We start from the raw sequence: 56,710 nt of genomic DNA, 5'->3' as shown, positions 1-56,710 counted from the left end.
GCGATCAAGGGGCCGGTGGCGACGGCCGGCCACAGCCGTCGCACCCCCGCCCGGCTACAGCCGACGCGCCCCCGCGCTGGGCACCGCCGGGAAGATCCGCGGAGCGCCATAGCCTGCCGCGCCGAACGCCTCGGTCACCGCCTTGCCCACCGCTTCCGCATCCGCCTCCGCCACCAGCACGATGGCCGAGCCGCCGAAGCCGCCGCCGGTCATCCGCGCACCCAGCGCACCCGCCGCGTTCGCCGACTCCACCACGAGGTCGAGCTCGGCGCAGGAGATCTCGAAGTCGTCACGGCAGGAGGCGTGCCCGGCGGTCAGCACCGGTCCGATGGACCGCGTGTCCCCCGCGTCGAGCAGCTCGATGACCTCCTCCACCCTGCGGTCCTCGGTCACCACATGGCGCACCCGCCGCCGGGTGGTCGCGTCGCAGTCCAGCCGCTCCAGCTGGGCGAGCGTCGCGTCCAGTCCCTCGAAGGGCACATCGCGCAGCGCCGGCACCCCGATCGCCTCCGCGGCCGCCTCGCAGGCGGCCCGCCGGTTCGCGTAGGCGCCGTCACCCAGCTCGTGCTTGACGCCGGTGTCCACCACCAGCAGCCGCAGCCCCTCGGCCGCCAGGTCGAACGGCACCTGGCGCTGGGTGAGATCACGGGCGTCGAGGAACAGGGCGTGCCCCTCGGTGCAGCACGCGGACGCCATCTGGTCCATGATCCCGCAGGGCACGCCCACGAAGACGTTCTCCGCGCGCTGGCACAGCTGGGCGATGCGCCCCGGGGTGATCTCCAGTCCGTACAGGTCGCTGAGGGCGGTCGCCGTGACCACCTCCAGCGCGGCGGACGACGACAGCCCGGCGCCGGTCGGCACGGTGGACTCGAAGTGCAGGTCCGCACCGCCGGCCGCGCCGGTCAACAGCCCCGCGTCGCGCAGCGCCCAGACCACTCCGGCCGGATAGGCCGCCCAGCCGCCGCGGTCGCCGCCGCCGGCCCCGCCCGCGACCGGCGCCAGCTCCTCGACCCGCAGCTCGACGATCCCGCCCGGGGCGTCGCCCGAGTGGAGCCGCAGCACCCCGTCGGTGCGCGGGGTGGCGGCGGCCAGGCAGGTGTGGGGCAGGGCGAGCGGCATGACGAAGCCGTCGTTGTAGTCGGTGTGCTCGCCGATCAGATTGACCCGGCCCGGCGCCGCCCAGACGCCGCCGGGCTCGGTGCCGTAGACCTCGTGGAACCCCGCCGTGGCCCGCCCGGGGCCGTTCTCGTCCGTCACTGACTCTCCCTCCGCTGCGCGAACTCCCATGCGTCCGCGACGATTCCGGCCAGGTCGGCGCGGGTCGGGCGCCAGCCCAGGCGCTCCTTGGCACGCTCGGCGGAGGCCACCAGGACCGCCGGGTCGCCGCCGCGGCGCGGGGCGGCGATCTCCGGGATGGGGTGGCCGGTGACCTGGCGCACCGTCTCGATGACCTCGCGGACGGAGAAGCCGTTGCCGTTGCCGAGGTTGCAGATCAGGTGCTCGCCGGAGGTCGCGGCGCCGAGGGCGAGCAGATGGGCGTCGGCGAGGTCGGCGACGTGGATGTAGTCGCGGACGCAGCTGCCGTCGGGGGTGGGGTAGTCCTCGCCGAAGACGGAGATCGCCGCGCGCCGGCCCTGGGCGACCTGGAGCACCAGGGGGATGAGGTGGGACTCGGGGTCATGGCGCTCGCCATAGGCCCCGTAGGCGCCCGCGACGTTGAAGTAGCGCAGGGAGACCGCGGCCAGGCCGTGGGCGGCGCATTCGCCGCTGATCATGTGGTCGACGGCGAGCTTGCTGGCGCCGTAGGGGTTGGTGGGCGCGGTCGGCAGGTCCTCGGTGATCGGGACCTGGTCGGGCTCGCCGTAGGTGGCGGCGGTGGAGGAGAAGACGAGGGTGCGCACCCCGGCGTCGCGCATCGCGGCGAGCAGCTCGGTGGTACCGCCCACATTGTTGACCCAGTACTTCTCGGGGTTGACGACGGACTCGCCGACCTGGGAGAACGCAGCGAAGTGCAGCACGCCGTCGAAGGTGGGGTCGAGCCACTTGCCGGCGTCCTGGATGCGGCCCTCGATGAACTCCGCGCCCTCGGGGACCCCCTCCCGGTGCCCGGTGGACAGGTCGTCCAGCACCGTCACCCGGTGGCCGGCTTCGAGCAGATGCGCCGCGACCACGCTGCCGACATAGCCGGCGCCGCCGGTGACCAGGTACTTCTTCTGCTGCGCATTGCTCACTTGCTCGCTACCTCTCGCAGTCGCTCGGCCGCGGCCTCCGGCGGCACATCGTTGATGAACACATTCATGCCGGATTCGGAACCCGCGAGAAACTTCAGCTTGCCGGAAGTGCGGCGGATGGTGAAAAGCTCGAGGTGAAGAGCGAATTCACCGCGGTCGGTCATGCGGTACGGCGCCTGGTGCCAGGCGGAGATGTAGGGCGTGGGCGGCTCACCCGTCCCGAAAATCCGGTCGAAGCGCTTCAAGAGTTCCAGATACATCTGTGGAAACTCTGTGCGCGCGGCCTCGTCCAGCGACGGCAGGTCCGGGACCCGCCGCTTCGGGTAGAGGTGCACCTCATACGGCCAGTGGGCGGCGTAGGGGACGAACGCGACCCAGTGCTGGCCGTCGAGCACCACCCGGCGCCCGTCGGCCAGCTCATCGGCGACCACATCATCGAACAGATTCCGACCGGTGGCCACACGGTGCTCGGCGAGCGAACGGAGCATCAGCCGTGTACGAGGGGTCACAAAGGGATACCCGTAGATCTGGCCGTGCGGATGGCCGAGGGTGACGCCGATCTCCTTACCGCGGTTCTCGAAGCAGAAGACCTGCTCGACGGCGGGGTGTTGGGCCAGCTCGGCGGTGCGGTCGGTCCAGGCGTCGAGCACCAGAGCGGCCTGGGCGGCGTCGAGGTCGGCGAAGGAGGCGTCGTGGTCGGAGGTGAAGCACACGACCTCGCACCGGCCCGAGTCCCCGGCCAGCGACGGGAAACGGTTCTCGAAGACCACGACGTCGTAGCCGGCGGCGGGGATCTCGCTGTGCCGCCCCCCACGGGAGGGGCACAGCGGGCACTGGTCGGCTGGCGGATGGTAGGTGCGGGCCTGGCGGTGGGAGGCGATCGCCACCCGGTCGCCGAGGAGGCGGTCGTGCCGGATCTCCGAGCTGGTCGCGATGGGGTCGAGAGGCCGCTGGTCGACGGCGTCGCGCACCGCATCGTCGCGCGCGTCGTAATAGATCAGCTCGCGTCCGTCCGCAAGCCGCGTCGCCGTCTTCTTCACTCCGCCAGCTCCTGTCAGGTGCACCCAACACAACTCAACATAATGAACCACAAGCCAACAGTGGCGTCAATGCACGGTGAAGGTGCTCGGACAAACCACAAGAATTCGGATACGTTCACCGAACGTTTCTGGTGCATTCCGTTCAGGCGATGAGGCGAGACCATGCGCTATCTGGCCGAAGGGCTCCGGCTTCCCACCAACGCACTCGACTACACGATTCTGATCCTCTACTTCGTCGTCGTTCTTGGCGTGGGATTCGCCGCCAGAGCGAGCGTCAAGACCAGCCTCGACTTCTTTCTCTCCGGCCGGTCGCTGCCCGCGTGGGTCACCGGTCTGGCCTTCGTCGCCGCGAATCTGGGCGCCCTGGAGATCCTGGGGATGGCCGCCAACGGCGCGCAGTACGGGGTGTACACCGTGCACTGGTACTGGGTCGGGGCCATTCCGGCCATGGTCTTCCTCGGCCTGGTGATGATGCCGTTCTACTACGGTTCCAAGGTACGGTCCGTCCCCGAGTTCCTGCTGCACCGCTACGGACCGTCCTCGCATCTGCTCAGCTCGATCATCTTCTCGATCGCGTCCGTACTGATCGCGGGCGTGAACCTCTACGCGATGGCGATCGTGGTGGAGGCGCTGCTGGGCTGGCCGCAGTGGGTGGCCATCGTGGTCGCGGGGCTCTTCGTGCTCGCGTACATCACCCTCGGCGGGCTCTCCTCGGCGATCTACAACGAGGTACTGCAGTTCTTCGTGATCCTGGCCGCGCTCATCCCGCTCACCGTGATCGGCCTGAGGCGGGTCGGCGGCTTCGGCGGGCTCAAGGACTCGCTCGTGCACTCCCACGGCCCGAATTTCGTCTCCGCCTGGGGCGGCACCGGCATCGGCTCCCCAACCCACTGGGGGCCAACTGGCTGACCATCGTGCTGGGCCTCGGCTTCTGCCTGAGCTTCGGCTACTGGACGACCAACTTCGCCGAGGTGCAGCGCGCCCTGTCGGCCAGGAACCTCTCGGCCGCCCAGCGCACCCCGCTGATCGCCGCGTTCCCGAAGATGTTCATCCCGCTGATCGTGGTGGTCCCGGGGCTGATCGCGCTGGTCATGGATCCGGCCATCGGCTCGAAGACGAGCAGTCTGCAGTACAACGACGCGATTCCGCTGCTGATGAGCGAACTGCTGCCCAACGGGGTGCTGGGGATCGCGGTGACCGGGCTGCTGGCCGCCTTCATGGCGGGCATGGCGGCCAATGTGTCGTCCTTCAACACGGTCTTCACCCACGACATCTGGCGGGCGTACGTCAGGAAGGACCGGCCGGACGGGTACTACCTGCTGACGGGGCGGGTGGTGACGGCGATCGGCGTGCTGGTCGGTATGGGGACGGCCTTCATCGCCTCCTCGTTCAGCAACATCATGAACTACCTCCAGACGCTGTTCTCGTTCTTCAACGTGCCGCTGTTCTGCGTCTTCATCATCGGGATGTTCTGGAAGCGGGCCACCTCCCAGGCCGGGTTCTGGGGGCTGCTCTGCGGCACCGTGGCCGCGATGATCAACTACTTCTGGCTCTACCGGGACGGCGTCATCTCCATCCCCAGCGACCAGGGCGCCAACTTCGTCTCCGCCATCGTGGCGTTCGTGGTCGGCGGGGTGGTGATGGTCGCGGTGACCCCGTTCACCAAGCCCAAGCCGGTGGAGTTGCTGGCCGGTCTGGTCTACGGCACCACCGCGCCCGGTGTGGCCGAGCCGCCGGCGCCGGGCGACGAGGCGTGGTACCGCCGCCCGGCCGTACTGGGCTGGAGCGCGTTGATCCTCGCGGCCCTGTGCTACATCCCGTTCTCCCTGTGACCCTCCGGCGGATAAGGAGCCCACGCCATGAGTGAGGAGTACGAATACCGTTCCGAGGTCGAGGAGTTGGAGCAGAGGTCGGCGACCGCGGCGCGGCTGTTCGATGTGCGGCGCATCATCGGCGGGCTGTTCGTGATCTACGCGATCATCGTCCTCATCGCCGGGTTCACCGCCTCGGACGCGGATGTGAAGAAGGCATCGGGCATCAACATCAACCTCTGGACCGGATGGTGCATGCTCGCGGTCGGCCTGCTCTTCCTGCTCTGGATGAAGCTCAGGCCGCTGTCCGCCCCCGGGGCCGCGCCCAAGCCGGAGTCCGGGCCGGGGGCAGGGGCGGGGGCCGGAGGGCCCGGAACAGGAGGGCCTGGGGCCGGAGGGCCCGCAACCGGAGGGCCCGGGGCCGGAGAGGGCTGAGCGGCGCGGGCCGCCGCGAGCCGGGGCGCGGGGGCCCGGACCACTGCGAGCCGGGCTGCGGGGCTGCCACCGCGCCGACGCGCCGACGCGGGCTACGGCGCCGAAGCGGGCGGCTTGGGCGAGGGCGGCTGTAGCGCAGGCGGCTGGGCCGAGGGTGCTGCGGTCCGGCGGGAGGCGGCGCGGTCCAGCAGCCCGGTGCGTGCCGCCAGGGCCGCCGCCTCCAGCCGTGAGCCCACCCCGAGCTTCATCAGCACCCGCTGCACATGCGTGCGGGCCGTGCTGGGGGCGATCCCCATGCCCGCCGCGATCAGCCGGGTGTCCTCGCCCTCGGCGACCCGCACCAGCACCTCCACCTCGCGCGGGGTCAGCATGCGCAGCAGCCGGGCACCCTCGTCGTCGGGCTGGGCCGCGGGGTTGAGCAGCTCCGCGAACGCTCCCTGGAGCAGCTGGGGCGCCACGGCGGCTTCGCCCGCGCGCGCCTTCATCATGGCGCGTTCGACGCCCTCGATCCGCTCGTCGTGGCGTACATAGCCGGATGCGCCGGCGGCGAAGGCGGCGGCTATGCCGCGTGGGCTCGGCACCGGACCGAGTACGACGACCGCGACCTGCGGCCGCTCCTTCTTGATCTGCGCCACCGGGTCGAACACCCCTGGTTCGGCGGGTGCCGCCGTGCCCAGCAGGCACACCTCCGGTGCCCGGCTCACCACCAGGTCCGCCGCGCCCGCGCTCGGTGCCGCCGCGGCGAGCACCCGGTGCCCGCGCAGCTTCAGCGCCGAGGCGAGCGCCTCCGCGAGCAGACGGTGGTCATCGACCACCATGAGTCGCACGCTCATGAGCTCCCCCCATTCGCTCAGGGGGGAAAGCTACACGCTTGTTCGACGTTGCGCGCCCCTTACCGGGCAGAAGCCCCCCGGAATGCCGAAATCCCGTCCATTAGTGCCTACTTGAGGTCTGGTTGACGTCTGAATCGGACCGCTGCGGCCGGGTTCCGCGCGGGCGCGTGCCCCGGCGCTCCGCCGGAGCGAAAAGCGGCGGCCCTGCCCGTACGGTGAGTACGGGCAGGGCCGCCAGGAGCTGGGCGGACGCCGAAGGGGTCAGCTGGCGCCGAAGATGATCGCCAACGGGTCGTCCTTGTCGTAGGTACCCGAGGGCTTGGTGGCGTAGACGTCGCTCATGAAGAGGTGCTTCGCGGAGTAGATGATCTCCGAGTAGCTGGGGCTGAACTTCGACTCCACCTCATGGGAGGAGACGGGGTTCTGCAGCAGCTTGGTCTTGGCGTACGACTTGGGGTCGATCCGCCAGACCGCGCCGCCGGCCTCCCAGGTGCTCTCCTGGTAGGCGAGGACGGAGCCGTCCTCGTCGAGCCCGAGCGGGGTGAGCGCGGCGCCCTTGACCCCGTCCGTCTTCCCGATCGGCTTGCCGTTGGCCAGGCTGAACGCCACAACCTCGTTGGCCGTCGCCGCCGTGGAGTCGGTGCGGTCCTCGGAGCCGAGGAAGAGGGTGTTGGCCGACTTGGAGATGGCGAACTTCCGGCAGCCCTCGACGTTGGTCGACTCGCACTTGGCGTCGTACTTGCCGTTCTCGGTGCCGATCTTGCCGAGCACCTTGCCGGTCTTGGCGCTGTCGTCGATGGACAGGAAGTCCGAGACCGCCGAGCCGGTCGAGTCACCGGCGTCGAGGCCGATCACCAGCGGGTCGGTGGAGGCGACGTGGACGTAGTCGATGCCCTGCGAGACCTTGTAGGCCGACTTCACCGCGCCCGTCTTCGGGTTGAGCGTCTGGATCTGGATCTGCGGGTTGTCGTAGTCGCCGCAGCGGCGCACCGCGACCAGCTTGTCCTCGCCGCCCGCGTAGCCGTCGTCCGAGCACTGCTCGCCGGACTTCGGCTTCCACAGCGCCTGGCCCGAGGTGGACCAGGCGGCGCCGCCGCTGGTGCCGCCCGCGGCCACGGTGCCGCCGCCGAGGGTGACCTCGTCGAAGCGGACCTTCTCGTCACCGTCCTTGACGCTCCGGTGCCAGAGCATCTTGCCGTTCTTGAGGTCCAGCAGCCCGACCTCGGTGCAGCCGGGGTACTTGTCCTTGGCCGACGGCTTGGCCTCCTGGTAGAGGACCGTGGTCAGCCCGTCCTTGGTGAGGTGGTCCGAGGACCAGCAGACCGCGCCGTCCAGCGGGATCGTCCACTTCGCGGTGCCGCCGCTCAGCGGATAACCGACGATCTTGTAGACGTCGGCCTTCACGAAGGCGTCTTCGGTGACCCACATGCCCTCGACGGTGACCTGGTCGGAGACCTTGGGCATGGGAACCTTGTTGAGCAGTTTGGCATCTACGGTCTTGGCGGGCTTGTCCCCACCGCCCGTGGAACCGCTTGAAGAAGAGCCCTGGCTGGACTGTTTGTCCTTGCCCTTGGCCTCGCTGCCGCCGCCGTCGTCCTTGGTGGCGAACCAGATGCCGCCGCCGATGATCAGCGCGACCGCGACCACGGCGCTGACGATGATCGCCATACGCTGCTTGGACTGGCCGGAGCCGCCGGGGGCACCCGGACCGGGGCCGCCGGGGAACTGGGCCTGCGGCGGCTGGCCGTACTGCTGCTGACCGTAAGGCTGCTGGCCGAATTGCGACTGGCCGTAAGGCTGCTGGCCATACTGCTGCTGCCCGTACTGCGGCTGGCCGAAAGGCTGCTGGCCGGGCGCCGGCTGCTCCGGGTAGCCGTAGCCGCCGGCGCCCGGCGGGGGCGTCTGCGGCGGGGCGGGCGGTGCCGCCGGGGGCGGAGGCGGGGTCTGCGGTGGCTGACCGGGCGCCTGCGGATAGCCGTAACCCTGCTGGCCCGGAGGCGGCGTGGGCGGCTGCTGCGGATAGCCGTAACCAGGATCCTGCGGTGCCCCGAAGCCGCCCTGCGGCGGCTGGTTGGGCGGCGGAGGCGGCTGTGACATGCGAAATCCTTCAGGTGCGGGACCCACCGACCGACCGGCCTCCCCCGCGATCCCGGTGGTCAAAGCCCTCCGGGAAGGAGCGAATCGGACGTGGAACCCCGCCATCGAGCGGAAGGCAGGCGGGAGTTCTTTGTATCACCCGTAAGGGGCGCAATAGGGACCAGTTTCCAGGTCATCGACCAGCTGAGACCGGCCTGTGACGCGACCGTTGCCAGGGCGCGCGCCAGGGGCGCACAGCCTCTTCACACGATGCTTTCAGGCCACTCACATCGAAGGTGGCCCGCCCCTTGCCCCTCTCCGCCGCTCAGGCGTCGTCGGCCAGCTCCAGCCACCGGGTCTCCAGGTCGTCCCGCTCCCCCGTCAGCTCGCGCAGTTGGGTGTCGAGCTCGGCGACCTTGGCGAAGTCCGTGGCGTGCTCGGCGATCCGCGTATGCAGGTCGGACTCCTGCTCGCTGATCCGGTCCAGCCGCCGCTCGATCTTCTGGAGTTCCTTCTTCGCGGCGCGCTGCTCGGCGGCCGACCGCTGCCGGGCGACCTGTTCGTCCGGCTTCTGCTTGGCGGTCGCGGCGGCCGGGGCTGCCGCGGCCAGGGCGCGCTGCCGCCGCTCCAGGTACTCGTCCACGCCGCGCGGCAGCATCCGCAAGGTGGCGTCACCCAGCAGGGCGAGCACCCGGTCGGTGGTGCGCTCGATGAAGTAGCGGTCGTGGCTGATGACCACGAGCGAGCCGGGCCAGCTGTCGAGCACGTCCTCGAGCTGGGTCAGGGTCTCGATGTCCAGGTCGTTGGTGGGCTCGTCCAGGAAGAGCACATTGGGCTCGTCCATCAGCAGCCGCAGGATCTGCAGCCGGCGCCGCTCACCGCCGGAGAGATCTCCGACCGGGGTCCACTGCTTCTCCTTGGTGAAGCCGAACTTCTCGCATAGCTGGGAGGCGGTCATCTCCCGGCCCTTGCCCAGGTCGACGCGCTGCCGCACCTGCTCGACAGCCTCCAGGACCCGCAGGTTCCGGTCGAGTTCGGCGACCTCCTGGGACAGATACGCGAGCTTTACGGTCTTGCCGACCGTGACCCGGCCCGCGGCGGGCTGCTGTTCGCCCTCGCTGCGGGCGGCCTCGGACAGGGCGCGCAGCAGCGAGGTCTTGCCCGCGCCGTTCACCCCCACCAGGCCGATCCGGTCGCCGGGCCCAAGCTGCCAGGTCAGATGCTTGAGCAGCACCTTGGGCCCGGCGGTGACGGTCACGTCCTCCAGATCGAAGACGGTCTTGCCGAGCCGGGAGTTCGCGAACCGCATCAGCTCGGCGCTGTCGCGCGGCGCCGGCACATCGGCGATCAGCGCGTTGGCGGCCTCGATACGGAAGCGGGGCTTGCTGGTGCGGGCGGGGGCGCCGCGGCGCAGCCAGGCGAGCTCCTTGCGCATCAGGTTCTGCCGCTTGGTCTCCTCGCTGGCGGCGATGCGCTCGCGCTCGGCGCGGGCGAAGACGTAGTCGCTGTAGCCGCCCTCGTACTCATGGACGGCGCCGCGCTGGACGTCCCACATCCGGGTGCAGACCTGGTCGAGGAACCAGCGGTCGTGGGTGACCACCACCAGGGCCGAGCGGCGGGCGCGCAGATGCCCGGCCAGCCAGGAGATGCCCTCGACATCGAGGTGGTTGGTGGGCTCGTCGAGGACGATCAGGTCCTGCTCGGCGATCAGGAGCTGGGCGAGCGCGATACGGCGGCGCTCACCGCCGGAGAGCGGGCCGATGACGGTGTCGAGCCCCTGGGGGAAGCCGGGCAGGTCGAGCCCGCCGAACAGCCCGGTGAGCACATCCCGGATCTTGGCGTTGCCCGCCCACTCGTGGTCGGCGAGATCGCCGATCACCTCATGGCGGACGGTGGCCTCGGGGTCGAGGGAGTCGTGCTGGGTGAGCACGCCGAGCCGCAGATCCCCGGCGTGGGTGACGCGGCCGTCGTCGGCGGGCTCCAGCTTGGCGAGGATCCGGATGAGCGTGGTCTTGCCGTCGCCGTTGCGGCCGACGACGCCGATGCGTTCGCCCTCGTTCACTCCGAGGGAGACGCCGTCCAGCAGCGCACGTGTGCCGTACACCTTGCCGACGGATTCAACGTTGACCAGGTTGGTCGCCATCACACTCCATTACGCGGATCGATCGGCTCCCCAGGGTAGTCGCCGTGCGGGGCGCCTCGCTCAGGCGTCCACGAGCCGTGCCCCGGGGACCGGGCCGGAGGTGATCCGGACCGTGCGGCAGGTGCCCGAGGCGGCCAGCGCGCCCGCCACCGCCTGCGCGGCCTCGGTGTCCTTGGCCAGGAAGGCGCAGGTCGGGCCGGAGCCGGAGACGAGGGAGGCGAGCGCGCCCGCGTCCGCACCGGCGCGCAGGGTGGCGGCGAGCGCGGGGCGCAGGGAGAGCGCGGCGGGCTGCAGATCGTTGGAGACGGCGGCGGCCAGCGCGGTGGCGTCGCCGGTGCGCAGCGCGTCCAGCAGCGCCTTAGAGGGCTCGGGGTCCGGGACGTCGGCGGCGCCCGCACCCGCGCCGGACGCCTCGCGCAGCCGGTCGCATTCGCGGTAGACGGCGGGGGTGGACAGTCCGCCGTCGGCCACCGCGAACACCCAGTGGAAGGTGCCGCCGGTCTCCAGCGGGGTCAGCAGCTCGCCCCGGCCCCGGCCGAGGGCGGCGCCGCCGACCAGACTGAAGGGGATGTCGCTGCCCAAGTCGGCGCAGATGTGGAGGAGTTCCTCGCGGGTCGCCTTCGTCCCCCACAGCGCGTCACAGGCCAGCAGCGCCCCGGCGGCGTCGGCACTGCCGCCCGCCATGCCGCCCGCGACGGGGATGTCCTTGGCGATGTGGAGGTGGACGCCGGGCGCGATGCCATGCCGTTCGGCGAGGGCGATGGCGGCGCGGGCGGCGAGGTTGGTGTGGTCCAGCGGCACCTGACCGGCGTCCGCGCCCTCGACGGTGATGCGGAGGGTGTCGGCGGGGGTGGCGGTGACCTCGTCGTGGAGCCCGACGGCGAGGAAGACGTTGGCCAGGTCGTGGAACCCGTCGGGGCGCAGCCCGCCGACCGCGAGCTGGACGTTGACCTTGGCGGGCACACGGGCGGTCACGGGACGGGTCACGGGGCTCCTCGGTGCGGGTTCGGTGTTCCGGTGCGGCCATTGTCCCGCCTACGGGGGTGGGCCTGCGGGGGGTGGGCCTACGACGGGCTCGTTCCCCACCCCGCCCCTTCCCGTAACCGGGACTCCGCCCCGGACCCCGTTCTCGGGGGCTGCGCCCCCACACCCCCCGCCGGGGCTCCGCCCCGGACCCCGCTCCTCAAACGCCGGAGAGGCTGGGTGATGGGGCACCTCGGCCCAGAGCCCCCTTCGAACCCCGCCACACGGCGGAGCCGCATATCGATGCCGCGGGAAGGGTCGGGGTGGGGAACGAGCCCGCCGCAGGCGGGGCGTGGGGAGTCAGGCCGCGGGGCCGTGTTCGGCGATCGCCGCGAAGTCCTCCACCGTCAGCGATTCGCCGCGCGCCTGCGGCGAGACCCCGGCGGCCCTCAGTGCCTCCTCCGCGGCCCCCGCCGAACCGGCCCAGCCCGCGAGCGCAGCCCTGAGCGTCTTACGGCGCTGGGCGAACGCCGCGTCGACCACCGCGAAGACCTCTTCCCGGGTGGCGGTGGTGCGCAGGGGCTCGTCCCGGCGTATCAGCGAGACCAGGCCGGAGTCGACGTTGGGGGCGGGCCAGAAGACGTTGCGGCCGATCGCGCCCGCGCGCTTGACGTGGGCGTACCAGGCGGCCTTCACGGAGGGGACGCCGTAGACCTTGGAGCCGGGTGGGGCGGCGAGCCGGTCGGCGACCTCGGCCTGCACCATGACCAGGGTCCGCTCGATGCTCGGGAAGTGCCCGAGCATATGGAGCAGCACGGGCACGGCGACGTTGTAGGGCAGGTTGGCGACCAGGGCGGTCGGGGCGGGGCCCGGCAGTTCGGTCACCCGCAGGGCGTCGCGGTGCACCAGCGCGAAGTGGTCGGCGCGGTGCGGCAGCCGGGCCTCGACGGTCGAGGGGAGCGCGGCGGCGAGGACGTCGTCGATCTCGACGGCGGTGACCCGGTCGGCGGCCTCCAGCAGCGCGAGGGTCAGCGAGCCGAGCCCGGGGCCGACCTCGACGACCACGTCCTCGGGGCGCACCCCGGCGGTCCGGACGATCCGGCGGACCGTGTTGGCGTCGATGACGAAGTTCTGGCCGCGCTGCTTGGTCGGGCGTACGCCGAGCCGCGCCGCGAGTGCGCGGATGTCGGCGGGGCCGAGCAGGACATCGGGGTCGGTGGTGCTCACCCGGGAAGTTTACGGCCGCTCCTCAGGGGCCCGGTTCACGGACGGGACAGGACGTCCCCACGCTCGAGATGCCTGGTCTTGCCCTTGCCGACCGGGGCACCTCCCAGCGGTAGCCGGGGGCGAGCCGAAGGGGCGCGTCGCTGCCGTAAGGGAGAGCGCACGCAGGGCGCGAGAGCTCCGATCGATATGAGGCTGCCGCCGCGTGGGCGACCGAGCGCGTCGACAGGGGGCGCCTCCCAGCGGTAGCCGGGGGCTGAAGCACCCCGAAGGCGAATCCCGGAGGCGAACCGAGCCCCCGTACCGAGCCTCCAACCTAGTGCTGGAGCTTGCGGCCGCACGTCGGCCACGGCCCGGTGCCGCGCTGCTGGTAGAGCTTCTTGGCGCGGTAGGTCTGTTCGGCCGGGGGCGCGTCCTGGGGGCGGCCGTGGCCGCCGAGGTCGTGCCAGGTGCCCTGGTCGAGCTGGTAGAGGCCGCCGTGGCGCCCGGAGCCGTCGACCGCGTCCGCCCGGCCGCCCGATTCGCAGCGCGCCATCGCCCGCCAGTTGAGCCCGTCCGCCGGGCCCCCGACCCGCGCGGGCACGGTCATGGTGCCGACCCGCACGATCCGGGCCACCGGCGGCTTGACGATCTCGCTGCGGATCTTCCGCGGTCGCTGCCGTACGCCGTTGACGCTGCGCACCCGGTAGCTGGTGCGCAGGGTGCCCGGTTCGCCGGGCCGCTCCACGAGCTCGGTGCCCTTGGGGAGGGTGGGGTCGGCGCGGCGGACGGTGGTGAAGGGCACCGGCTCGTCCCGGTTCTTCTTGCCGCCGGTGATCCGCATCACCTTCACCATCTGGCCGTCGCGCGGGAAGCTGTCCAGGGGGACGGAGGTGGTGTCCTCACCGCGCAGGGTGAGCCCGGCCTCGGTGAGGGCCTCGCCGACGGTGGCAGCGTTGGTGCGGACGGGGTGTTCGCTCCCGTCGGCGCGGAAGGTGACGGTGCGCTCGGTGCGGACGTGCAGGAGCAGGCCGCGGCTGGTGATGGCGGCGGAGCGGGAGGCGGAGAGATACGCGCCCTCGGCACGTACGCCCAGTTGGCGCAGTGCGCCGTCAACCGTGTGGGCGGTGGTCCACACCCGGCGGCGCTCCCCGTCGAGGGTGAGGGTGACCGGGCGGCCGTAGCGGACGGCGATCTCGTCGCCGTTGGCGAGCCGCTCCCCGGGCGCGGGGGCGACGATGTCGTGCTCGCCGACGCGGACGTCCTGGTCCGCCAGCAGCTCGCCCACGTCGTCGGCGTAGGTGTGCAGGGTGCGCGCGTCGCCATCGACGCTGAGCCGTACGGCCTTGTCCTGGGCGACGAAGGCGGAGGTCCCGCCCGCCAGCGCGGCGACCACCAACGCCTGCGGCAACAGCCGGCGCATCGGGTCGGTCCGGCCGGTGGCGCCGCGGCGGGCGGCTCGGCGGGCGGCGGCTCGGCCGCCCGAGACGCGGTGGCTGCCCCTACGGCTCACAAGAACACTCCCGTAACACTCCACAAGTCCACTGGTCAGGGCGTTGAGTCCGGGACTGTAGCGGAGTGGGGGTGACTCTCCAAAGCGAAATCATCACGCAGTGTGATCACTCGCGTCGGATCGCCACCGCCCCTCACGAGGCGTCAGCGCCGCCTCAATAGCCGAAGACGCGCGCCGTATTGGCCGCTACGGCGGTCGCCAGGGTGTCCTCGGGGACGCCCTTGACCTCGGCCATGGCCCGCAGGGTGAGCGGAATCAGATACGGAGCGTTAGGCCGTCCGCGGTAGGGGACGGGGGTCAGGAACGGCGCGTCGGTCTCGACGAGAACGAGGTCGAGCGGGGCGACGGCGAGGGCGTCGCGCAGCGGCTGGGCGTTCTTGAAGGTGACGTTGCCCGCGAACGACATGTAGTACCCGCGCTCGGCACAGATCTTCGCCATGGCCTCGTCACCGGAGTAGCAGTGGAAGACGACGGTGTCGGGCGCGCCCTCCTCGGCGAGCACCCGCAGCACATCGTCGTGGGCCTCGCGGTCGTGGATGACCAGCGCCTTGCCGTGCTCCTTGGCGATGGCGATATGGCGGCGGAACGAGCGCTCCTGGGCCGCCATGCCCTCCGGGCCGGTGCGGAAGTGGTCCAGGCCGGTCTCGCCCACGCCCCGCACCTGGGGCAGGGCGGCCAGGGCCGCTATCTGGTCGAGGGCCGCGTCCAGGGCGGCGTCGCCGCCGGGCTGCCGCGCCCCCTGCCGGGACCAGCCGTCGGGGTCGCCGAGGACGATCCGCGGCGCCTCGTTGGGGTGCAGGGCCACGGTGGCCCAGACGTTCTCGTGCGCCGCCGCGGTCTCGGCCGCCCACCGGGACCCGGCCAGATCACATCCCACCTGGACGACGGTCGTCACGCCGACCGAGGCGGCCTTGGCCAGTGCCTCCTCGACCGTGCCCGGCTGCATGTCCAGGTGGGTGTGGGAATCGGCGACCGGGACCCGCAGGGGCTCCGGCGGCGGCGGGGGCGCGTCCTTTTCCTTTTGCGCGCCACTCGCCTTGCCACTGCCGCCGGGGGTCGATGCTGTTTTCGCCATGGTCGCGATTCTATGAATCCCGGTGAATGTCCGGTGAATCGCGTCCGGCCGCTCAGTTGACCCGTGCCCGGCTCATGTGAACCCGCTCACGTGAATCAGCTCATGTGAACCGGAACCTACTCAGTCGCGGTGGTGCTGAAAGGGGTGCAGCAGATTCGCCAGATGCCAATGGTGCGCACGGCGTCGCGCGGGGCCCTCATTTTCCGGCGCGTCATCCGCCCCGGCGCCCGTCCCGGCGTCCGCCCCGTCCGTCCCCTCCGTCACGCCGGTACCCGCCTCCGGGCCCCGGGCGGTGTGCGGCCTCCCGCGCCGCGCACTCTCCAGGACCGAGGAGACCTGCCCCGAGCGCATGATCCGCACCAGATGCGCACCGCAGTTGACGCAGTCGGGGCTCGTCAGCGGGGACGGAACGCGCAGGCCGCCGGTGAAGTAGACGACGAAGGCCCGGCCCTCGCCGTCCACGTGGTGTTCGATGTCGTACGACCGCTCCCAGCCGTGCCCGCACTTCATGCAGGCGAAGGCGTACGCCTCGTGGGCCACCTCGCCGGACCCGGCGGAGGGGGTGTGGGCGGCTATCGGATGAGCACCGCTCGAGGTTCCCGCTATATCGCTCATGGCAGCTCCTCTTGTCACACAGGACAAGTCTTCCAGGATTGGGATCGCCCCAGGTCTTCCACACCCAGTGGACGCCTTTCCCGCCGCCACCGCATCGGCTCTTCCCGCTCTTTGAGCGAGATTTGGCACCGGCCTTCCCAAAACCGGCATACAGCTACCCGGCTAGTAACCTGAGCTTTGCCTTTCGCTACGGTGCTTTACCTTCTCGTGGCGTGCTTCCCGCCGCGTTCTTCGCCGCCACCACGGCGTCGAACACCTGCCGTTTGGGCAGCCCGGCCTCCTGCGCGACCGCCGCGATGGCCTCCTTACGGCGCTCACCGGCCTCCTCGCGCACCGCGACCCGGCGGGCCAGCTCGGCGGGGCCCGCCTCCTCAGGGCCGGGCGCGGGGGCGCCCTCGACCACGATGGTGATCTCGCCGCGCACGCCCTCCGCCGCCCAGGCGGCCAGCTCCGCCAGCGGGCCGCGCCGCACCTCCTCGTACGTCTTGGTCAGCTCCCGGCACACCGCGGCGCGGCGGTCCGGGCCGAACACCTCGGCCATGGCCGCCAGGGTGTCGTCCAGCCGGTGCGGGGCCTCGAACCAGACCAGGGTGCGGCGCTCGTCGGCGACCTCGCGCAGCCGCGTCAGCCGCTCCCCCGCCTTGCGCGGCGGGAACCCCTCGAAGCAGAAGCGGTCCACCGGCAGCCCCGACACGGCCAGGGCGGTGAGCACCGCGGACGGGCCGGGCACGGCGGTGACGGTGATCCCGCGCTCCACGGCGGCGGCGACCAGGCGGTAGCCGGGGTCGGAGACCGACGGCATGCCGGCGTCGGTGACCAGCAGCACCCGGGCGCCCTCGGCCAGCGACTCGACCAGTTCGGGCGTGCGGGCCGACTCGTTGCCCTCGAAATAGGACACCACCCGGGCGGCCGGGCGCACGTCCAGGGCCTGGGTGAGGCGGCGCAACCGCCGGGTGTCCTCGGCGGCGATCACGTCGGCGGCCGCGAGTTCGGCGGCCAGCCTCGGGGGCGCGTCCGCCGTGTCGCCGATGGGGGTCCCTGCCAGTACGAGCGTTCCAGTCACGCCCACCATCCTCGCAGCCGCCCGCGGCGGGCCCCGCGCACCCGCCGCCCCGGGCACGAATCCCCGGTTCGCCGCCTTTCCCCACCACACTCACAGACCCCTTCCCTACGATGGCCCGGTGAGCAGTGACACCGCGACCCACGCCCAGCCGGGCAAAGCCACCGGCCAGCAGCAGCCGGCCTGGCAGCGCCGGCTGCGCCGCTTCGGATACGCGGGCCAGTCCCGGCCCGGCGTACGGGAGCGGCTGGTCCCGCCGTACGCGGAGCCGGGCACCCGGCTCTGGGAGGTCTTCGGCGCGACCCCCTCGGTGGCGGCCAGAATCGCCCGCTGGAGCGGCTGGGGCGGGCCGCTGCTGGTCGCGCTGTGCGCCGGGCTGACCCGTTTCTGGCGGCTGGGCAGCCCGGACAACGTCATATTCGACGAGACGTACTACGCCAAGGACGCCTGGTCGATCTGGGAGTACGGCTACGAGGGCACCTGGCCGAAGGCCGCCAACGACCGGATCCTGGAGACCCCGCAGCACATCCCGCTCAGCGACGCGGCGTCGTATGTGGTGCACCCGCCGGTGGGCAAGTGGGTGATCGGCCTCGGCGAGCAGCTCTTCGGGCTGCACCCGTTCGGCTGGCGCTTCATGGTCGCGCTGCTCGGCACGGTCTCGGTGCTGATGCTGTGCCGGATCGGGCGGCGGCTGTTCCGGTCGACGTTCCTCGGCTGTCTGGCGGGCGCGCTGATGGCCGTGGACGGGCTGCACTACGTGATGAGCCGCACGGCGCTGCTCGACCTGGTCGTGATGTTCTTCGTGCTGGCCGCCTTCGGCTGCCTGCTCGTCGACCGGGACCAGGCGCGCGCCAGGCTGGCGGCGGCGCTGCCGGCCGGTGAGGACGGCACGCCGCGGCCGGATCCGGCGGTCGCCCGGGGCCTGAAGCTGGGCGCGCGGCCGTGGCGGATCGCGGCCGGGGTGCTGCTGGGCCTGGCCATCGGCACCAAGTGGAACGGGCTGTATGTGCTGGCGGCCTTCGGCCTGATGGCCGTCCTGTGGGACGTGGGCAGCCGCCGTACGGCGGGCGCCCTCCGCCCTTACCGGGCGGTGCTGCGGCGCGATCTGGGCTGGGCGTTCGTCTCGCTGGTGCCTGTGGCGATCGTCACGTACATCGCCTCCTGGTCGGGCTGGTTCGCCTCGAGCGGCACCTTCGCCCGAGGGCGCGGCTGGCATCACAGCGGCTACTTCCGCCACTGGGCCGAATCGCCGAAGCCGGACGGCGGCGGCTACGGCACCGGCGGCGCCTTCGACTGGCTGCTCAACCCGCTGCGCAGCCTGTGGCACTACGAGTCCGAGGTCTACCAGTTCCACGTCAACCTGGACTCGCCGCATGTCTACCAGTCCAATCCGTGGAGCTGGATGGTGCAGTCCCGGCCGGTCTCGTACTTCTACGAGTCCCCGCGGGCCGGCCAGGAGGGCTGCCCCACCGACGCCGCCGAGAAGTGCGCCCGTGAGGTGCTGGCGCTCGGCACCCCGCTGCTGTGGTGGACGGCCTGTTTCGCGCTGCTGTACCTGCTGTTCCGGTGGGCGCTGCGGCGCGACTGGCGGGCGGGCGCGATCCTGTGCGGGATCGCGGCGGGCTATCTGCCGTGGTTCCTCTACCAGGACCGGACGATCTTCTCCTTCTACGCCGTCGTCTTCGTGCCCTTCCTGTGCCTGGCGGTGGCGATGATGATCGGCGCGCTGCTGGGGCCGCCGGGGGCGAGCGAGACCCGCCGGGTGATCGGCGCGGTCGGCTCGGGCGCGCTCGTCCTGCTGATCATCTGGAACTTCATCTACTTCTTCCCGCTCTACACGGGCCAGACGATCCCCATGGACGCCTGGCGCGCCCGGATGTGGCTGGACACCTGGATCTGATCCCCGGCCCGCCGTCCGGATCCGGCCCCCCGCCCCCGCGTCCCCCTACGGTGAGGGCGCGGGGGCTTCTCTTGGTGCCGGTAGAGTGCCGGGCACCGCGCCCTCCATCGACTGATGGAGGGAATCGAGAACACTGTGGGGGTTCTGTAATGCGGAGTGGCGCGAGAGCCGCGATCGTCGGTGCGGTGTTCGCCGCCATGGTCGGTGTCGCCGGTTGCGGCAGCGGCCAGGACGATTCATCCAGTGCGAAGGACGGTGCGAGCGCCGGCTCGGGTGACGACAAGCCGTCCCTGAAGAACGTGAAGACCGGCCCGCCCAGCGCGGCCGAGGTCAAGACCACCGCCCGCGCGTTCCTGGCGGCCTGGTCGGCGGGCGAGACGGCGAAGGCCGCCGCCCTTACGGACGACACCGACGCGGCCACCACGGCGCTGGGCGACTACCGCAAGAAGGCCCATGTGGCCAAGGTGGCGCTGGAGCCGGGGCAGGCGAGCGGTGCGAAGGTGCCGTTCTCGGTCAACGCCCAGATCTCCTCCGGCGGTCAGAGCGTCCCCTGGACGTATGAATCCTCGCTGACCGTCACCCGCGACACCAAGACCGGTAAGCCGGTCGTCGGCTGGAAGCCCTCGGTGGTGCAGCCCGACCTCGCCGAGGGCGACACCCTGAAGACCGGCGCGTCCGAGGCGCCGCCGATCAAGGCGGTGGACCGCGACGGCAAGGAGCTGACCGCAGCCGAGCACCCGACCCTCAAGACCGTCCTGGCCGCGCTGCGCGAGCGGTACGGCAAGAAGGCGGGCGGCAAGGCGGGCGTGGAGACCTGGATCGAGCGCGCCAAGGGCTCCAAGTCCCCTGACAAGACGCTGAAGGTGCTCTCCAAGGGCACCCCGGGCACGCTCCGCACGACGATCGACGCATCGCTCCAGAGCACCGCCGAGCAGCAGGTGAGCAAGCGCACCAAGGCGTCGGTGGTGGCGGTCAAGCCCAGCACCGGTGAGGTCCTCGCGGTGGCCAACTCCCCCGCGAGCGGCTTCAACACCGCCCTGCAGGGCTCGTACGCACCCGGCTCGACGATGAAGATCATCACCTCGGCGACGCTGATCGACAAGGGTCTGGCGGCGTACGGCAAGGCCCATCCGTGCCCCAAGTACTTCTCGTACGGCGGCTGGAAGTTCCAGAACGACAAGAAGTTCGAGATCAAGAACGGCACCTTCGAGCAGAGCTTCGCCCGCTCCTGCAACACGGCCTTCATCAGCCAGGCGGGGAAGCTGAAGAACGACGACCTGACCAACGAGGCCCGGAACGTCTTCGGCATCGGGCTCAACTGGCAGACCGGTGTGCCCTCCTTCGACGGCGCGGTGCCGGTGCAGTCGGCGGCCTCCAAGGCCGCCTCGCTGATCGGCCAGGGCGGGGTGCGGATGAACCCGCTCAACATGGCGTCGGTCGCGGCCACGGCCTCCACCGGCACCTTCCGCCAGCCGTACCTCGTCTCGCCGTCGCTGGACGACCGGACGCTGGCCAAGGCGAGCAAGACGATGAAGTCGAGCACCCATGACCAGCTGCGCAAGCTGATGCGGCTGACGGCCACCTCGGGCACCGCCGCCGAGGCGATGGCCGGGATGAGCGGCGACTTCGGCGCCAAGACCGGTTCGGCCGAGGTGGACAACCAGGAGAAGCCCAACGGCTGGTTCAGCGCGTACCGCGACGACATCGCGGCCGCCGGTGTGGTCCCCGAGGGCGGCCACGGCGGCGACACGGCGGGCCCGATGGTGGCGGCGCTGCTGCGCGCGGGCGGCTGAAGCCGGGAGTTGCCGGCAGTTCCACCGGCGTGACGGCACGGGAGCCGGGCGGGCACATCGAGCGCCCGCCCGGCTCCTTCGCGTTCAGCCGACCGGTCGAACCGGCCGGACGCGGGTGCGACCACCGGGAAATGCCCTGGCGTGGGCCGCGGGCCCGTCGATAGCGTCGCCGCATGGTCGATCCCACACCCACCCCCGACACCGCCGCCCACCCCCGCTTCGCCGACGCCCTGCGCGAGCTCGGCCTGGACGTCGAGGTACGCCGCTTCCCCGACGCCACCCGCACCGCCGCCGAGGCCGCCGCGGCGATCGGCTGTGAGCTCAGCCAGATCGTCAAGTCGCTGGTCTTCGAGGCGGACGGACAGCCGGTGGTGGTGCTCATGGACGGGTCGTCACGGGTCGACGTCGAGCTCGTACGGCACGAGCTGGGCGCCGGGAGCGTCCGCCGGGCGAACACGGCGCTGGTGCGGGAGACCACCGGCTACGCCATCGGCGGGGTGCCGCCCTTCGGCCACCGCACCCGCACCCGCGTCCTCGCCGACCGCCGGCTGCTGGACCACGAGACCGTATGGGCCGCCGCGGGCAACCCCCACACCGTCTTCCCGCTCGACCCCAAGACCCTGATCGCGCACGCCGACGGCACCCTGGTGGATGTGCGCGAGCGGTCGGCATGACCCCGCTCGTCGCGACCGCGGTGCTCATCGCGGCCGTCACCCACGCGTCCTGGAACGCCATCGCGCACGGCATCCGCGATCAGCTGCTCGCCTTCACGCTGGTGGGCGGCGGCGGGGCGCTGTGCGGGCTGGCGCTGCTGCCGTTCGCCCCGCTGCCCGCGGCGGACGCCTGGCCGTATCTGCTGGCCTCCGCGGCCATCCACGTGGTCTACCAACTGCTGCTCATGCGCTCGTTCCACCTGGGCGACTTCGGCCAGATGTATCCCATCGCGCGCGGCACCGCCCCGCTGGTGGTGACCGTGGCCGCCGCGGTCTTCGTCGGCGAGCGGCCGGACCACTGGCAGGCGGCGGGGATCGCACTGGCCTCGGCCGGACTGGTGGGCGTGGCACTGTGGGGCATCAAGGGCTCCCGCCACGCTGACGACGAGGAAGGCGGGCGGAACGGCGGGGCCGCACCGCAGTGGCTCGCCCTTACGGCCGCCATCGCCACGGGTCTGTCCATCGCCGCGTACACCGTCGTGGACGGTCTGGGGGTACGCGCCTCCGGCAGCGCGCCCGGCTACATCGCCTGGCTGATGATCCTGGAGGGCTTCGCCATCCCCGCCTGCGCCCTGGCCATCCGCCGCGGCGCGCTCCTCCGCCAGCTATGCCCCGTCGCCGCGCGCGGCCTGCTCGGCGGCCTGCTGTCGGTCTCCGCCTACGGCCTGGTCCTCTGGGCCCAGACCCAGGCCGAACTCGCCCCGATCGCGGCGCTGCGCGAATCGTCGATCATCGTGGGCGCGGCGATCGGGACGCTGTTCTTCAAGGAGCGGTTCGGCGGCCCGCGGATCGCGGCGGCGGGGCTGATGGTGGCGGGCATCGGCTTGATGCTGCACGCCGGTTGAGCCACCTCGGTCGACGCAAGGACCGGGCTCGCATAGCCGTTGGAATGCATGGAGTAATGAGCGACACTCCGAGCAATCAGATGAAAAACTCATCCCCGCAAAAGGAAATCACTCTTTTAGACCTTTATTAAGCTTTGATTCTTATGGTGATATTGGCGATGCTTTGGTGAAGCCTGCAAGGCCACCGCCCGCCTCCGGAAAGCATTTGCTCTGCCGTTCCCTCTACGGCGGCTCGTGGCCTGACCAGCAGTCATCACGGGAGCCAGAACCCCTGCCGGGGTGACGGGGCTCAACGCCGAAAAGAGAGGTTTTCTGCCATGGCAGTGGATGTCATTCCGTCAGCGCCACCCGATAGAAGGCGCAGACGAAATCGGCTCAAGCGAGCTCTCGCCTTCATCCCCGGAGTGGCGTTGCTGGCGGCGACACTCACGATGGTCTCGGGTTCCGCGCACGCCGCGGAAGCTCCAGTGGGATTGGGAACCGCCACCAATTACGCGGTCCTGGCCGGTTCAACGGTCACCAATACGGGCCCCTCCGTCATCAACGGTGATTTGGGGCTGAGCCCCGGCTCGTCGGTGACGGGCTTTCCGCCCGGAATCGTGAACGGGGCGGTGCACGTAGCCGACGCCGCTGCCGCTCAGGCGCAATCCGACCTCACCATCGCCTACAACGACGCGGCGAGCCGGGGCCCCGGGGTCGCCGTCGCAGGCGACATCGGCGGGTCGACGCTGACTCCCGGCGTCTACACGTCCACGTCGACTCTGGGAATCACGGGGACCGTCACTCTGGATGCCCAGGGCGACCCCAACGCCGTCTTCATCATCCAGGTGGGTTCAGCCCTGTCCGCGGAGGTGGGAAGCTCCGTCAGCCTCATCAACGGAGCACAGGCGTGCAACGTGTTCTGGCAGGTGGGAAGCTCCGCCACGGTCAAGGTCAACTCCCTTTTCCAGGGCAACATCTTGGCGCTGACGTCCATCACGGTACAGACCGGTGCGGTCATCAATGGCCGTGCCCTGGCACGTAATGGCGCGGTCACGCTCGACACCAACTTCATTTCGAGGGCCGCCTGCACCGTTGGCCCCCCTGGGCCGCCTGGACCTCCCGGCACACCGGGGGCACCTGGAGCACCCGGGGCACCCGGGGCACCGGGGGCACCTGGAGCACCTGGCGCACCTGGCGCACCCGGGGCACCCGGAGCACCCGGGGCAGACGGAGCACCTGGGGCACCTGGGGCACCCGGAGCGCCTGGGGCAGACGGAGCACCTGGCGCGCCCGGCGCGCCCGGCCCCGCCGGACAACCTGGCGCTGCCGGACCCAATGGCCAACCCGGTGCTGCCGGACCCGCAGGACCCGCAGGCCAACCTGGACCCACCGGTGCTGCCGGACCCGCAGGACCCGCCGGGCCTCCCGGGCCCCCCGGACCTCCCGGCGCTCCGGGCGGCAACGGCGGCGGCAACGACGAGTGCGACGACCACAGCGGACACGACGAACACAGGAAACACAGCGAACACGACGACTGCGACGACGACTACGACGAACACAGCGACCACGACGATCAGTGGGACGAATGCGCCGACCAGAGGAGCGCGGCGTTGCGGACCATGCACACGTGCTAACCCCGAGAAGCCCGAGCCCGTAGGCCAGTCGCCGAGCCCGAGGCGACAGCCACTGGCCCGGCGTGAGGCGTCCGGCATCTCCGTGACGCAGTCATGAATCAGCCCCGTCCGCGCGGGAAGTCGCACGGACGGGGCTGATTCACGCGGGCCGGCCGGTGGCGGCCGACGAAGCCCGTACCACCCCCTTGCCGCGCCACCCGTCACCATGCATCTCCCAGGACGAGGCGTCTCGTCCCCTGATGCACGCCGACTCCAGGCGGCGCCGGCCCGGCTGCCGGGAGAGAGCTGAGTCACCGGCGGCATCCACGTGTGTGCGACTACCCGTGGTCCAGCGACGCCCAGAAACGGGTGAGCGCCTCCGCGCCGCGGGCGGGGTCGTGTGTCATCCACCAGTGGCCCAGCCCATCGAGGACCTCCACCCGGGCACCGGCGCGGCGGGCGGCGCGGCAGCGCTGTTCGGTGGTTCCGGCCGCGTGGTCCTCGGTGGCGAGGAACACGAGCCCCGGCCGCCGCGCGGCGTTTTCCAGGTCCCGGCCGAGTTCGGCCATCACCGGTGGCATGGCGGAGGTGTAGAGGGCGATCACGGCCCGGCCCATCGCCTCGTTCTGCCCCTGGGCGACGCGCTCGGCCGCCGCCTCGCCCATCCCCCGCTCGATGAGCGTGGCGATCCGCTGCTCGACGGGGGCGCCGAAGCGTGCGGCCACATCGGCCTCTCCGATTCCCGGTGTCTGCCATCGCTGGGCGAGCTCATGCCAGACGTAGTCGGGTTCGAAGGCCGCGATCGTGTCGCTGGCCCAGCTCCGCACCAGGTCCGGGCGGTTCATCACCGCGTTGAGGACGTGTCCGCCGCCCCAGTCGTGGCCCACCAGGTCCACGGGCTCGGCGAAGCGGGCCAGTTCACCGATCAGCCAGTCGCGGTACTCCCCTACGGTCGCCCCGAACCCGGGCGGCAGCGGTGCGCCGAATCCGGGCGGGGACAGACAGATGAGGTCGGCCGGAGCGGCGCCGGCGGCCTTCAGTTCGGCGAGCAGGGGATCCCAGACGGCCGCCGTCTCGGGGTTGCCGTGTACGAAGACGGCGGGCATCAGACCACGCTTCCCTGGAGCGGGACGGTCGGCTGCAGGACCGATTCCACCAGCGCCTCGCTACGGAAATGGGACGCCGCCTGATAGTCAGGGTCACGGATCATGTCAGCGAACGCCTGGCGGCTGGGATAGCGCACCAGGAGCACCGCGTCCCACGCCTGTCCGTCTTCGGCGATCAAGGCGCGACCACCGTCCCCCAGGTACTCCACCCGCAATCCGTACCGCGCGTTGATCTCCGGGCCCAGCGCCTCCGCATAGCGCTGGTAGCTCTCGCGACCGCCGTCCGGGCGGTACCGCAGCAGGTTCAGCATCACCACGGGGCCGCCGGGGTCTTCGGCCAGGAAGACATCGAGGGCACGCTCATCCATGTCGATCATCGAAACCTCCAGTCAGGATGAGTGGCACCGTATAAACTTGTTGGACAACACGCAAGTTAGTGAGGACTCTCGTCATGACGACCCCCCGTCGCACCCAGAAGCAGCGCCGCGACCAGGCCGAAGCCGCATTGCTGGCGGCCGCCGCCGAGCTGGTCATCGAGCAGGGAGTGCGCTCGCTGACGCTGGCGCGGGTGGGTGAGCGAGCCGGGTACAGCCGCGGAATCGTCACCCACCACTTCGGTTCGAAGCAGGCTCTCCTCAAGCTCCTGGCCCGCAGCACACAAGCCGGGTTCGTGCCGGGCCTCGCCGATCTGCCCCCAGGACTGGACCGCCTCCTGCGGCTGATCAACGGCTACATCGGCCAGCTCGGCCAGGTGGGCGCCGCCAATCGCGCGTTCCTGATGCTGTGGGCGGAGGCGCCCGCCATGCCCGAACTGGCACCGATCTTCCGCGAGCGGGACGAGTCGTTCAGGGCCGATCTCCGCGACGATGTGGCGGCCGGAATCGCCGAAGGCACCATCCGCCACGACCTCGCGCCCGAGGAGATCGCGGTAGCGATCGTCGGACAGCTCCGAGGAATCGGGCTGCAACGGCTTCTCGATCCACCCGCCGTCGACACGGAACGCCTGCGGCAGTCGGTCACCGAGCAGTGGCGCCGGGCGCTGGCCGCACCAGCGACGCGGCAGCCATGAGCGGGCGGCTTGCGCCCGAACTCCGTTGACCTTGCTCTTCGTTGGTCCTGCGCGGACGCCCCTGGGTAGGACAGAATCGGGGAGACCGTCGTCACAAGGGGGCTTGGTGCGGATCGACGTAGCGGTGAACGGTGGGGAGGCGGAGCTGCGATCGCTCCTCGACTGGCTGAGACGGGATCCGGCCGCGCGCCGCGGCGCCCATGTGGAGCTGGTCCAGGCCGAGCCGTCACCGGGCCAGATGGGCGTGCTCACCGATGTGCTGCAGCTGGTCACCGAGAACGCCTGGAGCGCGGCCTCCTTCGCGCTGGCGCTGTCCACCTGGCGGCAGACACGTCCGCACGCCCAGCGGATCACCGTGCGCCGTGGTGACCTTACGGTCGACCTCGACGGCGGCGACGACGAGGAGCTGCGGCGTCTGATCGACGCCCTGGAGCGCCCGGCCGCGCCCGAACCGGAACGGGACCGGGACCGTCAGGGCGACGGAGGAGGGCGGTAGCCGTGGCCGTTCTGCCCAACCCGGCCGCCACCCGCGCGGTGCTCATCGGCAGCAGCCGCTATGCCCACTTGGAGCCGATCCCGGCGGTGGCCAACAACCTGAGCGCGCTGGCCGCGGCCCTGTGCGCGCCGGGTTCCTGGGGGCTGGCACCCGAGCACTGCACGGTCATCGAGGACCCCGCCACCGCGGTCGAGGTCCTCGAGGCCGTCCGGACCGCCGCCGAGGAGGCCACGGACACCCTGCTGGTGTACTTCGCCGGACACGGTCTCGTGGAACCGCGCCGCGGCGAGCTCTTCCTGGGGCTGACCGGGTCGATACAGCACCGCTCCTACACCGGGCTGCCGTACGGCACGCTGCGCGACGTCGTGCTGGACGGGCGGGCCGGGCGTCAGGTGATGCTGCTCGACTGCTGCTTCAGCGGACGCGTGCTCGGCTTCATGAGCGCGGCGAGCGCCGAGGCGGTGATCGACCAGGTGGAGATCGAGGGCACCTATCTGCTGGCCTCCGTCCCCGACACCAGCTTCGCGCTCGCGCCGCCCGGCGAGCACCATACGGCCTTCACCGGTGAGCTGCTGCGGCTGCTGCGCGAAGGGGTGCCGGGCGGGCCGGAGTTGCTGGATCTGGACACGGTCTACGCGCAGGTGTACGCGGCGCTGCGGGCCAAGGGGCGGCCACTGCCGCAGAAGCGCGACCGCAATACGGCGGGCGGGCTCGCCCTGGCCCGCAACGCCGCCTGGGCGCCACCCGGCTTCGGCCCGCCGCCCCCGCCGTACGACCACGAGCCGATGCCACCGCCCACGTTCATGGGCACGCCCACGCCGCCGTACGAGCCGGGACCGGCGCCCGCGGACCACGAACCGGCAGCCTCGGCCCCCGCGCCCGTGCCGCTGCCCGGGGTGCCGCCGATGCCCACCTGGTCGCCGATGGCCCTGCCGTCGCCCGCCCCGCTCCCCGCCCCGGTGGCGCCTCTCCGGGCCGCCGCCGCGCCGTCACCTACGGGCTGGCGGGGGCGCTCTTCGTGGCCCTGGTGGCCGCGGGCATACCTCTGGCGATGTCGTGGATGAAGGGCTCCTCCGAGGACGACTCCGGGCACAACACCTCGAAGTCGTCCAGCACTCCGAAGCCGGGCCCCACCTCCGGGAACAACGCCGCGACCAAGGGGGGCGTCGTCAACGCCTCGACCAAGCCGGGCGGGACGCTGAAGTTCATCAGCAAGGACGACGCGGATTCATGGGACCCTCAGCGCAGCTATTACGGCTTCGTCTGGAACTTCTCCCGCTTCTACGCCCGCCAACTGGTCACCTACGCCCCCAAGCCCGGTAAGGACGGCACCGAACTGGTCCCGGACCTCGCGGAGAGGAAGGCCGAGGTGACCGACGGCGGCAAGACGTACACCTACACCCTCCGCAAGGGGATCACCTGGCAGGACGGCACCGCGATCACGTCCCAGGACATCAAATACGGCATCGAGCGGATCTGGGCCCAGGACGAAATCTCCGGTGGCCCGACCTTTCTCCAGCAGGCACTCGATCCCGACCTCGCCTACAAGGGTCCGTACAAGGACACTTCGAAGGACAAGCTCGGTCTGAAGGCCATCAAGACGCCGGACGACAGAACCATCGTCTTCACACTGCCGAAAGCCAACGGCGACTTCGAGCGCATGCTGGCGACACCATCGGCATCACCGGTGAAGAAGACGAAGGACACCAAGGACAAGTACCAGGACAACCCGTTCTCCTCAGGGCCGTACAGATTCGACTCCTACGAGCCGGGCACGTCGCTGGAACTGGTCCGTAACACCAACTGGGAGCGGTCGTCCGACCCGATCCGCACCGCTCTTCCCGACCGGATCACGGTGAATATCAGCAGCGACGAGCAGACGAACACGAAAGCCCTGTTCTCGGGCGACTATGACCTGGATCTGCAATCCTCCGGACTCACCGGGGCCTCCCTCGCCCAGGCCACGAGGAGTTCCGACCTCAGTGCCCGGCTGGACAGCCCGTCCAACGGGTTGCTTCTGTTCGCGGCTCTCCCCCGCTCCGTCAAACCCCTGGACAACGTCCACTGCCGTAAGGCGGTCCTCTACGCGGCGGACAGGAAGAACCTGCAGACCGCCGCGGGCGGTCCACAGACCGGCGATATCGCACCCCATATGCTCCCGCCCACCATCGCGGGCTCCGACTCCTCCTACGACCCGTACGAGACGCTCAAGAGCAAGGGCAAGCCGGACACCGACAAGGCGAAGGCCGAACTGAAGGCGTGCGGAGAGTCCAGCGGATTCCGGACCACCATCGCGGTGCGCAACAACCACCCCACCGATGTGGACGTCGCCCTCTCGCTCCAGGCAGCGCTGCGGAAAGTCGGCATCACCACCGATATCGATCAGGTCGACGGCACCCATTTCAGCGAGACGATGGGCGCGCCCGCGACGGTGAAGAAGAAGGGATACGGCATCGTCCTGTACCGCTGGCTCGCCGACTTCCCGACCGGTCAGAGCTTCCTGCAGCCGCTCGCCGACAGCCGTTTCATCCTGCCCACCGGCAATTTCAATGTCGCGGAGCTGGACGACCCCACGGTCGACGACCTCTTCGACACGGCGATCGCCGAACAGGATCCGGCGAAGGCCGGGAGCGACTACGCGCAGATCAATCGGAGGATCTCCGACTCCGCAGCATATCTGCCCATTCTGTTCCAGAAGAGCGTGATCTGGCGCGGCTCCCGGCTGACCAACGTCTATACGAGCGAGCCCTGGGAGGGCCGTTACGACTATGTCTCGCTGGGCGTCTCCGAGTGACCGAAGGCCCTGCGCACCGCCACGTTCGTGGTCGTGATGCCGCCGTCCACCGGGAGCGTGGTCCCGGTGATCCAGGCGGCGTCGGAGGAAGCGAGGAAGGTGATGGCGGCGGCGATGTCTGCGGGTTCGCCGACCCGGCCGAGGGGGTAGACCTCGGCGGCGCGGCGCAGGGTGTCCTCCTGGCCGTCCCAGCCGGGGGTGCGGATCGTGCCGGGGGCCACGAGGTTGACGCGGACGCCCCGCCGGGCGGCATGGGCGGCCAGGGTCCGGGTGAGGCTGCCCAGGCCCGCCTTGGCGGCGCTGTAGGCGTGGTTGCCGAAGTCCTGGAGGCCGTTGACCGAGCCGACGTTGACGATCGCGCCCCGGCCGTCCGCGGCGGCCAGATGCGGCAGCGCGGCGCGGGAGCAGCGGAAGGCGCCGCCGAGGGTGACATCGATGTCCTGCTGCCACTCGTCGTCGAGCTGGTCCTCGAACAGCGGGGTGTCGACGTGGCATGAGTGGGCGCTGTTGACCAGGACGTCCAGCCTTCCGAAGCTCCTTACGGCGTGCGCCACGGCCGCCTCGGCGTCCGCCCGCCGGGCCACATCGCAGCCCAGCGACTCGGCCTCGCCGCCGTCGGCCCGTATGGACGCGGCGGCCTTCGCGGCCCGTTCGCCGTCCAGGTCGGTGATCAGCACCCGGGCGCCCTCGTCGGCGAAGCGGCGGGCGGTGACCTCCCCGATCCCGCGTCCCGCGCCGGTGAGCATGACCGCGTAACCCTCGAATCTCCGCACCGTGTGCCCCTTCTCGTCGGCTCTCGGACCGCCGCCGCCCCACGGTGACGTGTCCGCCGGGGAATCCTGCCCGGCCCCGGCATGATCCTCACCCGCGGGACGTTGCACCATAAGGAGAAACACAGCACACACGCGCGGGTCGGCATGGCGGGAGTCGGATCAGTGGTGGACGTCCAGGGCACGGTGGCCGACGGTTTCGAACCGGTCCGGGACGCCTTCGCGGCGAACTTCACCCGGCACGGCGAGCGCGGTGCGGCCATGGTGCTGTACCGGGAGGGCGAGAAGGTCGTCGATCTGTGGGGCGGCACGAAGACCCCGGACGACGACGGCGGGAGCGGCCCCGAGGCTTCCGGCGGCGGTCCTGAGCCCTGGACCCAGGACACCGCGCAGGTCGTCCGGTCGGTCACCAAGGGCGTCGCCGCCGCCGTGCCGCTGCTGCTGCATCAGCGCGGTCAACTGGACCTGGACGGCCGGGTCAGCACCTACTGGCCGGAGTTCAAGGCGGCCGGCAAGGAGCGGGTACTGGTGCGGCATCTGCTCGCGCACCGCACCGGCGTGCCCGTGCTCGACACCCCGCTGACCCCCGCCGAGGCCGTCGACGGCATATCCGGGCCGCGGGCCGTCGCCGCCCAGCGCCCCGTATGGGAGCCCGGTACGGCCCACGGCTACCACGCCCAGACGTACAGCTGGCTGCTGGGCGAGCTGGTGCGCAGGGTCACCGGGCGGACCATCGGGCGCTGGATCGCCGAGGAGATCGCCCGGCCGCTGGGGCTCGACCTGTGGCTCGGGCTGCCCGAGGAGCAGCGGGGCCGGGTCGGCCGGATCGCGGCGGTGGAGGCCCTCGCCGCGCCCGCCGCCCACGGTCCGCGGCTGCGTCCCAAGCGGTCGGTCGCCGAGGCGTACCGGGACCCCGAGTCGCTGACCCGGCGGGCGTTCGCCGCGATCACCCCGGTGCCGGACGAGAACGACCCCGCCTATCTCGCCGCCGAGCTGCCCGCCTCGGGCGGGGTGGCCACCGCCGAGGCGCTGGCCCGCTTCTACGCGGCGCTGATCGGCCCGCTGCCCTCGGCCCGTACGGCCCGCTCGGGAGGCAGGCTGTTCGCCCCGGCGACGCTGACGATGGCCCGTACGGAGGAGTCCGCGGGGCCGGACCGGGTCCTGGTCGTCGGCACCCGATACGGCCTCGGCTACATGCTGCACGGCCCCGCCTGCCCGCTGTTGGGGCCGGGCTCCTTCGGCCACCCGGGGCGCGGAGGCTCCCTCGCCTTCGCCGACCCGGAGGCGCGCATCGGCTTTGCCTACGTCACCAACGGTATGCGGCGCGGGGTCACCGCGGATCCGCGTGCGCAGGCGCTGGTGCGCGCGGTGCGGACCAGCCTGGCGGCGCGGGAGGCGTAACCGCCCGAGGGGCCGCAGGTGCGGCGGGGCGGCGCGGAAGACATGGCGCCACGCGCCACCGGTATGCCTCCTAGCGCCCTCCCGTACCCGCGCACGCGGCTCCGCCAGGGCCAAGGGTCCTGCTACGACACGGCCTTCGACAGCCGGGTGTGGCAGGTGCGCTTCCCGGCGCCGGACGAGGCGGCGCGGGCCGGGATCTGGCGGCGCCATCTGCCCGCCGCGCCGCCCCTCGCCGAGGACGTCTCCCCGGAGGGACTGGCCGGGGTCGACGAGGTGACCGGGCGCGACATCCGCCGCGCGGTGATCGACGCGGCGGCGGAGGTGCTGCGGACGGGACAGCCGCGGGTGCGGCAGGCGGATCTGCTGGCGGCGGTGGAGCGGATCAAGGCCGGGCGGCCGTACCGGGCGGGGCCGATGCCGATGGCGGCATCCGGCGGGGCCGGATGACCGGCGTCACCTCACCGGCGCCGTCACCGAGCGGGGGTCGAAGCCGAAGGGGAGCTCCAGCCGGTGCTCGCGCATCAGCTCCTCGTCGCACAGCAGCTCCTGCGTCCCGCCGTCCGCCGCGATCACCCCGCCGCTGAGCACCACCGAGCGCGGGCACAGCTCCAGCGCGTACGGCAGATCGTGGGTGACCATCAGCACGGTCACCTCCAGGGACCGCAGGATGTCGGCGAGTTCGCGGCGCGAGGCCGGGTCGAGGTTGGACGAGGGCTCGTCCAGGACCAGGATCTCCGGCTCCATGGCCAGTACGGTCGCCACGGCCACCCGCCGGCGCTGCCCGAAGGAGAGGTGGTGGGGCGGCCGGTCGGCGAACTCCGCCATCCCGACCCGCTCCAGGGCGCGGCGCACCCGCTCCTCCAGCTCCGGGCCGCGCAGTCCGGCCGCGGCCGGGCCGAAGGCCACGTCCTCGCGCACGGTCGGCATGAAGAGCTGGTCGTCCGGGTCCTGGAAGACGATGCCCACCCGGCGGCGGATCTCGGCCAGATGCGCCTTCGCCACGGGCAGCCCCGCGACCGTGACGGTCCCGGCGCCCGCCGTAAGGATGCCGTTGAGGTGCAGCACGAGCGTGGTCTTGCCCGCGCCGTTGGGGCCGAGCAGCGCGACGCGCTCGCCGCGGGCCACGGTCAGATCGACACCGAAGAGGGCCTGATGGCCATCGGGGTACGCATAGGCCAGACCGGCCACCTGGAGGGACGGCGGGGTGGTGGCGGGGTCGGTCATAGGAGCATCCATCCGGTCAGGCAGACCGCCAGCGCGGTCAGCGGGAGGGCGGCGGCGTGCATCCACTGGGCGCGGGACGCCGTCACATCGTCGATCACCGGCATGGTGCCCGTATAGCCCCGGCTGACCATCGCCAGGTGGACCCGTTCGCCCCGTTCGTACGAGCGGATGAACAGCGCCCCGGCCGAGGAGGCGAGCACCCCCCAGTGGCGCACCCCGCGCGCCTCGAACCCGCGTGACTGGCGGGCGATCCGCATCCGGCGCATCTCATCGGAGATGACGTCCCCGTAGCGGATCATGAACGAGGCGATCTGCACCAGCAGCGAGGGCATCCGCAGCCGCTGCAGCCCCAGCAGCAGGGCGCGCAGCTCGGTCGTGGAGGCCAGGAGGACGGAGGCGGCGACGCCGAGGGTGCCCTTGGCGAGGATGTTCCAGGCGCTCCACAGCCCGGACTCGCTGAGCGACATCCCCAGCACGGCCACCCGCGGGCCCTCCGCGATGAACGGCATCAGCACGGCGAAGGCCACGAACGGGATCTCGATCAGCAGCCGCCGCAGCAGATACCCGGCCGGTATCCGGGCCGCCGCCGCCACCCCGGCCAGCAGCAGCGCGTACGCCCCGAAGGCCCAGACGGCCTCGCGGGGCGTGGAGACGACGACGAGGACGAAGCAGAAGACTGCCGCGATCTTGCAGTGCGGGGGGAGGGCGTGGACGGGCGACCGGCCCGCCCGGTAGAGCTTGTGCGCGTGTCCCGCGCCCATCGTCAGCCCCGCCCGCTCTCGGCCGTCGCCCGGCGCCGCCGTACGACGATGAAGACCCCGGACCCGACGGCGAGGGTGGCCCCCACGCCGATCACCCCGGCGAGCCCGCCGGAGAGCCGGGCGTCGGAGATGTCCTTGACGCCGTAGTCGGCGAGCGGGGAGTCCTTGGTGGCGTGGTCCTCTTCCTTCGCGTCGATCCCCTTGTCATGGGCGACCTTCTCCAGCCCGTCGGGGCTGGCGGAGGCGTAGAAGCTCACGACCCCGGCGCACAGCAGCGCGGCCGCGAGCCCGGCCAGCCACACGCGCCGCGCCGACCGCCGCGGCACGGCGGCGGGCTCACGGGTCGCGGAGGTCTCGGGGGTCTCTGGGGCCTCGGAGGTCGCCGTCACGGGTTCGGCCGCCGGAGCCTCGGCCCGGGCCACCGCTCCCGGAGCGGCCGGAGCCAGCGGGCTGTCGCGGATCTCCAGCGGACGCGCGGTCACCCCCCGCGCCCCGTAGACCAGATCCGGCCGTACGGCCACGACGGCACCGACCGTCAGCGCGGTGATCGCCGCCTCGCCGATGCCGATCAGCACATGCACCCCGACCATCGCCGCGAAGACCTTGCCGATCGCCACATCGGCCGTACCGCCGAGCGCGTAGATCGCCGTGAAGGCCACCGCCGCGGCCGGTACGGAGACCAGCGCCGCCACAAAGGACGCGACGGTGACCGTACGGCGGCGACGCGGGGCCAGCTTCACGATCGTGCGGAAGATCGCGTACGCCACGACCGTGGTGACCAGGGCCATGTCCGTGATGTTGACGCCTAGCGCCGTAAGACCGCCGTCCGCGAACAGGACGCCCTGCATCAGCAGCACCACGGAGACGCACAACACCCCCGTATACGGCCCCACGAGTATCGCGGCCAGCGCCCCGCCCAGCAGATGACCGCTGGTCCCGGCGGCGACGGGGAAGTTGAGCATCTGCACGGCGAAGATGAACGCCGCCACCAGCCCGGCCAGCGGTGCGGTCCGCTCGTCGAGCTCCCGCCGGGCACCGCGCAAACTGACCGCGACGGCCCCGGCGGCGACCACACCGGTCACCGCCGACACCGGCGCGTCGATGAATCCGTCGGGCACATGCATGGCGGGACTCCGCTCCTGAGCTGCTGCTATCGGCCCGATGGTAGCCCGTACCTGCAAGTCGTTCGCAAGAGCGCGGTCATCGCGGAATCGAGCGGGATCGCCTGGGATCAAACGCCGACGGCGGCCTTCCGGGATCGGAAGGCCGCCGTCGGGCCGAAGGCAACGTCGGCTTCAGACGCGGGTCAGACGCAGGTCAGACACGCGTCAGCTCGGCGTCCGGGTCGGAGTCGTGCTGCTGGGCCGCGGGGGTCGGCTCGAGCTGCTTGCGCAGGCCCTCGCCCTCCACGTCCACATTGGGCAGCGCCCTGTCCAGCCAGCGCGGGAGCCACCAGGCCGACTTGCCGAGCAGCGCCAGGACCGCCGGGACGATGGCCATACGGACCACGAAGGCGTCGAAGAGGACAGCGGTGGCGAGGCCGAAGCCGATCATCTTGATCATCGACTCGGACGAGCCGATGAACCCGGCGAAGACGCTGATCATGATGACCGCGGCCGCGGTGACCACCCGGGCGCCGTGCCGGAAGCCGGTGACGACGGCCTGGCCGGGGCGCTCGCCATGGACGTACGCCTCCCGCATCCGGGTCACCAGGAAGACCTCGTAGTCCATCGCCAGACCGAACACCACACCGATCATGAAGATCGGCATCATGCTCATGATCGGGCCGGTCTCCTCGACGCCGAACAGATCCGCCAGCCAGCCCCACTGGAAGACCGCGACCACCGCGCCGAGCGCCGCGACGACGGAGAGCAGGAAGCCGAGCGCCGCCTTGAGCGGGACCAGGACGGACCGGAAGACGACCATCAGCAGCAGGAAGGCCAGTCCGACGACGAGCACCAGATAGGGCACCAGCGCGTCGTTGAGCTTCTGCGAGATGTCGATGTTCATCCCCGTCTGGCCGGTCACCAGCACCTCGGCGCCGGTGTCGGCCTTGAAGCCGCTCGCCTCGTCCCGGATGTCGCCGACCAGGTTCTCGGTGTCGATGCTGCTCGGCTTGTACTTGGAGATGACGGTGAGCGTCGCGGTGTCACCGGCCTTGTTGAACGTGGCCGGGCTGACCCCGGCCACACCGTCCAGGCCGGTGATGGTCTTACGGACCTGCTCGGCCGCGCCCTTGGCGTCATCGCTGCCCTTGGCGTCGACGACCACCATCAGCGGACCGTTGTAGCCGGGGCCGAAGCCATCGGAGATCGCGTCGTACGCCTGGCGCTTCTGGCTGCTGACCGGCTGCGAGCCGTCGTCCGGCAGGCCGAGTTCCAGGCTGACGGCGGGCACGGCGGCCGCACCGAGGCCGAGCACGGCCACCAGGAGCACCATCAGCGGGCGGCGCAGCACGAAACGCGCCCAGCGGGTGCCCATATTGGGCTTCTCCTCGGCGGAGGCGTCCGGACCCGCCGCAAGGCGCTCCTCCAGCCGCCGGCGCGCCTTGCGCCCGAACACCCGCTTGCCCGCGAAGCCCAGTACCGCCGGGATGAGGCTGATCGCGATGAGGACGGCGATGACGACCGTACCGGCCGCGGCGAAGCCCATCTTGGTCAGCATCGGGATGTTGACGACGGCGAGGCCGACCAGCGCGATGACCACCGTAAGGCCGGCGAAAACGACCGCGGAGCCCGCGGTGCCCACGGCACGTCCGGCGGCTTCCTCCCGGTCCCGCCCCTCGGCCAGCTCCGCGCGGTAGCGGGAGACGATGAACAGCGCGTAGTCGATGCCGACCGCGAGGCCGATCATCATCGCCAGTGTCGAGGTGGTGGTGGACAGCCCCAGGGTGGTGGCGAGCGCGGTGATCGACGCGATGCCGATGCCGACGCCGATGAGCGCGGTCAGCAGCGGCAGTCCGGCGGCGACCAGCGAGCCGAAGGTGATGGCGAGGACGACCGCGGAGATCGCGATGCCGATGATCTCGGTCGATCCGGTCTCCGGCATCTCCTGGAGCGCGTCACCGCCGATCTGCACCTTCAGGCCCGACTTCTCGGCCTTCTCCCCCGCCTCCTTCAGACCGTCCTTGGCGGGGTCCTTCAGCTCCATGGAGTTGACCTTGTAGCTGGTCAGGATGTACGCCGTGGAGCCGTCCTTGCTGACGGCCTGGGCCTGGTAGGGGTCGGCGACCGAGGCGACTTGCGGCGAGCTCGCCTTGAGGTCGGCGACGGTCTTGGTGACCACCGCCTTGTTGTCCGGGTCGGTCATCTTCTCGCCGCTCGGGGCGCGGAAGACCACACGGGCGGTGGCGCCGTCCGCGTTACCTCCAGGGAACCGCTGTTCCAGCAGGTCGAATGCCTTCTGGGCCTCGGTGCCGGGGATGGAGAAGCTGTCGTTGGCGGGCGGTGAGGCGGTGGCGGCGCCGACGCCCGCGACCGCGAGCAGCGCCACCCATATCAGGGCGACGAAGCCGCGTCGCCGGAAGGCGAATCGGCCGAGTTTATAAAGGAAGGTGGCCACGAGAAGAGGTGCTCCCGTCGGTTGGATGGCACTGGGCAGGGATGGGTGACCGAGCCGGCGACGAGAGCGGCGCGCCGGTCGGAGCCTTATGTGGTCGTGCGAGGGGGAGGGGGAAGTGAGAGGAGGGCTACGCGGCGCCGAGCGCGGGGAGGATCACGGCGTCGATGTACTCCAGGAGATACGTCTGGTCCGGCTGCTTGTCCTCGACGAGCGCTCGGGTGAAGAACGCGCCGCACATCATGTGCATGACGTAGTTCAGAGCGGGCCGGTCCGGGGCGACTTCGCCCCGGTCGACGGCACGCCTCAGCAGGGCGTGGAGCGCGTCGATCTCGGGGTAGATCAACAACTCTCGCAGGGCCTCATGAAGGTCCGGGTTGTCGTGGCTTGCGTGAGCGAGTCCCCTCATCAGCGCGGCATCCCGCTCGTGGGCGGTCTCCGAACACCGCGCGATCTCCCGCAGGTCCCCGCGGAGCGTTCCGGTGTCGACACCCTCGAGCAGAACGGGCTTGCTGTGGCGCAGCGCGGTCGCGACCAGCTGCGGCTTGCCTTTCCACTGGCGGTAGAGCGTGGCCTTGCTGGAGTGCGTACGGGTCGCGACGGCGTCCATCGTCAGACCGTCGTACCCCACCTCGCCGAGCAGCTCCACCACCGCCTCGTACAACTCCCGCTCGCGCTCGGGGGAGAGCCGGCTGCGACGCACCCGGGCGGTGTCCCGGTCCTCCGTTGCCTGGTCCATGGCCGGCATGGCGTGTCGCCTCCCTCCGAAATTCCGAACGAAACGGTTTCGTACTCCTCCAGCATAAGCGTGGCACTATCGAAACAGCACCGTTTCGCTCGTGGTCTAGGTCACAGAACCGAGTTGCTCCAAATGGCGTAGCTCGAAAACATGGGTGGGGTGGAGCCTTACGGAAGCGACGACGACCTGGCATACCTGCGATTTCCGCATCTGCACGGCGACTTGCTGTGCTTCGCGGCCGAGGACGATCTGTGGGTCGCCCCGCTGACCGCTCCCGACGGGCCCCCGGGGCGGGCCTGGCGGCTGACCGTGGACCGTACGCGCGTGGGACCTGCCCGCTTCTCCCCCGACGGCTCCCAGATCGCGTTCACCACCTGGCGCAGCCTCGACCCGGAGATCTATCTCGTCCCCACGGCCGGCGGCCCGGCCCGTCGGCTGACCTACTGGGGCAGTACGGACGCCCAGGTCTGCGGCTGGACCCCGCCGGACCAGGACAGCGTCTCCCAGATCCTCGCGCTCTCCTCCCATGAGCAGCCGTTCTCCCACTTCTCCTGGGCCTACACCCTGCCCACCGACGGCAGCCCCGGCGGGCGGCTGCCCTGGGGGCCGGTGGCCGATATCGCGGTGGCCGACCTCGACGGCGAGCGCCGCACCCTGCTGCTGACCGGCAAGCCGCCGCATGAGCCCGCCACCTGGAAGCGCTACCGGGGCGGTGCGACCGGGCGGCTGTGGCTGCACGGCACCCGGCTCGCGGAGGAGCTGAACGGCCATCTGGACGCGGCGATGTTCGTCGGCGGCCGGATCGCCTTCCTCTCCGACCACGAGGGCATCGGCAATCTCTACTCCTGTCTGCCCGACGGCACCGATCTGCGCCGCCACACCGACCACGCCGACTTCTACGCGCGCCACGCCTCCACCGACGGCTCCCGCGTCGTCTACCAGTGCGCGGGCGAGCTGTGGCTGGTGGACGACCTGGGCCCGGACGGCGTGCCACGCAAGCTGGACGTACGGCTGGGCGGGGCGCGGACCGGGCGGCGGCCCTACCAGGTGCCGGCCGCCTCGCATATCGACTCGCTGTCGGTGGACACCACGGGCCGGGCCAGCGCGGTGTGCGTCCGCGGCAGCCTGTACTGGCTCACCCACCGCGACGGCCCCGCCCGCACCCTCGCCGACAGCCCGGGCGTCCGGGTGCGGCTGCCCGTGATGCTGGGCTCGACCGGCCGGGTCGCGTACCTCACCGACGCGGAGGGCGAGGACGCCATCGAGATCGCGCAGCTGCCCCGGGCCAGCGGCCCCGGCGAGCCGCGCCGGCTGGCCGCCGGGCTGCTGGGGCGGGTGCATGAGCTGGAGTCCTCGCCGGACGGCGACCTGCTCGCGGTCGCCGCGGGCGACGGGCGGCTGCTGCTGGTGGACACCTCCGCCGACGGGGACGGCGAGGTCACCGAGCTGATCCGGTCGGACAACGGCCCGGCGGGCGACCTGGCCTTCTCCCCCGACTCGGGATGGCTCGCCTGGTCCCACCCCGGGATAGGCCGCACCCTGCGCTCGATCAAGATCGCGCGGCTGGCCGACCGGACCATAGTGGACGTGACCAATGGGCGGTTCGAGGACGAGGAGCCGGTCTTCACCAGCGACGGCCGCTATCTCGCCTTCCTCTCCTGGCGCGGCTTCGACCCGGTCTACGACGTGCACACCGGCGACCTCTCCTTCCCGCTGGGCTGCCGCCCCTATCTCGTACCGCTGTCCTCCGCCACCCCGTCGCCCTTCGCACTGTCCCCCGAGGGGCGCCCGGCGGCGGGCGGGCTGGACCCGGACGACAGCGGGGACGACGGCGACGGCACGGTGACGGTCGAGGTGGAGGGGCTGGCCAGCCGGGTCACGGTCTTCCCGGTGTCCGCGTCCAAGTACTCCTCGCTGTACCCGGTCAGCGGTGGCGGACTGGTCTGGCTGCGCTGGCCGATCTCGGGCGCGCTCGGCGAGACGTTCGCCAACCCGGCCGAGACCTCGAGCCGCCCCACCCTGGAACACTTCGACCTGGCGAAGGCCAAACGGACCGAACTCACCAGTGAGCTGGACTGGTTCGCGGTCAGCGGCGACGGCACCCGGCTGGTGGCCTACGACGACGGCGATCTGCGCGCGATGCCCGCCACCGAGACCGGCGACGGCGACTCCACGGTCCACCTCGACATGCGGCGGATCCAGCACACCGTCGATCCGGCGGCCGAGTGGCGGCAGGCGTACGACGAGGCCGGGCGCATCACCCGGCACTACTTCTGGGACCCGGGGATGTGCGGTGTCGACTGGGACGGGGTGCTCGACCAGTACCGTCCGCTGGTCGAACGGGTCGCCTCGCCCGACGAGTTCGCCGATCTGCTCCGCGAGACCCTCGGCGAGCTGGGCACCTCGCACGCCTACGTCGCCGCCGCGCGCCGCAACGAGGGCCCGCCCCACTACCAGCGCCCCATCGGACTGCTCGGCGCCAACCTCACCCGCACCAAGGACGGCCGGTGGGCGGTGGCCCGCATCCTGCCCGGTGAGTCCTCCGACTCCCGGGCCCGCTCGCCGCTGGCCGGTCTGGGCATCCGGGACGGCGCCGTCCTCACCCATGTCGACGGGCGCCCGGTGGACCCGGTGGCCGGTCCGTTCCCGCTGCTGACGGCCGGGGGCGGCACGACGGTGGAGCTGACCTTCGAGCCGCCGGACGGCGAGGGGCCCGCGCGCCGGGTCGCGGTCTCCCCGCTGATCGACGACCGGCCGCTGCGCTACCAGGACTGGGTGGCCCAGCGCCGAGCCGTGGTACGGGAGTTGAGCGGCGGGCGGTGCGGCTATCTCCACATCCCCGACATGGGCGGCTCGGGCTGGGCGCAGTTCAACCGCGATCTGCGTCGCGAGATGTCGCTGCCCGCACTGATCGTGGACGTCCGGGGCAACGCGGGCGGCAACATCAGCGAGCTGGTGGTGGAGAAGCTCACCCGCAAGGTCATGGGCTGGGATCTCACCCGCAACGCCCAGCCCGTGTCGTACTCCAGCAACGCGCCGCGCGGGCCGATCGTCGCGGTCGCCGACGAGGCGACCTCCTCCGACGGCGACATGATCACCGCGGCCTTCAAGATCCAGGGCATCGGGCCGGTGGTGGGGCTGCGCACCTGGGGCGGGGTGGTCGGGATGACCGGCCGTCACCGCCTCGGCGACGGCACGTCGATCACGGTGCCGATGAACGCCGCGTGGTTCGACGCCTACGGCTGGGGCGTGGAGAACCACGGTGTGGAGCCGGACATCGAGGCGCCGCGCTCCCCCGTGGACTGGGCGGAGGGCCGCGCTCCGCAGCTCGGGGTCGCCGTCCGTACGGCGCTCGATCTGCTGGAGCGGCATCCGGCCGCGACCCCGCCGGACTACTCGGACGTGCCCGATCTGCGCCGACCCCAACTGCCGCCGCGCCGGCGAAGTGAGCCGCCGCGCAAGGGAGGTAAGTCCTCGCGCAAGGGAAGTAAGCCGCCCCGCAAGGGGAAGTGAGCGCTTCCACCGGGAGACCGGGGCAGGAGCGGCACCGGGCACAGACAGGCGCAAGGGCAAGCGCAGGGGCGCATTCCCATGGTCGACCACGGGGATGCGCCCCTCCCGCCCTGGCGCGTCACATCTCTTCGAAGGGCTCCTGGTCCATCGTCTCGTCGCCCATGCCCGGCTGACGGCGCTCACGGCTCATCCGCTGGGACTGCCCGCGGCCCTCCGGCCGGTCCTGCTGGCCACGGCGCTGCTCCTGCCCCGGCTCCCGGCGGGAGCGCTCCTCCATACGCTCACCGGACTGCGCGCGGTCACCGGACTGCATCCGCTCGCCGGACTGCGCGCACTCGCCGGGCTGCATCCGCTCACCGGACTGCATGCGCTCACCGGGCTGCTGGCCGCGCCGCGGCTCCTGGCTCCGCCCGCCCTGCGGCTTCCGCTTGGCCTGCTGGCCCTTGTCGTTCGGCTGGTCCTTGGGGCCCATGTGTCACTCCTCATCGGGTGAATGGCGTCGGGCCCGACAAGAGTTACATGTGCTGACTTTCTCCGCATTCCGGATCGGAGGAGCCGAAGAAAGCACAGGTCAGCGCGGTTGACGGAGCGTTACTGGTAACGCTCCGTGCCCGCCGTGCGCGCCTTCTCGTCCGCCGCGCCGCCCTCGCCCACCAGACCGCCCCGCCCCTCCCGGGTCGCCGCCAGCCTCGGTTCGGCACGGCGCATCTCGCGCCGCCCCACGGCGTGGATGAACGCGGGCAGATAGCCGCGCACCGACTGCATACCGCGCAGCCACCACTGCGCGTACACATGCGCCGACCGGCGCTCGATGCCTGCCACCAGCCGGTCCACCGCCGGGCCCAGCGGATAGGTGCGGCCCGCGGGCCAGGGCAGCCGCTGCCGCAGCTCGCGCATCACCTCGTCCTGGTCGGCGCCGCGCACCATATCGGTGTCCGTCCAGCTCAGATACCCCACGCCGACCCGCACCCCACGGTGGCCCACCTCGGCCCGCAGACTGTGGGCGAACGCCTCGACGCCGGACTTGGACGCGCAGTACGCCGTCATCATGGGCGCGGGCGCGAGCGCGGCGAGCGAGGCGATCTGCAGCAGATAGCCGCGGCTGGCGGTCAGCGCGGGCAGAAAGGCGCGGGCCGTGGTGACGCTGCCCAGCAGATTGACCTCGATCACCCGCCGCCAGGCCGTCTCGTCGGAGTCGAGGAACGGACCGGCCTGGGCCACACCCGCGTTGGCACAGACGATGTCCACCGCGCCGAACCGCTCCACGACCTCCCCCGCCACCCGCGCCATCGCCTCGGCATCGGTGACATCGGCGTGCCAGTGGGCGGAGTCGGTCGGCAGCCGCTTCGCGACCCGCTTCAGCTCCTCGGGCTCCAGGCCCACCAGCGCGACCTTCGCGCCGCGTGCGGAGAGCTTGCGCGCGAGCAGCTCGCCGACGCCCCGCGCCGCGCCCGTCACCACCGCGACCTGGCCCTCAAGGCTCCTGCGCGCACTCATGTCGTCTGCTCCTTCGCTTCGGCTGTTGGTGTGGGGTGGGACGTCCCGAACTCCTCGACCAGACCGCGGATCACGCCGGTGACCGCCTCGGGGTCCTCCACCGGGGTCATATGGCCGAGCCCCGGGAGCTCGATGAGGCCGGTGCAGTGCGGCAGCGCGGCGGCCAGGGCGTCGGCGTGCTCGGGCGGGGTGAGCCGGTCGGCGGTGCCGACGATGACGGCCGTGGGCATGGTCAGTTCGCCGATGCGCGCCTCCAGTTCGAGGTCGAGCAGGACGCGGCCCCATCCGGCGCGTACGGCGCGGGGGCAGGCGTGCAGGATCCGCGCGCACATGTCCACCGCGGCCGGGTCGGCGCCGGGGCCCATCGTGGCGTACCGCACCAGCCGCTTGGCGAGCGGGGTGACCGGGCCCAAGGGGGCGCTTGAGCCGAGAAGCACGCGGTGCACCCGCGCCCGTGCCCGCGGGGAGCGCAGCGGCACCACCCGCGACCGGTCCACCAGCCGTGAGGCGCCCGTGCTGCACAGCACCACGGCGGCCGCGCGCTCGCGCAGCGCGGGGCGGTCGGCCGCGGCCATCAGCGTCATCCCGCCCATGGAGTGGCCCGCCAGCACGGCCCGCCGACCGGGCGGAAGGGTCGCTTCCAGCACCGCCACCAGGTCGTCGGCCAGGGCGTGGATGCTGTAGCCGCCGGGCCCCGGGGCCGGGCTGCGGCCATGGCCGCGCTGGTCGTAGACGATCACCCGGTGGTCGGCCGCGAGGGCGCGCACCACCGGCGCCCAGAAGGCCGTGGAGCAGACCCAGCCGTGCGCGAGCAGGACCGCCGGGGCGTCCTCGGGGCCGTGCAGCTCCGTGTGGAGCCGGCTCCCGTCGGCCGAGACGACCGTCAACTCGCGCTCCGGGACGGGCGAGGCGTACGGCCCGGCGGTCGGGGAAGGAAGCCGCTTCACCGCGATCCCCTCCCCGCACCCGCCGTGGACACCGTGGCCTTGACGGGCCCGGTGTGCGGCCGCAGCACCGTGTACTCGGCGAGGTCCACGCGCCGGGTGACCTTCCGCAGCTCGCTGGTCGTCCCGGGCCACAGGGTGGTGTTGCGGCCGTTGTCGAGGTACCAGCTGTCGCAACCGCCGGTGTTCCACACCGTGCGCCGCATCCGTTCCTGGATCATGTCCGTGTACGCCCGCACCGCGGACGGCCGGGCGTCCAGCGCGACCTTGCCGCCCAGCATGTCCAACTGGCACAGATAGTCGGCCATATAGGCCAGCTGCGCCTCTATGACGAGGATCATCGAGCTGTTCCCGAGGCCGGTGTTGGGCCCGATGATGGTCAGGAAGTTGGGGAAGCCCGCCGGGCTGGTGCCGCGCAGCGCCTCCATCCCGCCCTTCCACTCCTCCGCGAGCGTCGTCCCGCGCGCCCCGGTCACCCGCTGCGCTATGGGGACGTCGGTCACATGGAAGCCGGTGCCGAAGATGATCGCGTCGGCCTCGGTCTCGGAGCCGTCGGCGCCGACGAGGGTGGCGCCGCGCACCTCCTTCAGCCCGGCCGGAACCACGTCCACATGCGGCTGGGCGAGCGCCGGATAGTAGTCGTTGGAAAGCAGGATGCGCTTGCAGCCGATGCGGTAGTCCGGCGTCAGCGCCGCCCGCCGCGCCGGGTCCTTGATGGCCCGTCGCATATGCGCACCGGCCAGCCGCTCGACGAACCGCATCTCGCCCGGCCGCTTGGTGAACGCCCCCACCTGCAGCTCCCGGATGCCCCACAGCACCCCGCGGCGCAGCGCCCGGGTGGCCGGGATCCTCGAGTGCAGCCATCGCTCCAGGCCGCTGATCCGGCGGTCCATCCGCGGCAGCACCCAGGGCGGAGTGCGCTGGAAGAGGGTGAGCCGGCCGACCTCACGCTGGATGGCGGGGACGATCTGTATGGCCGAGGCGCCGGTGCCGATCATCGCCACGCGCTTGCCGCGCAGATCGGTGGTGTGGTCCCAGCGCGCGGAGTGGAAGACGGCGCCGGGGAAGCCGTCGAGCCCGGGAATGTCCGGGATCCGGGGGTCGGCGAGCGGACCGGTGGCGCTGACCACGACATCGGCGGTCAGCGAGCCCCGCGCCGTCTCCACCTCCCAGTGCACCGCCGCGGAGTCCCAGCGCAGGGACCGCACTTCGGCGCCGAAGCGCAGGTGCGGCCGCAACCCGAAGGTGTCGGCGACCCGCTCCAGATACGCGCGGATATGCGGCTGGCCGGAGAAGTTCCGGGGCCAGTCGGGGTTGGGCGCGAAGGAGAACGAATACAGATGCGACGGGACATCGCAGGCGCACCCCGGATAGGTGTTGTCCCGCCAGGCCCCGCCGACCGCCTCCGCCCGCTCCAGGACCACGAAATCCGTGATGCCCGCGCGGCGCAGCCGCACCGCCGCTCCCAGACCGCCGAATCCGGCTCCGATCACCGCCACCCGCACATGCTCATGCGTCAGCCCAGCCATGCCGCCGCCTTCCACGAACGCGAATACGACCGTGCCAGCAATCACTGGCACGATGGGAGCGTAGGACAGGGATCTACCGAGCGGTAGGGGCTGTGGACAACGAAGTTACCGCCGGTCGCACCCGACCGGCCGCGGCATAGGCTTCAGTAGTGGCGACGAGCGAAGCGGACGAGGTACGCGAGTACCGCATGCCGGAACTGGCCGAGAAGGCCGGGATCACCGTGCGCACCCTGCGCTTCTACCGGGAGCGCAAGCTGATCCCGCCACCGCGCCGCGACGGCCGGATCGCCTGGTACAACGACCACCATCTGGCCCGGCTGCGGACGATCGCGGGGCTGCTGGAGCGCGGCCACACCCTCGGCGGAATCGCCGAGTTGATCGCCGCCTTCGAAAGCGGCCGCCGGGACGTCGGCGAGCTGCTCGGGCTGCCCGGTGCGGCCCCCTCCTGGCCCTCGGAGACCCCGGTCCGGCTCACCCCCGAGGCGCTCGCGGACTACTTCCACGGCGAAGTCACCCCGGAGAACCTCACCACCTCGCTCGACCTCGGCTATCTGGCCGTCGACGGCGACGAGATCGTCCACCTCAGCCGCCGCCTGCTGGACGTCTCACACACCCTGGTCGAACAGGGCATCCCGCTGGCCGCGGTGCTCGCCGCGGGGCGCGAGGTGCGTGAGCATGTGGACGCGATCGCCGAGACCTTCGTCACACTGCTGCGCACCCATGCGGCGGCGGACGCCCTGGAGCGCGGCGAGGACGTCGGCGAGACCGTGAAGCGGCTGCGGCCGCTGGCCACGAGCGTGGTGGACGCCGAGCTGACGATGGCCATGAACCGCCGCATGCGGGCGGAGATGGACGAGACGCCGCCCGGCGGCCACTCCGGGAATCAGTGAGGCCACTGAGGCCGGCGAGCCGACGGGACCAGTCGCCGGACGTCAGCGAGCCCGCGAGACCCGTGCCCCCGCGAAGGTCAGTGAGCCGAGCCGTAGGCCACCGTCACCGGGGCGTGGTCGCTCCACCGCTGGTCGTAGGCGGGCACCCGCTCCACGACCGCCTTGACCGCGCGCCCGGCGAGCCCGGGGGTGGCGATCTGGTAGTCGATGCGCCAGCCGGCGTCGTTGTCGAAGGCCCGGCCGCGGTAGGACCACCACGAGTACGGACCGGCGACGTCCGGATGCAGGGCGCGCACCACGTCCACGTACCCCGCCTCCTCGAAGACGCTGGTCAGCCAGGCGCGCTCCGCCGGCAGGAACCCGGACTTCTTCTGGTTGGCCTTCCAGTTCTTGAGGTCGGCCTCCTGGTGGGCGATGTTCCAGTCGCCGGCCACCAGCGCCTCGCGCCCGCCGGCCGCCGCCCGTTCGCGCAGCTCCTTCAGATACGGAAGGAACTCCGCCATGAAGCGCTCCTTCTCGTCCTGGCGGTCCGTGCCGACCTCACCCGAGGGGAGATACAGGCTGCCGACGGTCACGCCGGGCAGATCGACCTCCGCATAGCGGCCGCTGCCGTCGAACTCGGACGACCCGAAGCCGACCCGCACGCCCTCCAGTTCGCGCCGGGCGTACACCGACACCCCGGCCCGGCCCTTGGCCGCCGCGGGGGCGTGCACCACATGCCAGCCGTCGGGTTCGCGGACCGCCTCCGGCAGCTCCTTGGGTTCGGCGCGTACCTCCTGGAGGCACACCACATCGGCCGCGGTAGCGTCCAGCCAAGGGCCGAAGCCCTTCTTGGCGGCGGCGCGCAGCCCGTTTACATTCACGGTCGTCACGGTGAGCACCTCCGGCACGATACGCGACAAAAACCACGCGCCCATCCACTGCATAGAAGTACGATTCGACGCATGAATATTCAACCAATCCGCTACGACCACCCCGACGCCCTCAAACTCGACGAGGAAGTGCAGGCGGAGTACGCCGTGCGCTACGGCGAGGGCGATCTGACGCACATGGACGCGGCCCACTTCGACCCGCCGCACGGCCTCTACCTCATCGCCTACGACCCGGACGGCACCCCGGCCGCGACCGGCGGCTGGCGCAGCCAGGAGCGCAGCGAAGAGGGTTACGAGGACGGGGACGCCGAGATCAAGCGGATGTTCGTGGTGCGCGCGGCGCGGGGGCGCGGGCTGGCCCGGCGGATCCTCGCGGCGCTGGAGGACAGCGCGCGGGAGGCGGGGCGGGTGCGGATGGTCCTGGAGACCGGCACCGAGCAGCCCGAGGCCATAGAGCTGTACACCTCGTCCGGCTACGCACCGGTGCCGAAGTTCGGGCTCTACCGCTTCGAGGAGAGCAGCCGCTGCTACGCCAAGCTCCTTACGGGCACCCCTGTAGAGCCATCCACAAGCCCGTCCGCAGGCCCATCCGTAGAGCCATCCGTAAGGCCATGACGAGGGGCCCGCTCCGGATCCGGAGCGGGCCCCTTACGTCTGCCGTGCGACTGCGGGCCGGTCAGCCCTGACCGGCGTACTTCTTGCTGATGGCCTCGAACACGCCCTTCGCCTCGGCCCCCAGATGCGGACCGGCGAGCCAGGTGTGTCCGTAAGAGCCGATCGAACTGTTGGACACCAGCACCGTCTTGCCGTCGTTGTTGACGAACCAGCCGCCGCCCGAGGTACCGCCGGTCATCGAGCAGCCGATCCGGTACATCGTCGGCGAGGTGGGCGAGAACGACAGCCGACCCGGCCTGCTGGTGCAGTTGAACATCTTCGCCCCGTCGTAGGGCGGGGCCTGCGGATAGCCGTACGCGCCGATCGAGCTCACCCGGTCCGCCGACGGCGCCCCGAACCACACCGGCACCGAGGCCCCGACCGTCTCCTGCAGCGACTTGCCACCGCCGCCCTCGGGCTTCAGGTGCAGCACCGCGAAGTCGTACGCCGACCCCACCCCGCCGGTCTTACCGCCGTTCGCCATCCACTCGGACGAGGTCTGCGACCAGTCCGCCCACCACACGCCGTAGGGGCTGACCTCGTTCTGGGCCGCCGTCTGGGTCTGCTCGGCCCCCAGTCCGTTGTCGTTGTACGAGGGCACGAAGACGATGTTCCGCATCCAGCCGCCCTTCTTGCCGGAGTGCACACAGTGGCCCGCGGTCCACACCAGGTTGGACTTCCCCGGATGCGCCGGGTCGTCGACAACCGTGCCGGAGCACACCATCGGCCCCTCGGGGCTGTCGAAGAACACCTTCCCGACCGGCGCCATGTTCTGGTGGTACGGCCGCGAGACCTGCTTGGCCGGCACGGCGGGCGGCTCGGGGTCGGTGGCCGCCTGGTTCTGGCCGGTGCTCTGCGTGGAGACGGTGGTCGACGAGTCCTTCGCCTTGGCCATCCGGGACGGCTGCCAGAAGTTCTTGATCACCGGATTGGCGAATTCCGATGCCTTGCGGGCCCACTCGTCCCAGTCCTTCCAGCCGCCCTCCTTCCACTTCTTCAGGTCGTCCAGACTCGTCGGGACGCCTTCCGGCAGCTGGATCCCGTCCTTGGCCTGCTGCCCATCGGGCGCGGCCGAGGAGTCCGACGCGGAAGCCGCCTCGTCGTCACCGGGCCCGCAGGCGGAAGCGGAGACCACCAGCAGCGCGGTCATGGCCGCGACCGCCACGGTGGAACGGCGTATGAGTGGCATGGAGCCTTATCCCCCTGTTGTGGTGCAGTTGTTGTGCTGTGCTATGTCGCGTCTGCCCTACGGCGCTTTCACGCCACGAAGCCACTGGACAGGGCATCTACTATGCCCGCGCCCCTGGCCTGCACCATCACCCGTCCCCCGGCCCGCACCAAACACGAACGCGGTCAGCACGATTCCATGACATCGCTGATCCGGGCGTCCACCCGACTGGATCAGGCTCGGTGGCGACGGAGAGAGACCTCCATAGGCTGGATCGCATAGGAAGTCGGGCCTTCTGCTCCAGGGGTCTGCCGTGCCGTGACGTTTGCGAAGGAGACACGCCATGCCCGCTTCTGCCGGGGGTTCCCGACGCTCGGAGACCGATGCCGCCGGATTCACGGCCTCGCCGCAGTTCGCCCAGGCATTGCAACAGATCGTGGTGGATCTCGTCGAACTGCACCTCCAGGGAAAGCAGGCCCACTGGAACGTGGTCGGCCACAACTTCCGGGACCTGCACCTGCAGCTGGATCAGATCGTCGACGACGCCCGGGAATCGGCCGACACCATCGCCGAGCGCATGCGCGCTCTCGCCACCGTGCCGGACGGCCGCTCCGAAACCGTCGCGGCGACCACCACGCTCCCCGCGTTCCCGGCGGGAGAGGTGAATGTGAGCACCGTTGTCGACCTCGTCACCTCGCGCCTGCGTGCCACCGCCGATACGCTGCGCACCCACCATGACCAGGTCGACAACGAGGATCCCCCCACGGCCGACCTACTGCACGGGATCATCGACTCCCTGGAGAAGCACGCCTGGATGGTCAGCGCGGAAAACCGATCCGTCTGACACCACTCCCCGCAAGCCCCCGCCGAATATCCCCGGCGGGGGCTTTGAGCTGCGGTGGGCCTGAGGGGATTTGAACCCCTGCAAGTAGTCGGCGGACGGCGCACAGAAGGGCGGGACCCGGTGAGTGGGTCCCGCCCTTCTTCCTCACTCGGGGTCTTTGATGTCGTCGTCGGACAGGAGTTCCTGCGTGGGGGGCGGGTCAATGGTGGCGGTGGGGTTGGCGCATCCGGGGACGCTGCCTTCGGGGGCGCAGTTGTCCGGCTCGTTGTCGACGACCTTGGTGTTGGTGAGCGTCACCTGACCGGACTGGTTGTCGATGCCGCCACCGGCGGTGATCGCCGTGTTACGGGTGACCAGGCTGTCGACCAATGTGGCGGTGGCGGTGCCGAAGGGGGTGGAGAGGTTTGAGAGGCCCGCGCCCCTCACAGCGATGTTGTCCTTGAGAGTGGTCGACTTCAGGTTCAGGGTGGAGGCGTTCACGTTGCGGATGCCACCACCCTCAATGCCGGTGTTGCCCCTGATCGATACGGACTCCAGGGACGCGGTACCCAGTTGGTTCTCAAAACCGCCACCATTGCTGGTGACCGCCCGGTTCTTGAGCAGGGAGCCGCGCTTCATCGTCGTTGTGCCGTTACCGGTGTTGAGGACTCCGCCGCCGAAGCTGGCCGCGCGGTTGCGCTCGACGGTGGTGCGGTCGAGGTTGAGCTGTCCACCGTTGTTGGAGACGCCACCACCGGTAACCGCGAAATTGTCCTTGAAGACAGCGTCGTTCAGGTTCAGCGCGCCCTGATCGTTGAGGGCCCCGCCGCCAGAGTTGCTGCTGACGCCGCCGCTGACCGTGAGCGACTTCAGGGTGAGTGTGCCACCGGACACCACGTGGAAGATGCGGAAGCTTTCCGTGGCGTCCGGGTCGCGTCGGATGGTGGAGCCGTTGCCGGAGATGGTCACGTCCCCGGTGATCTCCGGGAGCCCATCGTCCGGGTTGTCCGGTGTGGTCAGTGTGTAGGTGCAGCGGGACGCGAGGGTGATGCGACCGCCGTTGGCGTTGGCCTGGTTGATCGCGTCCACCAGGCCGGGGATGTCGTTGCACCGCACCTGAATGTCTTCGGCGGCACTGGCCGACCCGGCCGGCAGGACCACGAGGGAGAGTCCCGCACCGACCGCGACGGTCATGGCGCCGGACCGCGAAATGAACCTCATCGCTACGCCTTCCTCAGCGCTGGAGTGAAGCGGAGCATCACCGGCACCCAGCGGCCATGCTGGTCAACCGGGATGGCAAGATGACGTTCTCTTTCTAACTACCGGTGATCGAGCTCTCACCTGGTGTGCCGCCGAACGGGTCCAGTCCTTGCGGCATCCTCCAATGCGTCGGCCATGAGAGGGGGCGCCCGCCTCCGTGGCTTGCAGTCAGTCCCAGTGCCCGCTGCCCGTGGCGACCTTGGGGGCCTCCGTCGGGGCAGGCTCGCTCGCGCAACATGTGTCGGCGGTGTCGAGTGCCGCGCTCTTGCCCATCTGATCAGCGTCACCCTTGACGACGTAGACCTCCCAGGGCTCCTTGCCGGGCCCGTGGACCCAGACCTTGTCCTGGAGGGCATAGCAGCAGGATGTGTCGTTCTCCTCGAAGGTGGCGAGCCCCGCGTCCTTCAGGCGGTCGGTGGCGGCGGTGACCTGATCGGCGGACGTCACCTCGACGCCGAGGTGATCCAGCCGCGTCTCCTGCTCCGCCTCGCCCTCGATCAGGACGAGCTTCAGCGGCGGCTCGGTGATCGCGAAATTGGCGTATCCGGGGCGGCGCTTGGCGGGCTCGACACCGAAGAGCTTGGAGTAGAACGCCACCGAAGCGTCGAGGTCGGGCACGTTCAGGGCGAGCTGCACGCGAGACATGACGAGGACTCCCATCGGGTTGCATCGATGTTCTTCGATGCAACATTGCGCCTTGGATCGAAAAACGTCAACATAGAAGCATGTCGAAACAAGAGCTTGCGGTGCTCGGTCAGGACGGCCTCGACGGCTGCTGCCCGGGACTGCTGACCGCTCCGCTGGACGAGGCGCAGTCCGTCGAGCTGGCGAAGGTGTTCAAGGCGCTGGGCGATCCGATCCGGCTGCGGCTGCTGTCGATGATCGCTTCCCGGGCCGGAGGTGAGGTGTGCGTATGCGACCTGACCCCGGCCTTCGATCTGTCGCAGCCGACGATCTCCCATCACCTGAAGCTGCTACGGCAGGCCGGGCTGATCGACTGCGAGCGCCGTGGCACCTGGGTCTACTACTGGCTGCTGCCGGAGATGACCGACCGGCTCGCCGGGATCCTCACCCGCCCCGCCGGGCAGCCTCTGCCCGAGCCTGCCGGGACGGCGGGGGACGCCTGATGACCGCCGACCCCATGACGGCGTCCTCGGCCGATCCGGTCGCCGCGCGCTTGTCGTTCGTGGATCGCTTCCTCGCGGTGTGGATCCTGCTGGCGATGGCGGCCGGCCTCGGCCTGGGGCGGATCGTTCCCGGCCTGGGCGACGCCCTGGCGAAGGTGACCGTCACAGGCGTCTCGCTGCCCATCGCGCTCGGCCTGCTGGTCATGATGTACCCCGTACTGGCCAAGGTCCGCTATGACCGCCTCGACACGGTCACCCGGGATCGGCGCCTGCTGATCCCCTCGCTCGTACTGAACTGGATCCTCGGCCCGGCCATCATGTTCGCGCTCGCCTGGCTCTTCCTGCCGGACCTGCCGGAGTACCGGACGGGCCTGATCATCGTCGGCCTGGCCCGCTGTATCGCCATGGTCATCATCTGGAACGACCTGGCCTGCGGCGACCGCGAAGCCGCCGCCGTCCTCGTCGCCCTGAACTCCGTCTTCCAGGTGATCGCCTTCTCCGCGCTCGGCTTCTTCTACCTCACCGTGCTGCCCGGCCGGCTCGGCCTGGAACAGACCGATCTCGATATCAGCGTGTGGGAGATCGCCCGCAGCGTGCTGATCTTCCTCGGCATCCCCCTGGTAGCCGGGTTCCTCACTCGTCGCCTCGGCGAGAGAACCAAGGGCCGAGCCTGGTACGAGACGAAGCTCATCCCGCGCATCGGCCCGTTCGCCCTCTACGGGCTGCTGTTCACGATCGTCGTCCTGTTCGCCCTCCAGGGCGACGCGATCACCTCACAGCCGATGGATGTGGCGCGGATCGCGGTGCCGCTGCTGGTGTACTTCGCCGTGATGTGGGCCGGGTCCATGGCACTGGGCAAGGCGGTGGGCCTGGACTACCCGCGTTCAACGACGCTGGCGTTCACCGCTGCGGGCAACAACTTCGAACTCGCCATCGCCGTCGCCATCGCGACCTTCGGTGCCTCGTCCGGCCAGGCCCTGGCCGGAGTCGTCGGTCCGCTCATCGAGGTGCCCGTACTGATCGGCCTCGTCTACGTGGCTTTGGCCGCCCGCCGCTACTTCCCCCAGCCCACCGCCATGACCGCCGAGCACGCGCCCGCCCAGGAAGGTTCCACCCGTGACTGACCCCCAGAACCCCGAGAAGCCGTCCGTACTGTTCGTCTGCGTCCACAACGCGGGCCGTTCCCAGATGGCAGCCGCCTTCCTCACCCATCTCGCGGGCGACCGCATCGAAGTCCGCTCCGCCGGTTCGGCACCGGCCGACCACGTCAACCCCGCGGTGGTGGAAGCCATGGCGGAAGTCGGCATCGACATCGCGGCGGAGATCCCGAAGGTGCTGACCGCCGAGGCCGTGCAAGCCTCGGACGTGGTCATCACCATGGGCTGCGGGGACGCCTGCCCGTACTTCCCCGGCAAGACCTACCTGGACTGGAAGCTCGACGATCCGGCGGGGCGGGGTGTTGCGGCGGTGCGGCCGATCCGTGACGAGATCCGGGCCCGCGTCCAAAATCTCATCCGCCTCGTCGGCCCCGACCCCGTCCGCGGATTCACCGCAAACGACCGCGGGTGACCCTCGACGCGAGGGTCACCCGGATCGCCGGTCTGGCAAGTTGTCACATACGTACGGGGCTTGAGCGGGGTCGGCCCCGGTGGCGGAGGCCGGTCAGCGGGACGCGGGCGGGATGCTCTGCTCGTACTGGAAGACGTTGTGCGGGTCGTACTTCGCCTTGACCTGCCGCAGCCGGTCGAAGTTGGCACCCCAGTAGGCGGTTTCCCAATCCTGCATTCCGATGTTCGGAACATTCACGTAGGCGCCATTCACATAGGGCCGCAGCGCCTGGCTGAACTCGGCGATCCATGCCTGGGCCACCGGGGTGAGCGCGTCACCGCTGCCCGGTTCACCACGAGTCCCCCAGCCGGCGCCCGGCTCGGAATAGAAGAGCGCGTCGCGATGTGGGAACGCCGTGCCGCCGCGGGGCGGTCTCCGCACCGCACCGCCGAATGCCTGGGTGAAGAAGTTGCTGTCATCCGTGGGGGCGTCGCGCATGAATGCGGAAATCACACTGATCGCCCGCTTCGGGAATGGCTTGGTGGTGAACTGCGAGAAGAACTTCCAGTTCGCGGGCTCGTCCTCGGTCGGAATCTGGAATCCCGCGTATACGTCGCCCCAGTTACCGACTTGCACCGAGACCTCGGGGCTGCCGACCGACAGGATCGGGGCCAGCAGCCGCTGCGCCTCTGCCGCCGAGCCTTCCGCGAGAACCCCGAACAGCAGAATCTGGTTCCGGTGGATCTCAAGCTGGGTGCCGAGGCGGATATCGGCGCTCGGCCCCGTGTGCTGCCATGCGTCGAAGACCCCCTGAAGGTTCCCGATGCCGTCCCAGGTCGCTTGCAGATAGGCGACGCTGTTCAGCGGAGCCGCCTTGTAGGTGAGCGAGGTGACGATCCCGAAGTTGCCGTTCCCCGCCCCGCGGAGCGCCCAGAGCAGGTCCGAGTGGTTCCTCAGGTCCGCATGGATCACCTTGGCGCAGTCGGTGCCCGACGCGGCGACGACCTCGGCCCCGATCAGGCTGTCGCAGGCCATGCCGAGGTAGCGGGTGAGGAAGCCGAAACCGCCGCCGAGCGTCGCACCGGAAAGGCCGACGCTGCCCTCCGTTCCGGTCGTCACCGCGAGATCCTGCTGCGCGAGTGTGGTGACCGCTTCCAACTGGTTGAGGCCGGCGCCGACCTTCGCGGTACGAGCGGCGGCGTCGATGTGGACCGATTTCAACTCGCTGACGTCGATCACGATGCCATTGTCCACATTCGACCAGCCCTCAAGACTGTGGCCGCCGCTCCGCACCCGCAGCGCGACATCGTGCTGCCGGGCCCAGGTAAGGGCATTCACCACGTCCTGGGTGTTCTGGGCGTAGACGATGACCAACGGATAGTGCACAAAAAGCTCGTCCCAGCCGAGGCTGGCATCCGCGTAGCCGGGGTCGTCGGGATGGACGATACGACCGGTCAGCTTCGCCGGACCGCATTTCGCGCCCCCGGACATTTCACTCGCGGCGCTCGCGACCGAGGCTTCCGCGACCGAAACGCCAGGGAGAACGACCGCACCGGCGCCAGCGGCCGCCGTCGTCCTGAGCAGACGACGGCGGGAAAAGTCGTGCATAGTTCATATCCTCTCGACCGGGCCGCGCCAATACTCGGCCAAGGAAAATCGTGTTCACCAGCCGGACGCGTTCAACCCTTTGCGGACGATCTCTCGGAGCCGCAGGCTAACAAGGCGATCAAAAGCGATTCCGCCCAACACGCGGGTCGAGGATCATGATGACTCGCCGAAAGGCGCGTAAGCGGGAATTCATTGATCCAGTCGCCTGGTGCATGACGAGACCAAGACCGAAGCCTCAACGGCCACCCTGCCGCTTCCCGCGATCCGTATCACGGCTCTCCGGACGCGCAGGAAGGACCAGGAAGCGGCCAAGCAAGCGGCCGGAGAGCGGTGGACGGACTCGGAGAGCTACACGCACGTCCCGTCCGAGGCCACCCGTAAGGCGCCGCGGAGGCTCGGCAAACACCTGGGGAAGCAAGATCCGAAGTAGTTGCTGTACTTCGCTGCTGTACGGCACCAAAAAGCCCCCGCCGAATTTCCCCGGCGGGGGCTTTGAGCTGCGGTGGACCTGAGGGGATTTGAACCCCTGACCCCCTCGATGCGAACGAGGTGCGCTACCAGTCTGCGCCACAGGCCCTTGCAACGAGTGAAACTCTAGCATCCCCTCCGGGGTGCTTGGTAATCCGTTCCTCGCTGGTCAGTGAAGGGCCCGTCACTCGTTGGCAGCACGCGGCCGGTCCTCGTCGGCGTACTGGTCGAAGAGGGGAGTGCGGCCGCGGTCGCGGGCGCCGCGGGGCGGGGTGGCGGCCGGGTCCGGGGCCGGGGCGGGGCTCTGGGCGGAGGTGGGATCGACGGTGCTGGACCGGGCGGAGCTCCAGGCGTCGGGGGCGGCCAGGTCGACGCTGCCGGTGGCGCGCGGGGCGACGGGGGCGGTGACGTAGGTGGGCAGCGGGACGGGCACCGGCTCCCAGCCCGCCCCGGCGGCCGGGCCCCGCTCGCGTTCGCGCTCCTGGTCCACCCACTCGGCGTGATCGGTCTGCTCGACCAGCGCGCGGCGCCCGGCCGCGTGCCGGGAGGGCACGGGTGCGGGGGCGGGCTCGGCCTCGGCGGGGGCGGGAGGGCCTGCGGGGCCGTCGTCGGCGGTCCGGCTCTCGGCGGGCGGATGGGCCCGGGGGCGGCGCTCCCGCAGCCGCTGCGCGGCCTGCTCGGCGTGACGCTGGTCCATGGTGAACGCGAAGCGGCGGCGCTCCTGGGCGCGGAGGTAGGCGATATAGGCGCTGAGCAGTATGGCCGGGATACCCGGGGCCCACAGGAAGGCGAGGCCACCGACGGCGGCGGCGATCGCGCCGAGGGTGAAGGCGAGGAAGAGCATCACGGTGGTGCGGCGGCGGCGCGCGAGCACTCGCGCGCGCCGTCCACGGTCCAGCGCGCTCCAGGCTCCGCTGCCGCCCGCGCCTCCCGTGCCGCCCGCGCCACGTGCACCGCTCGCGCCCCCGGCCGCGGGTGCCGGCGCCGCCTCGGAGGGGGCTTCGGCGGCGGGAGCGGGGGCGGGGGCGCGCAGGGTTACGGGGTCGG

The 56,710-nt window shown here is 71.0% G+C and carries 49 protein-coding genes, 1 tRNA gene and 2 pseudogenes (1 of these 52 cut by a window edge); 21 read left to right on the top strand and 31 right to left on the bottom strand.

Features of this window, described 5'->3' with window-relative positions; genetic code table 11:
- Window positions 1-54: 54 nt before the first annotated feature.
- From galK to galT, 3 genes are read right to left on the bottom strand one after another with little or no spacing between them, the layout of a single operon-like run.
- On the bottom strand, window positions 55-1,287 hold the full coding sequence (gene galK, locus CGL27_RS29420; protein WP_078643153.1) for a galactokinase: 1,233 nt from the start codon (window positions 1,285-1,287) through the stop codon (window positions 55-57).
- Window positions 1,254-2,231, bottom strand: a complete 978-nt coding sequence (gene galE, locus CGL27_RS29415) for a UDP-glucose 4-epimerase GalE (RefSeq protein ID WP_119991093.1) — start codon at window positions 2,229-2,231, stop codon at window positions 1,254-1,256. Before galE ends, galK begins: the two co-directional genes overlap by 34 nt.
- Window positions 2,228-3,271, bottom strand: a complete 1,044-nt coding sequence (gene galT / locus CGL27_RS29410; RefSeq protein WP_119991091.1) for a galactose-1-phosphate uridylyltransferase — start codon at window positions 3,269-3,271, stop codon at window positions 2,228-2,230. Before galT ends, galE begins: the two co-directional genes overlap by 4 nt.
- 162 nt (window positions 3,272-3,433) lie before the next feature.
- Here galT and CGL27_RS29405 point away from each other — a divergent pair.
- Window positions 3,434-5,103: pseudogene (locus CGL27_RS29405) on the top strand (sodium:solute symporter family protein).
- A 27-nt stretch (window positions 5,104-5,130) separates the two neighbouring features.
- A pseudogene (locus tag CGL27_RS29400) lies at window positions 5,131-5,436 on the top strand (hypothetical protein); the annotation flags it as partial.
- A gap of 173 nt (window positions 5,437-5,609) precedes the next feature.
- On the opposite strand, the gene CGL27_RS29395 reads toward CGL27_RS29400, so the two are convergent.
- The 9 genes from CGL27_RS29395 to rsmI form a co-directional block, all read right to left on the bottom strand.
- Window positions 5,610-6,350 (bottom strand): response regulator transcription factor, encoded by a 741-nt coding sequence (locus CGL27_RS29395; RefSeq protein ID WP_119991088.1) that lies wholly within the window; start codon window positions 6,348-6,350, stop codon window positions 5,610-5,612.
- Window positions 6,351-6,611: 261 nt separating this feature from the next.
- Complete coding sequence (locus CGL27_RS29390; protein WP_119991087.1) at window positions 6,612-8,447, bottom strand: hypothetical protein; 1,836 nt, start codon at window positions 8,445-8,447, stop codon at window positions 6,612-6,614.
- Between the two features lie 304 nt (window positions 8,448-8,751).
- Window positions 8,752-10,569 carry an ABC-F family ATP-binding cassette domain-containing protein gene (locus CGL27_RS29385; RefSeq protein WP_119991085.1) on the bottom strand — a complete coding sequence of 606 codons (1,818 nt, stop codon included), beginning with the start codon at window positions 10,567-10,569 and terminating at the stop codon, window positions 8,752-8,754.
- Between the two features lie 60 nt (window positions 10,570-10,629).
- On the bottom strand, window positions 10,630-11,556 hold the full coding sequence (locus CGL27_RS29380; protein WP_119991083.1) for a 4-(cytidine 5'-diphospho)-2-C-methyl-D-erythritol kinase: 927 nt from the start codon (window positions 11,554-11,556) through the stop codon (window positions 10,630-10,632).
- A gap of 336 nt (window positions 11,557-11,892) precedes the next feature.
- A complete protein-coding gene (rsmA, locus tag CGL27_RS29375; RefSeq protein ID WP_119991081.1) occupies window positions 11,893-12,759 on the bottom strand; it encodes a 16S rRNA (adenine(1518)-N(6)/adenine(1519)-N(6))-dimethyltransferase RsmA in 867 nt (288 codons plus the stop codon).
- 313 nt (window positions 12,760-13,072) lie between these two features.
- Window positions 13,073-14,248 carry a resuscitation-promoting factor gene (locus tag CGL27_RS29370; protein WP_276147884.1) on the bottom strand — a complete coding sequence of 392 codons (1,176 nt, stop codon included), beginning with the start codon at window positions 14,246-14,248 and terminating at the stop codon, window positions 13,073-13,075.
- 154 nt (window positions 14,249-14,402) lie between these two features.
- Window positions 14,403-15,323, bottom strand: a complete 921-nt coding sequence (locus CGL27_RS29365; protein WP_119991077.1) for a TatD family hydrolase — start codon at window positions 15,321-15,323, stop codon at window positions 14,403-14,405.
- Window positions 15,324-15,443: 120 nt separating this feature from the next.
- A complete protein-coding gene (locus CGL27_RS29360) occupies window positions 15,444-15,938 on the bottom strand; it encodes a hypothetical protein (protein ID WP_119991076.1) in 495 nt (164 codons plus the stop codon).
- 187 nt (window positions 15,939-16,125) lie between these two features.
- Complete coding sequence (gene rsmI / locus CGL27_RS29355; protein ID WP_119991074.1) at window positions 16,126-17,001, bottom strand: 16S rRNA (cytidine(1402)-2'-O)-methyltransferase; 876 nt, start codon at window positions 16,999-17,001, stop codon at window positions 16,126-16,128.
- Window positions 17,002-17,119: 118 nt separating this feature from the next.
- On the opposite strand from rsmI, the gene CGL27_RS29350 reads away from it, so the two are divergent.
- The 5 genes from CGL27_RS29350 (at window position 17,120) to CGL27_RS29330 (ending at window position 23,865) form a co-directional block, all read left to right on the top strand.
- Window positions 17,120-18,898, top strand: coding sequence for a phospholipid carrier-dependent glycosyltransferase (locus CGL27_RS29350; RefSeq protein WP_119991072.1), 1,779 nt, complete (start codon window positions 17,120-17,122; stop codon window positions 18,896-18,898).
- Between the two features lie 149 nt (window positions 18,899-19,047).
- The gene (locus CGL27_RS29345; protein ID WP_119991070.1) at window positions 19,048-20,691 is read left to right on the top strand and encodes a penicillin-binding transpeptidase domain-containing protein; all 1,644 of its coding nucleotides are present in this window, start codon (window positions 19,048-19,050) and stop codon (window positions 20,689-20,691) included.
- 173 nt (window positions 20,692-20,864) lie between these two features.
- Window positions 20,865-21,365 carry a YbaK/EbsC family protein gene (locus CGL27_RS29340; protein ID WP_119991068.1) on the top strand — a complete coding sequence of 167 codons (501 nt, stop codon included), beginning with the start codon at window positions 20,865-20,867 and terminating at the stop codon, window positions 21,363-21,365.
- Window positions 21,362-22,249 carry a DMT family transporter gene (locus CGL27_RS29335; protein ID WP_119991066.1) on the top strand — a complete coding sequence of 296 codons (888 nt, stop codon included), beginning with the start codon at window positions 21,362-21,364 and terminating at the stop codon, window positions 22,247-22,249. The genes CGL27_RS29340 and CGL27_RS29335 overlap by 4 nt, the downstream gene beginning before the upstream one ends.
- 317 nt (window positions 22,250-22,566) lie before the next feature.
- Window positions 22,567-23,865, top strand: coding sequence for an ice-binding family protein (locus tag CGL27_RS29330; RefSeq protein ID WP_119991064.1), 1,299 nt, complete (start codon window positions 22,567-22,569; stop codon window positions 23,863-23,865).
- Window positions 23,866-24,182: 317 nt separating this feature from the next.
- Here CGL27_RS29330 and CGL27_RS29325 read toward each other — a convergent pair whose 3' ends face one another.
- Window positions 24,183-24,950, bottom strand: coding sequence for an alpha/beta fold hydrolase (locus CGL27_RS29325; protein WP_119991062.1), 768 nt, complete (start codon window positions 24,948-24,950; stop codon window positions 24,183-24,185).
- Window positions 24,950-25,327, bottom strand: a complete 378-nt coding sequence (locus CGL27_RS29320) for a DUF1330 domain-containing protein (RefSeq protein ID WP_059144746.1) — start codon at window positions 25,325-25,327, stop codon at window positions 24,950-24,952. The genes CGL27_RS29325 and CGL27_RS29320 overlap by 1 nt, the downstream gene beginning before the upstream one ends.
- A 74-nt stretch (window positions 25,328-25,401) precedes the next feature.
- Between CGL27_RS29320 and CGL27_RS29315 the strand changes: the two genes are divergently transcribed.
- The 4 genes from CGL27_RS29315 to CGL27_RS52325 all read left to right on the top strand — a co-directional run bounded on the left by CGL27_RS29315 (window position 25,402) and on the right by CGL27_RS52325 (window position 29,309).
- Window positions 25,402-26,019: a TetR/AcrR family transcriptional regulator gene (locus CGL27_RS29315; protein ID WP_119991060.1), complete on the top strand. Its 618-nt coding sequence runs from the start codon at window positions 25,402-25,404 to the stop codon at window positions 26,017-26,019.
- A 106-nt stretch (window positions 26,020-26,125) separates the two neighbouring features.
- A complete protein-coding gene (locus CGL27_RS29310) occupies window positions 26,126-26,515 on the top strand; it encodes a hypothetical protein (protein ID WP_205587768.1) in 390 nt (129 codons plus the stop codon).
- A gap of 2 nt (window positions 26,516-26,517) precedes the next feature.
- Window positions 26,518-27,579 carry a caspase family protein gene (locus CGL27_RS52330; RefSeq protein WP_240450679.1) on the top strand — a complete coding sequence of 354 codons (1,062 nt, stop codon included), beginning with the start codon at window positions 26,518-26,520 and terminating at the stop codon, window positions 27,577-27,579.
- The gene (locus tag CGL27_RS52325; protein ID WP_240450678.1) at window positions 27,567-29,309 is read left to right on the top strand and encodes an ABC transporter substrate-binding protein; all 1,743 of its coding nucleotides are present in this window, start codon (window positions 27,567-27,569) and stop codon (window positions 29,307-29,309) included. The genes CGL27_RS52330 and CGL27_RS52325 overlap by 13 nt, the downstream gene beginning before the upstream one ends.
- Here the strand turns inward: CGL27_RS52325 and CGL27_RS29300 are convergent.
- Window positions 29,282-30,082, bottom strand: a complete 801-nt coding sequence (locus tag CGL27_RS29300) for an SDR family NAD(P)-dependent oxidoreductase (protein WP_119994609.1) — start codon at window positions 30,080-30,082, stop codon at window positions 29,282-29,284. The genes CGL27_RS52325 and CGL27_RS29300 overlap by 28 nt on opposite strands.
- A gap of 144 nt (window positions 30,083-30,226) precedes the next feature.
- Between CGL27_RS29300 and CGL27_RS29295 the strand changes: the two genes are divergently transcribed.
- A complete protein-coding gene (locus CGL27_RS29295; protein ID WP_119991058.1) occupies window positions 30,227-31,480 on the top strand; it encodes a serine hydrolase domain-containing protein in 1,254 nt (417 codons plus the stop codon).
- A gap of 63 nt (window positions 31,481-31,543) precedes the next feature.
- The gene (locus CGL27_RS29290; RefSeq protein ID WP_240450677.1) at window positions 31,544-31,927 is read left to right on the top strand and encodes a hypothetical protein; all 384 of its coding nucleotides are present in this window, start codon (window positions 31,544-31,546) and stop codon (window positions 31,925-31,927) included.
- Window positions 31,928-31,933: 6 nt separating this feature from the next.
- Here the strand turns inward: CGL27_RS29290 and CGL27_RS29285 are convergent, their stop codons facing one another.
- From CGL27_RS29285 to CGL27_RS29265, 5 genes are all read right to left on the bottom strand, one after another.
- Window positions 31,934-32,704: an ABC transporter ATP-binding protein gene (locus tag CGL27_RS29285; RefSeq protein WP_014054393.1), complete on the bottom strand. Its 771-nt coding sequence runs from the start codon at window positions 32,702-32,704 to the stop codon at window positions 31,934-31,936.
- Window positions 32,701-33,465, bottom strand: a complete 765-nt coding sequence (gene cbiQ, locus CGL27_RS29280; RefSeq protein WP_078643123.1) for a cobalt ECF transporter T component CbiQ — start codon at window positions 33,463-33,465, stop codon at window positions 32,701-32,703. The genes CGL27_RS29285 and cbiQ overlap by 4 nt, the downstream gene beginning before the upstream one ends.
- A gap of 2 nt (window positions 33,466-33,467) precedes the next feature.
- Complete coding sequence (locus CGL27_RS29275) at window positions 33,468-34,589, bottom strand: energy-coupling factor ABC transporter permease (RefSeq protein WP_205587767.1); 1,122 nt, start codon at window positions 34,587-34,589, stop codon at window positions 33,468-33,470.
- A 193-nt stretch (window positions 34,590-34,782) separates the two neighbouring features.
- Window positions 34,783-37,026, bottom strand: coding sequence for an MMPL family transporter (locus CGL27_RS29270; RefSeq protein ID WP_119991056.1), 2,244 nt, complete (start codon window positions 37,024-37,026; stop codon window positions 34,783-34,785).
- Between the two features lie 127 nt (window positions 37,027-37,153).
- Window positions 37,154-37,771: a TetR/AcrR family transcriptional regulator gene (locus CGL27_RS29265; RefSeq protein ID WP_240450676.1), complete on the bottom strand. Its 618-nt coding sequence runs from the start codon at window positions 37,769-37,771 to the stop codon at window positions 37,154-37,156.
- A gap of 141 nt (window positions 37,772-37,912) precedes the next feature.
- Between CGL27_RS29265 and CGL27_RS29260 the strand changes: the two genes are divergently transcribed.
- Window positions 37,913-41,275 carry a S41 family peptidase gene (locus CGL27_RS29260; protein ID WP_119991053.1) on the top strand — a complete coding sequence of 1,121 codons (3,363 nt, stop codon included), beginning with the start codon at window positions 37,913-37,915 and terminating at the stop codon, window positions 41,273-41,275.
- Window positions 41,276-41,393: 118 nt separating this feature from the next.
- Here the strand turns inward: CGL27_RS29260 and CGL27_RS29255 are convergent, their stop codons facing one another.
- From CGL27_RS29255 to CGL27_RS29240, 4 genes are all read right to left on the bottom strand, one after another.
- Window positions 41,394-41,747 (bottom strand): hypothetical protein, encoded by a 354-nt coding sequence (locus tag CGL27_RS29255; RefSeq protein ID WP_119991052.1) that lies wholly within the window; start codon window positions 41,745-41,747, stop codon window positions 41,394-41,396.
- Window positions 41,748-41,866: 119 nt separating this feature from the next.
- Window positions 41,867-42,772, bottom strand: coding sequence for an SDR family oxidoreductase (locus CGL27_RS29250; RefSeq protein ID WP_119991051.1), 906 nt, complete (start codon window positions 42,770-42,772; stop codon window positions 41,867-41,869).
- Entirely contained in the window at window positions 42,769-43,719 is a 951-nt protein-coding gene (locus tag CGL27_RS29245) for an alpha/beta fold hydrolase (protein WP_119991050.1), read from the bottom strand. The genes CGL27_RS29250 and CGL27_RS29245 overlap by 4 nt, the downstream gene beginning before the upstream one ends.
- Window positions 43,716-45,245, bottom strand: a complete 1,530-nt coding sequence (locus tag CGL27_RS29240) for an NAD(P)/FAD-dependent oxidoreductase (RefSeq protein ID WP_119991049.1) — start codon at window positions 45,243-45,245, stop codon at window positions 43,716-43,718. Before CGL27_RS29240 ends, CGL27_RS29245 begins: the two co-directional genes overlap by 4 nt.
- A gap of 188 nt (window positions 45,246-45,433) precedes the next feature.
- Here CGL27_RS29240 and CGL27_RS29235 point away from each other — a divergent pair, with 188 nt between their 5' ends.
- Window positions 45,434-46,135, top strand: a complete 702-nt coding sequence (locus CGL27_RS29235) for a MerR family transcriptional regulator (protein WP_237299952.1) — start codon at window positions 45,434-45,436, stop codon at window positions 46,133-46,135.
- A 77-nt stretch (window positions 46,136-46,212) separates the two neighbouring features.
- Here CGL27_RS29235 and CGL27_RS29230 read toward each other — a convergent pair whose 3' ends face one another.
- Window positions 46,213-47,016 carry an exodeoxyribonuclease III gene (locus CGL27_RS29230; RefSeq protein ID WP_119994606.1) on the bottom strand — a complete coding sequence of 268 codons (804 nt, stop codon included), beginning with the start codon at window positions 47,014-47,016 and terminating at the stop codon, window positions 46,213-46,215.
- A 63-nt stretch (window positions 47,017-47,079) separates the two neighbouring features.
- Here CGL27_RS29230 and CGL27_RS29225 point away from each other — a divergent pair, with 63 nt between their 5' ends.
- On the top strand, window positions 47,080-47,622 hold the full coding sequence (locus CGL27_RS29225) for a GNAT family N-acetyltransferase (RefSeq protein WP_119991048.1): 543 nt from the start codon (window positions 47,080-47,082) through the stop codon (window positions 47,620-47,622).
- A gap of 61 nt (window positions 47,623-47,683) precedes the next feature.
- Here CGL27_RS29225 and CGL27_RS29220 read toward each other — a convergent pair whose 3' ends face one another.
- A complete protein-coding gene (locus CGL27_RS29220) occupies window positions 47,684-48,850 on the bottom strand; it encodes a hypothetical protein (protein WP_119991047.1) in 1,167 nt (388 codons plus the stop codon).
- Between the two features lie 322 nt (window positions 48,851-49,172).
- On the opposite strand from CGL27_RS29220, the gene CGL27_RS29215 reads away from it, so the two are divergent.
- Entirely contained in the window at window positions 49,173-49,673 is a 501-nt protein-coding gene (locus tag CGL27_RS29215; RefSeq protein WP_119991046.1) for a DNA starvation/stationary phase protection protein, read from the top strand.
- Between the two features lie 144 nt (window positions 49,674-49,817).
- On the opposite strand, the gene CGL27_RS29210 is transcribed toward CGL27_RS29215, so the two are convergent.
- Together CGL27_RS29210 and CGL27_RS29205 are read right to left on the bottom strand one after the other, a co-directional pair.
- Complete coding sequence (locus CGL27_RS29210) at window positions 49,818-50,873, bottom strand: hypothetical protein (protein ID WP_119991044.1); 1,056 nt, start codon at window positions 50,871-50,873, stop codon at window positions 49,818-49,820.
- 207 nt (window positions 50,874-51,080) lie between these two features.
- Entirely contained in the window at window positions 51,081-51,557 is a 477-nt protein-coding gene (locus CGL27_RS29205) for an ArsI/CadI family heavy metal resistance metalloenzyme (protein ID WP_119994605.1), read from the bottom strand.
- Between the two features lie 80 nt (window positions 51,558-51,637).
- Between CGL27_RS29205 and CGL27_RS29200 the strand changes: the two genes are divergently transcribed.
- The 3 genes from CGL27_RS29200 to CGL27_RS29190 are packed head-to-tail and all read left to right on the top strand — an operon-like array spanning window position 51,638 to window position 53,608.
- Window positions 51,638-52,039 carry a metalloregulator ArsR/SmtB family transcription factor gene (locus tag CGL27_RS29200; protein WP_119991042.1) on the top strand — a complete coding sequence of 134 codons (402 nt, stop codon included), beginning with the start codon at window positions 51,638-51,640 and terminating at the stop codon, window positions 52,037-52,039.
- Window positions 52,039-53,163, top strand: coding sequence for an ACR3 family arsenite efflux transporter (arsB, locus tag CGL27_RS29195; protein ID WP_205587766.1), 1,125 nt, complete (start codon window positions 52,039-52,041; stop codon window positions 53,161-53,163). Before CGL27_RS29200 ends, arsB begins: the two co-directional genes overlap by 1 nt.
- Window positions 53,156-53,608, top strand: a complete 453-nt coding sequence (locus CGL27_RS29190; RefSeq protein WP_119991040.1) for an arsenate reductase ArsC — start codon at window positions 53,156-53,158, stop codon at window positions 53,606-53,608. Before arsB ends, CGL27_RS29190 begins: the two co-directional genes overlap by 8 nt.
- A gap of 93 nt (window positions 53,609-53,701) precedes the next feature.
- Here CGL27_RS29190 and CGL27_RS29185 read toward each other — a convergent pair whose 3' ends face one another.
- A complete protein-coding gene (locus tag CGL27_RS29185) occupies window positions 53,702-55,195 on the bottom strand; it encodes an FAD-binding oxidoreductase (protein ID WP_119991038.1) in 1,494 nt (497 codons plus the stop codon).
- Window positions 55,196-55,403: 208 nt separating this feature from the next.
- Here CGL27_RS29185 and CGL27_RS29180 point away from each other — a divergent pair, with 208 nt between their 5' ends.
- A complete protein-coding gene (locus CGL27_RS29180) occupies window positions 55,404-55,625 on the top strand; it encodes a hypothetical protein (protein WP_205587765.1) in 222 nt (73 codons plus the stop codon).
- A 73-nt stretch (window positions 55,626-55,698) separates the two neighbouring features.
- Here CGL27_RS29180 and CGL27_RS29175 read toward each other — a convergent pair.
- A tRNA-Ala gene (locus tag CGL27_RS29175) sits at window positions 55,699-55,772 on the bottom strand.
- Between the two features lie 75 nt (window positions 55,773-55,847).
- Window positions 55,848-56,710, bottom strand: the 3' portion of a protein-coding gene (gene glpR / locus CGL27_RS29170) for a gephyrin-like molybdotransferase receptor GlpR (RefSeq protein ID WP_205587764.1). 373 nt of this gene lie beyond the right edge of the window; the window shows 863 of its 1,236 coding nt (coding positions 374-1,236); the start codon falls outside the window, past its right edge — the gene reads right to left on this strand; its stop codon occupies window positions 55,848-55,850.

It is taken from the genome of Streptomyces sp. 11-1-2, assembly GCF_003595545.1.
Classification (GTDB): domain Bacteria; phylum Actinomycetota; class Actinomycetes; order Streptomycetales; family Streptomycetaceae; genus Streptomyces; species Streptomyces hygroscopicus_B.
Note: the sequence above shows the minus strand (reverse complement) of the source record. Positions and strands in the feature narration are given on the sequence as shown.

Coding starts and splice junctions, on each gene's coding strand:
- CGL27_RS29315 (WP_119991060.1), top strand. CDS start 25,402: ATGACGACCCCCCGTCGCACCCAGAAGCAGCGCCGCGACCAGGCCGAA.
- CGL27_RS29340 (WP_119991068.1), top strand. CDS start 20,865: ATGGTCGATCCCACACCCACCCCCGACACCGCCGCCCACCCCCGCTTC.
- galK (WP_078643153.1), bottom strand. CDS start 1,287: ATGGGAGTTCGCGCAGCGGAGGGAGAGTCAGTGACGGACGAGAACGGC.
- CGL27_RS29360 (WP_119991076.1), bottom strand. CDS start 15,938: ATGAGCGATATAGCGGGAACCTCGAGCGGTGCTCATCCGATAGCCGCC.
- CGL27_RS29285 (WP_014054393.1), bottom strand. CDS start 32,704: ATGACCGACCCCGCCACCACCCCGCCGTCCCTCCAGGTGGCCGGTCTG.
- CGL27_RS29255 (WP_119991052.1), bottom strand. CDS start 41,747: ATGGGCCCCAAGGACCAGCCGAACGACAAGGGCCAGCAGGCCAAGCGG.
- CGL27_RS29205 (WP_119994605.1), bottom strand. CDS start 51,557: ATGTCTCGCGTGCAGCTCGCCCTGAACGTGCCCGACCTCGACGCTTCG.
- CGL27_RS29365 (WP_119991077.1), bottom strand. CDS start 15,323: ATGGCGAAAACAGCATCGACCCCCGGCGGCAGTGGCAAGGCGAGTGGC.
- CGL27_RS29260 (WP_119991053.1), top strand. CDS start 37,913: ATGGGTGGGGTGGAGCCTTACGGAAGCGACGACGACCTGGCATACCTG.
- CGL27_RS29275 (WP_205587767.1), bottom strand. CDS start 34,589: ATGCATGTGCCCGACGGATTCATCGACGCGCCGGTGTCGGCGGTGACC.
- CGL27_RS29395 (WP_119991088.1), bottom strand. CDS start 6,350: ATGAGCGTGCGACTCATGGTGGTCGATGACCACCGTCTGCTCGCGGAG.
- CGL27_RS29210 (WP_119991044.1), bottom strand. CDS start 50,873: ATGAGGTTCATTTCGCGGTCCGGCGCCATGACCGTCGCGGTCGGTGCG.
- CGL27_RS29225 (WP_119991048.1), top strand. CDS start 47,080: ATGAATATTCAACCAATCCGCTACGACCACCCCGACGCCCTCAAACTC.
- CGL27_RS29320 (WP_059144746.1), bottom strand. CDS start 25,327: ATGATCGACATGGATGAGCGTGCCCTCGATGTCTTCCTGGCCGAAGAC.
- CGL27_RS29200 (WP_119991042.1), top strand. CDS start 51,638: ATGTCGAAACAAGAGCTTGCGGTGCTCGGTCAGGACGGCCTCGACGGC.
- CGL27_RS29250 (WP_119991051.1), bottom strand. CDS start 42,772: ATGAGTGCGCGCAGGAGCCTTGAGGGCCAGGTCGCGGTGGTGACGGGC.
- CGL27_RS29330 (WP_119991064.1), top strand. CDS start 22,567: ATGGCAGTGGATGTCATTCCGTCAGCGCCACCCGATAGAAGGCGCAGA.
- CGL27_RS29220 (WP_119991047.1), bottom strand. CDS start 48,850: ATGCCACTCATACGCCGTTCCACCGTGGCGGTCGCGGCCATGACCGCG.
- CGL27_RS52325 (WP_240450678.1), top strand. CDS start 27,567: ATGTCGTGGATGAAGGGCTCCTCCGAGGACGACTCCGGGCACAACACC.
- cbiQ (WP_078643123.1), bottom strand. CDS start 33,465: ATGGGCGCGGGACACGCGCACAAGCTCTACCGGGCGGGCCGGTCGCCC.
- CGL27_RS29390 (WP_119991087.1), bottom strand. CDS start 8,447: ATGTCACAGCCGCCTCCGCCGCCCAACCAGCCGCCGCAGGGCGGCTTC.
- CGL27_RS29345 (WP_119991070.1), top strand. CDS start 19,048: ATGCGGAGTGGCGCGAGAGCCGCGATCGTCGGTGCGGTGTTCGCCGCC.
- arsB (WP_205587766.1), top strand. CDS start 52,039: ATGACCGCCGACCCCATGACGGCGTCCTCGGCCGATCCGGTCGCCGCG.
- CGL27_RS29185 (WP_119991038.1), bottom strand. CDS start 55,195: ATGCACGACTTTTCCCGCCGTCGTCTGCTCAGGACGACGGCGGCCGCT.
- CGL27_RS29335 (WP_119991066.1), top strand. CDS start 21,362: ATGACCCCGCTCGTCGCGACCGCGGTGCTCATCGCGGCCGTCACCCAC.
- CGL27_RS29385 (WP_119991085.1), bottom strand. CDS start 10,569: ATGGCGACCAACCTGGTCAACGTTGAATCCGTCGGCAAGGTGTACGGC.
- CGL27_RS29265 (WP_240450676.1), bottom strand. CDS start 37,771: ATGCCGGCCATGGACCAGGCAACGGAGGACCGGGACACCGCCCGGGTG.
- CGL27_RS29295 (WP_119991058.1), top strand. CDS start 30,227: ATGGCGGGAGTCGGATCAGTGGTGGACGTCCAGGGCACGGTGGCCGAC.
- CGL27_RS29325 (WP_119991062.1), bottom strand. CDS start 24,950: ATGCCCGCCGTCTTCGTACACGGCAACCCCGAGACGGCGGCCGTCTGG.
- CGL27_RS29215 (WP_119991046.1), top strand. CDS start 49,173: ATGCCCGCTTCTGCCGGGGGTTCCCGACGCTCGGAGACCGATGCCGCC.
- CGL27_RS29240 (WP_119991049.1), bottom strand. CDS start 45,245: ATGGCTGGGCTGACGCATGAGCATGTGCGGGTGGCGGTGATCGGAGCC.
- CGL27_RS29235 (WP_237299952.1), top strand. CDS start 45,434: ATGCCGGAACTGGCCGAGAAGGCCGGGATCACCGTGCGCACCCTGCGC.
- CGL27_RS29290 (WP_240450677.1), top strand. CDS start 31,544: ATGCCTCCTAGCGCCCTCCCGTACCCGCGCACGCGGCTCCGCCAGGGC.